We start from the raw sequence: 54,719 nt of genomic DNA on the forward strand, positions 1-54,719 counted from the left end.
GCCTGGTCCCGCCGCGATCCATGACTCAATTGATCCGCGAGTCACTTGAGCGGGGCATCAGCGACGCCGACTCGACGGTTCGAGATATCGAGATCTCTGACGTACTCGAGTTGGTCATGTCCATCACAACCGAACACGCCGGCACAGCAAATCCTCTCGACGCCGTTGCCGATCCTGACCCCGCCCAACTCAGGGCGCAAATTGCAGCCGTTCAGGCCTACACCGCGGAAGAGCAAGAGGCCGCCGTACGCAAGGACGCCCTCGAAGAGGCTGTGAACCTGCAGAGCAACGAGGCTGTCAAGCTCGAAATTATCAAGGCATCGACCTACGACCTCTGGTTCCGGCCATGGCCCGACCGAGTGACCGATACCCGTATCGGAACAACACCCGCTGAAGCATTCGAGATCGCAAATCGCGTACCACTACTCGACGTCATGGTGGTGGGACAGATCATTTCCGAAGGAATGACGGCTGGCCGGTTCGAATGGACCCGCGAGCAGCTGCTGCAAGCAGGAGCCAGTGCCGACGCAGTGCAGTTCGTCATCGAGAACATGGCCTACGACGCGGCCGGGTTCGAGCGGCGACTTCGTAAGGACCGACAGGATGGTCCAGTCGCCGACCAGCGGTACGTCTTCACCGAACGCCCCTTCCTCTTACGAGGAGACGACACTCTGTTCGGACTGCGCTACCAGTGGGTCATCGACCGCTTCTTCGGCTCACAGCTCTACTGGCAGACCTTCTTTCTTCTAGGCGCTGCGCGCCCCGGGTCTGTCGCCGAGGCATTCAGCCAGGCCATCAACTATGCCTTCGAACGTGTAACCGGCGACATCCTCGAACGGATTGCCTCCTACAGCTCTAAGATCACCAGCCTGGTCACCGAGACCGAGATGCAAGCCGAATGGACACAAAGCAGAGGGCGGACACCGTCGGTCTGCGATTTCATGCTAGTCGCTGGCCGCGCCTGCATTCTCCTCGATGCGACGAACCATCATCTGAGCGCAGGTCTGGCCCAGGGACTCGCCGACGTCGACACGTTCAACGCGGATGTCGATTCCGCCTTTGTGACAACGAAATTCGAGCAGATCGTCTCGACAGCGAAGCTGGTCAAAGAGAACCGCCCCTTCGGCGTCGAGGCGCATCCAGTCTTCTTTCCCTACGTCGTGGTCCCGAACAACGGCCTGCCAAACACGACCGCTGTACAGCTCGACTGGATGATGAGGGCGAAAGCTCCGTTCGCAGAACTCTTGGGGTCTACCCGCGCTCCTGTTCCCCTCAGAATTGGTGACCTCGCCCTCTTCGAGGGGATAGCTGACCACCTCTCCGGGCCTGACAAAGATATCGCCGATCTATTCGGAGGGTGGACCAGCCAAACCTTCCCGGTTTCGTTGCGCGAACTCCTGGACAAGGCCGGGATTCCCGCCGCCATCCCCCAACGAATGATCGACGACCAGAGGAAACTCGACCGCCTCATCCTTGACCGTCGAACCCGCTGAGGATCGAGAAGAACCACAAGCCGGGAGTACCCAAAATAGTCAACTGGTTCTCATTGGAACGTTGCCGCCCAGAACGTAGACGCTCGGATCCGACCTCCGGTGCGGACGTGGCCGCTTCGCTGGGTGCTTGCAGACTGACTCCTGCCCAGCTTGCGATGATTGCGCGTAACAGCAGGTGCCGGGACTGCCGTTTACGGCCGTCGTCGCGATGATCGGCTACTTCGACGGCCACCTCCGCGACTGGGCGAGAGATCAGTCCGCTCTCGCCCAGATCCGAAACGAAGCCGTGCATGCGACGGACATGACCTCGACCGCCTCTGGACGTCCTTACTTCCCGAACAGGCGATCGGCCTCACGTTCGTCCGGCAGGTCCTCCAGCCAGAGCGGCACAGGGTGGGCGAGGCGGCTCAGGACGACGTCGACGGCGTCGGCGGTGAAGGGTGTCGTCACAATGGTGGTCGGCGGAGGGTAGATCACTCGATAGGGCACTTGCTCGTCGGACGTTTCACCTACAGGAACCAGATTCCGCGAGGAATTCAACTTTCCACGTCGGCGGTTCGGCATCGGGTCAAACACATCGATCAGCCCAAACTCGTTCAGAGCATGGATCGCTTCCAGGTATGTGTCCTCGCTGAGGCCGTAGCGTTCCCATCGGATCGTTTCTCCGAGGGCCACGCCGATGTCTTTTTTCGACGAGCGTGGCTGTCCCTCCATGCGTTGGGTGAATTCGACGATTGCCAGGAAGGTGGCTATCTCACCCGGTTCGAGGACGAGGTGCCAGCCGCGAGCGAAAAAAGCGCGCGGTACGCGCACGGTCTCAGGGCTGCGTCTGTCCGACGGCACTGTGTACCTGCGGCCGGTGTTGGCTTCGGAGTTCAGAATCCAGTCCTTGAATCTTCCCGCTACCGGGTTCGGTCCGGTGCGAACGAGCCCGGCTTCGTGCAGCACCGACAGCGCCCGGTTCAGCGCCCGTCCTCGTTCGCGATTCGTGCGCGCGGGCGCAGTCGGCTTGACGTGTAGGCCACAGAGCTTCCACCACGGTGCGAACTCCGGTTCGACGAACACGTTGGGGTGTTTGTTGTCGAACATCTTGCCGGCCTCGAACTCGAGGTGCGCTACGTAAATCGCCGACAGCAGAACCCTCAACGCCGAGTTCTTCCGGTTGATCAAGCGGGTTGCTGGAGGGCGGGTGTCTAGATCAGCCGATCGATCGTATTTTTCGCCGGGGGTGCGAAGAGGGCGTTTCGGGTTGAGTCGCACGAACGGAGTTCGGATCCTGACGTCCTCGAACCTGGCCTCTTCGTACTTACCGCCGACGCCGAGCAGGCTGTATTCCTTGGTTGCTGCCTTCACTGCGTCCTTGCGAGCCAGCAGGGCCTCACGGCGAGCGGTCCTGCGCGTCTCCCACCCCTTGAGTACTGCCTTGGTGTACTGCTCCTGACCTGCGCGTTTCGCCTGTTGCTCAGCGGTAAACTTTTGGGCGATTACCCGTTTGGGGATAGCCGAGGCCCCCGCGGTATCGGTAGCGTCGCCGTTCTCTGGCTCGTCAGGATCGTCCGATTGTGCCTGGTCAACCATCAGATCTCCTCGAATTGGTACCGATGTAGCCGGTGCTGCGGGAACCGGACATTGCAACGTTAAACGTAGATTAGATTAACGGGGCTATGTCCGGCCAGCATAGACCCGGTGACCGGCCACCACGGTACTCCTAGCGGCGTGCGTGCAGCTCCAGAGCCCGCCACAGTTGGCTCCATGAACAACACACCAAACGGATCGAACGACGATCCTGGCCAGGACGGACGGAACCTTTTTCCGTCACTGACGACCCCTGCAGCATTCGGCACTGCGGGACTTTTGGGTGCGACCGCTACGTACTTCTCGCGGGACCCATCCGTTGGAGCAACGATCTTCGCCGCCGTGCTGGGTGCTCTGACGAGAAAGTAGCCCGCAGTGCGTGTGAGGCCGTCCGGCAAAAGACGGCGGCCTCACACGCGGTCTCACCGATGGCCACGAGTGCGACCGGCCCGCGCTTACAGCCGCGGGCCGCGCCGCTGGTGTCCGTGTTCGATGTTCTGCTGCGCGATGGTGTGGTGGTGCTCGATGTTCTCGGCCTCGTGCTGTAGTCGCTGCTGTTCTTCGTGCTCGTCGCGTCGTTGTTGCTCGATGTGGTCGTACAGGGTGTCGATGTTCGTGTGGACGGTGTTGTACGGCGCGTGCTCGGCCCGGTTCTCGGGTCGTTCGCCGGCGATCGAGGTGGTGTCGGTGATCTGGTAGCGGTCTCGGTAGGCGGCGATCTCAGCGGCGGTGCGATTCCATTCGGCCGCGAGGGCGTCGTCGTCGGGCCGATGCTCGAGGTGGCGGGTGAACTCAAGGTCCGGGCTTGAGGCCGGGTCGGGGACGGCGGCGATCCGGTCGACGGCGGCGGCGTGCTCGGCGGCAATGTCGTCGTATCGGTTGTCGAGTTGCTCACCCAGGACAGGATCGACGAGGTGAGCGTCGAGGTCCGGTGACGGCACCCAGTGCGGTGCGTCCTGGTCGACCGGCGTCCGGTGTGTGGGCGCGATGTCGTCGAGTGCGTCGACGATCCCTCCGGCGAGGACGCCGGGGTGTGTGGCGGTGTGGATGTCGCGGCACAGTTCGTCGAGGTCGTAGCCGCCGTGTGCGGTCAGTTCCCGCATCCGGGCGATTGCGGTGTTCCACCGGGGATCGTCGCTGCGGGCTGCGGTGGCCATGGCGATCGGGAAGTGCTCGCGCATCGTGTCTTCGTGCTCTGCGAGCCAGCTGGTGTTCGCACGTTCGGCCGCGTCGGTGATGGCAGGTACGAGGTCTTTGATGAGGGCGCGGGCGGTGACGTCGTCGCCGCGTGTCGTCAGTTGCTGGGCGTGCCAGGCCAGTACCTCGCGGGGTTCGATTCCTGCGAGCGCTGCGGTGCGCAGGTGCCGGCCGAGGCGGTGCACGCCGGGTTCGGCGATGAGGCGTTCGGCGGTCGCGGGGTCGAATGCGGCCTGGATGGGTCGCTGTACTCGTGCGATGTCGAGGTCGGCGCGGGCGGCGTCGTAGTCGCGGATCCGTCGGCCGATGCCATCGGTTTCGGCCGGTGCCGGCCGAACGGTGGCGTAACGATCGGCGACGAGTCGGGCGTAATCGTCGAGCTCCTTGTCGGTCCCGGGTGTGCGCGGCGGGAGCGGGGGCAGCTCGTGTTCCGGTCGCCCGGTAGCGCCGGCCACCGTGTCGGTGTCGGTGGTGTCGGTGGAGCTGCGTGCCTCGACGATGCGTGAGTTGAGCACTCTCGCGACGTCGCGTGCGGTGTGGAGCTCGCCGGCGGCGAGTGCGTCGACGAGGACGTGGCGGGCGCTGTCGCCGCGGTCGTGGATCTCGGCGAGGGTCGCACGGAGCGCTGCGAGGCTTCCGGGGTGTTCGGCCTGTGCAGTCGCCAGAAGCGCTGCGGGCAGTGCCCGGTCGAGGACGGTGTCGAGCCAGTGATCACGGAGGCGGGTGTGGGCGGCGAGGTATGCCTCGCGGAGCCGGTCGGGGCTGTTCGCGTGTTCGGCGGCGTCGCGTATCGCGGTGATGGCGGCCTTGTGGCCGTTGTCGTTGGCGAGGATGCGGGTGAGGACCTCGCGGGAGTTCGGGGTCTCGATCTCCGAGAGGTGCATTCCTTCGGTGTCGAGGGTGACGCCCGGTTCGACGGGCACGTACAGCTCGTTGTTGGTGCGACCGCGGGTGGCGGCGACGTAGAGCCCGGCGCGGTCGGTGGTGGGGCTGAGCGCGGTGTGGGCGGTGTCGACGGTGATGCCTTGGCTGCGGTGCACGGTGGCGGCGTAGCCGAGTTCGGTCAAGCCGGACACGTAGTCGGCCGGGAGGGTGATCGTGCCGTCATGGGTTTTGCTGCGGACGGTCAGCGAGCCGTCTTTGCCCACGGCGGTGACTGTCCACAGGTCACCGTTGCGGACGAACATGTTCCGCCGCCGACCGCCCTTGGTGCGCAGCCACGGTGCGTTCTTGCGGGTGAGGACGGTGTCGCCGACCCCTGCGGTGAGCTGATCCGACAGCTCGGCGGTGCGGCGGGACTTCACCGTTCCTTGGCTGCGGAAGTGCTCTTGGATGGCGAGGTTGACGGTGCGGACGTCCTCGCCGGTGGAGAGCATGACGAGCGAGGACTTCCCGGCTGCGATGTCGGTGAGGTACGCGTCGGCTGCGGCGTCCTTCATCTCCGTGGCAGTGCCTGTGTGGACCCATCCGCGTTGGTAGAACATCTCGAGGCTTGCCGGGTCGCCGTGCCGCAGATCGAGTGAGTTCTCGGCCTGTTCGGTGTCGCTTCCGAACCGCACGACGGTGGTCAGCTCGGGGGCACGGGTCTCTTCGGCGAGCAGCCGCAACGCACCGCCGGTTTCGACGGCGTCGAGCTGGTTCGGATCTCCGAGCAGGCGCACGACCGCGCCTTTGGCTGCGGCGATCTCGGTGATGGCGGCGAGGTCTTTGGTCGCGGCGAGGGATGCTTCGTCGACGAGCAGCATCGCACCGGGTCGAATGTCGATCCGGTCGGACAGGGTCCGAGGTTCGTGGCCGTTCTTGCCTCGCCACGGGTAGGTCAGGGTGGCGAGCGTGTGTGCGGTGACCCCAATTTCCTCGCCGAGGTTTTCCGCTGCGACGGCCGACGGGGCGAGGGCGATGACCTGATATCCGGCCTTCTTCCAGGTGTCGGCGACGGCCTGCATGGCGGTGGTCTTGCCGGTGCCGGCCGGTCCGATACCGACCGCAACGAGGGTGCCGCTACCGACGAAATGTTCGGCGAGTTCGCGTTGCCCGGCGTTGAGGGTGCGTCCGTCCTTGCCTTTCGCGGCGGCGGTGATGACCTTGTCGAGCGCGGCCTGCGGAGCGATGTACGCGACCGGGGTCTGAGCGGCATCGAGCAGGGAACGTTCTGCGGCGAGGACGCTGTGCGAGGTGTGCAGGGCGGTGCCGGGGCGGGTCAGGATGAACTCGCCGTCGCGGCGGCGCAGCGCTGTCGGAGCTTCGGGCAGCTCGGGGAGCGGCATGTGTACCGAGGTTGCGAGAACACGGTCGATCACAGCTTCGGTGGCGGCGCGGCGGGCGGTGTCGTCGGTAAACGCGACGGCGGCGAAGTTCGCATCGACGGCGGAGTGGACGTGGGTGATCGCCCAGTTCGATCGCTTGTCTTCGAGGCGTTCGAGTACGCGCGCGACCTCGTCGTCGAGGAAGTCGAGGGTGCGCATGTGCTCGCCGACCTCGCGCACGCCGGAGGCGTGGTCTCGTTGGACCTGTTGCCACCCCGCGGCGAGAGCGTCGACGTCGCGTGGGGTGCCGAGGATCTGCGCGGACCGGGTCAGCCAGGCGTTCTGCATCTCACGCAGCGTCTGCGGTTCCTGCTTGCCGGCGCGGGTGTCGAGGTTGGCCTGTTGGTAGAGCGAGTACATCGCCTTGGGGGACGGCATCCGGCCGTGTTCGGCGCGGTACTCGGCGACGAGCTGGTCTCTGCGCGTTTCGATCTCGCTGCTGCGGGAGGAGAACATCTCGCACAGCTCGCGCGGGACCTGCTCGATTTCGACGACGTCCTGCCGACCGTGACCGGTGGAGCGGGCAGCGAGGGAGAAACCGAGTTCGGTGTGCAGCTTGGACATGATCGTGGCGTTGTAGCGCTGCGAGGCCGGCACCGCGTACCGGTGCAGGATCGACCCGTCGAGGGCCCGCCATTTGCCGTCCGATTCGGTGCACACCTTGATCGAGACGACGGCATGGGTGTGCAGGTTCGGATCGCCGGCGCGGGAGTCGTAGTGGTCGTAGAGGGTCGCGACCAGACCGGTGGTGTCCTGGACTTCCTGGCTGGTGTTGCCGGTGCGGGTGAAGCACGCTTGCGTCTCGATCCAGCCGAGGGCGTCGGTGACGGTCTCTTTGTGGATGCGCTCGATTTCTCGGCGGGTGCCGTCGTCGGCGAGTGCCCACATCACCGACACGCTTTTCGGTGGGGTGAACACCAGGTCGTAGCCGGCCACGGGCTGGCGGACGCGGGACTTCTGCGCACTGATCCACGAGCGGAGCTCGCGCTGATCTTCCGGCGGGCGGCCGTGGCCGTCGGTGAACAACCGGGTGCCGACCTCGTCCATGATCTGCTGCGACTGCGCTTTCGACGGCGCGTGCCCGTGCGCGCTGCGGAACTCCCCTACCGCTGCCTTGTGCTCGCGGAGCAGTTCGATGTCGTTGGAGAATTCCGGGAACTTACGGCCGAGTCGGGCCGCTTTGAGCGCGGCCTTCTCGTTCGCGCCCTTGGTAATTGAATCTTCGATCAACGCCGAGGCGTTCGGATGCAGCCCGCTACCGAACAGTGCTTTCATCTGCGGCTCGGACACCTGCCCACCGCCGGTGATCGACGCGGCCGCAGTCGGGTCGATCCCGGCCTGCATCTGCTCCAGATTGTCCAGGCCCGCACCGAACCAGACGCCCGGCGGTGTGCCGTGCGCGGTGTAGTAATCGGTCAGATCTTGGCCGTGCTCCCGTTCGCGGTCAGCGGTGGCCACCTGCTTGGTCAGGTACTCGTAGCCATCGCCCGCGTGCAGTACGTGGAGCGTCATCACACCGCCACCCTAGACGCCGCAGGCGGGCAGGCGGAAGGCCGGAACCCCCCAAAGTCTGAAATTCAGCAAGAGGTGTGTAAATCATCTAGGCTCTTGGCAGGCGGAGCCTGTGCAGTAAGGCCAAGCCCTCAGATGTCTTCGGCCAGGTCACAGACTTGGGGCGGTCGGAGCTGGGGTCTCGGGGGTCAGGAGATGGAGAGGCAACGGGATCATGGGGTCGACAGGAGATCGGGTAGCCGCCCGCGAGCGGGGATGGCAGAAGGCCACCCGCGCGGCGGGTACGGCGGTTCGGGAGCGTGAGAGGGCGGCGCGGCGCTTCGCTGCGGCGCGTGCGCAGCGGGACGCGGCCGAGCGGGTAATGGCGACGGTGTTGCGCGAGCTGGTGGACGCGACAGGGATGTTGAGGACCGCAGCGGCGATCGTCGGAGTGTCCTTCGAGGAGGCGGAGCGGTTGACCGATGAGCTCGGGGTCGATCTGCTAACGGGTGAAGGCGGCGAGGGGTGACCGATACGAAGCCGGCGGAGATCACCCTTTCGCCGCAGCAGCGGCAAGCTTGGGTCGACATGGTGACCGAGGTGTCGGCGGAGCTGGGCATGGCTATTCCGCCGGCCGTCGAGTTCGATTGCACGTCGGAGCTGAAGGGCGCGATGCGTTACGACCACGATCGCGACACCGTCACGATCTTCGGGGGCTGGGTGGAAGCAGCGTCAGACCCGCAGGAGCTGGCATCGAAAGCCCTTGCCTCCCACGAGTTGGGCCACCGTCTTGATCGTGAACGGCTCCTGAAACGCGGTGCAGCTCTTCGCGCGGCGTACTGCATTCTCGGCATAGCGTTGGCAGTCGCACTCGTGATTGGTGCGGTCGAGGCCTTCCAAAGTTCCGGGCGGTTCGGGCCGGTCGTCCCGATCTGGGTGCTACTGCTGCCCTTCGTCTTCGCCCTGTTGCGAGCCCTCCTGATAGCAGTCGTGCGGTGGCCGGACGAATACCGCGCCGATGCCGTTGCCGCGTCGTTGTACGGACCGCAGGGCGTTCACGCTTTCCTTGATGTGATCGGCGCGCGCACGGAGAGCCGGTTGGCGTCGTGGCTCAGTCCCTCGCACCCCACCGACCGGATGCGCCGGGCGCGACACCCGCAATGAGCTACCCGCGTGTGGGTGCGATGTCCCCTATCTGTGTGTCCGGCCCCGATTGTGGGTGCCTGAGATCGAGCGGAGCGGTGGGAGGAATCTCGGGCATCCATATGAGGGTGAAGGCCGGTGCACAGTTGGGGGCACCGCACCCGATCCCCTCGCCCGTCGGTGACTCCCCCGACCGGCCGTGCACCGGTCGTGCAGGTGGTTCGTCTCGTCCGTCCGGTGTCGTCTGCGACGCTCGGGCGGTAGAGTTCGCAGTGCGTTCTGGTGGTGCCGTGTGGGCCCTCCGCCGAACGTCGATCACGTGCACCCTCACCGACTCTCCCCGTGTCTGCGGGCGGTCGGTTCGACGAGAAAGGCCCACACACATGACTGTCACCCCGTTGGACAAGGACGCGATCCGCGCGGCCGCCGAAGCGGCGATCAACGAGCGCATCGCGAAGGTCGAGGCGATCACCGACGCGCAGCAGAAGGTCGTCGAGGCCGAAGCCGACGACGCGAAAGCGCGTGCGGCCGCCGACGCGGCGATCAAGGAAGCTCAGGCCGCGAAACGCTCGTCGTCCAAGTCCGTCGAGAAGGCCAAGGACGCGGTCACTGCCGCGTTGCGGGCCGCGCTCGACGGTGGATGGACGGCGCAGCAGTTGCGGGAAATGGGGTTGACGGTGCCGACCTCTGTCATCGCGTCCCCGAAGCCGGCCTCGACAGGATCGGGACGCAAGAAGCGCCCGGTGCGCATCGGTGTGGCGAGCACCGCCACCGACTCGGACAAGCCCAGTTCGGGCGAGTCGCCCGACGCCGCTACTCCCCCGCATACCGACCCCGCACCGAACTCCGAGACACCGCCTGCGGCGCAGGAGTTCGCCTCCGCCGGGCAGGGTGCGCAGTGAGCGCCCTGGGCGAGCTCGGCGTCGTCGTGTCGAACTCGGTCGGGCCCGATCCGTCGACGTTCGCCGCGTCGATCGCCTACGGCGACAGTGCCGGTGAGCCGGGAGCACCAGTTGCGTACGGAGAGTTCTTCACCTTGCTCGACGCAACCCAGTTCGTCGTCACCCAATCCTGGGTACTGGCGATCACCCGCGAGCAGGCACACCTCGCCGCGACAATCGTGCGCGGCGGTCCGGTCGACACCGGACTGCACCTGCTCGATGCGGCCGGGACGCCGACGGAGATCTCCGACGCCGTCGGACAGCTGTTGATGGATCAGGCGGGTGCGCGATGACCGGCGAACACCGTGAGACGGATCTGAGCGAGTCCGATGTGTTGGAGCTCGACATCCTTGCGTTGCTGCAGACCGCGGAGGCGAACGCCGCGTTCGATACCTACGGCCCTGTCGTCACCACGCGGACCGCGCCGCAGTTCGCGGACCTGTTGCGGATGATCAACGCTCTCGCGGCCGGCGGCGACTTCGAGTCGGCGATCGATGCGGAAGTGTTCGCGGCCGTGCGCTCCCCCGTCGACATCTCGCGGTTGGAGAAGTTCGGAGTGTTCGCGACCTCGGACCCGGTCCTCAAGCTCACCGCCGTGCAGACGCTCCGGACGATCCACGACGCCGAGACAGCGCCCGCGTCGTCCGAAGCGCAGTTGCCGGCTCCGGGAGACGTTAGGTGATGGTCGGCAGGCCGGGTCGGTGCCGGAACCGTTAGGTATCGGCGGGGCAACAGAACTCACGCGGTTCGAGCGCTACATCGTGAGCGGCCCGCACGTTGATTCGTGTGCGATCTGGGTCGGCGCGATCGCCGATGACGGGTACGGGCGGTTCTGGTTGATGCGCGATGGCCGGCAGCGAGTGGTGCGCCCGCACCGGTACGCGTTGGCGCGGGCGCTCGGTGTACCGCTCACCGACGAGGTGACGGCATTGCACCTGTGCGACAACCCGATCTGTGTCCGAGTCACCCTCGACGAGGACACCCGCGTTGGCCGGGTGCGTCACGTCGTCGACGGGACGCAGTCACAGAACCTGCTCGACATGGGAGCCAAGGGCCGCGGGGGTGGCCGGCGTCAGCGCGGGCTTTGGTACGGACCCGACCGGGTCGCTCGGGCCGCGCGGTCGCGGCGGCTGCGCGATGCGGTGCAAGGTGGGTGGAACGAAGACGCTGTGCGTGCGGCGTTGCTCGATGCGGCTTCCCCGACGTTGTTCTGAGTCCCGAACGTGCCCGGGCGGTTGTAGGACCGACTGTGTCGGTGGGTGGGTGTGTACTGACAGGCATCGGAGACCGGTCGCGTCGAATCGTCTGCGCGAGTGAACGACACGAGGAACGAAGGGGGTGAGTTCGATTGGCTGTGTATCTCGTGGCCGCTGCGATCCTGGCGTACGTGGTGTTGCGGTCGGGTCAGCGGGCGGACGGCACGTGGAAGTTCGCGCCGTTGCGCGCGACGGGCATGCTTGCCGGTGGAGTGTTTCGGATCGTGGTGTTCGTGGCGGTGTTCGCGTTCGCGATCACGCTCGGTGCGTTGTTCAGCTCTGCCCGAAGTGGGTTCTCCCCGTAACCGGCGGCAATTTTCGCGGCCATGACCGAGCACCTGAGAGCATCATGTCGGCGCGTCGGCACTTTCCGGTGCCAGCAGGTCCGAGTCCGTAGTCTCTTGGAAATACGAGCTAGACGGGCGAACTCACCCACGGGCATCGACCGGACACCGAGTTGATGCGAAAAGGAGTGCCGAGTGCGCGACCATAACGAGCCAGAGCCGACACAGGCCGCAGTGACGCCAACACAGGCAACACCACCAACGCAGACGTTCTTGCACGTCGATCGGGATGGAACGCTCGCTCGTACTGGCGGGATCATCGACCTGAACGGTGGCCTGTCCGAGCACGGCCGCCGCTACCACGCGCTGCTGGGTACCCAGCCGTTGTTCGGATCGGTGTCGTGGGCTGGCCAGAGCTCCAACGTCGTGTCATTCGAGCTCTCGATAGAGAACTTCTTCGAGCTCTACCGGCACACCATGCATCCTGCCCTACCGTCACGCTTCCACTCCCTCTTTGCATTCAGCTCCATCAGCGATGCCCAAGGCTTCGCCACGAGGGCCGGCCAGGCCCCCATCTGGGAGCTGTCCGTTCCGACGGGGACGGTGATCCACCGAGGCGACATGGACTGGCTCAAAGTAGGGACCTACGACGTCATGTTGGACTGCGCCGACAAGTACTGGACCGGGCAACCGATGACCGCCACACCCGCATGGGAAGTACTCCTCGCCCTCCCCCTGACGACGACGCTCACTGCACTCCCCTGATCGGTCCCGGCCGTCGGCGGCTTCCTCCGGGCACAGTGACGCGGAGGCTAGCCCTCGAAGCGTCACGAGTTCTGCTGCCGAAACGTGTTGAGTCGGTTGAATGCTGCCCTCTGCCGGGTACCGAGGCCGACCATGTAGTCGAACAGGTCTGCTTCGGGCGCTTCTTCGGCGGCCTGGGTCAGTCGCCCACCGGCGATGTGGAAGCTGCGGCGGTAGGACTGGGACAGGACGTTGTCGGCGTAGTGCACGGCCGCGACGAAGTGTGCGCCGGCGGTGACGATGCCCATGAGCCGTTTGCGTAGCGGTGCGTCTTTCGCTCCGTCGGCTCCGGATCGGATGAGTGCGCCGGTAACGGAGGCGAAGTCATGGGGTTGGCCGGCGGCGATGAGGTCGACGATGTGGCCGTACATGCGTGCGTGCGCGGGATCCTCGAAGTCCGCCGCGGTGAGCGTGCTGGTGATCCGTTCGATGTCGGTTCCGCCGTTGGTCTGGTTGCGGACGTCCATCAGGGCGCACAGGAGCATTGCTTCGGGGTCGGTGGCCGGGTCGTAACCGGGTTCGACCGACGTATCGAGGTCCTCGACGGGTGCGAGGTCCGCGCGTGCCTGCGCTGCCGGGTCGTCGCCGGGTGTGGGGACTGCGCGTAGTGCGTTCATCGTGGGCCTCGTGTTCGCGTCGGTGTCGGTGTCGGGGTCAGAAGTCGTCTTGGCTGGGTCTTCAGGCTGCGGCGAGCTTCTTCAGGGCGTCGATTCGGAACCCGCTCCAGTGGGTGTCCTCGTCGACGTAAACGACGGGGGTCTGCCGGTACCCGAGCACGTCGGTAACGAAGCGGTAGGCGTCGAGATCCTCGGTGACGTCGACGGTTCGATAGTCCACCTTCTTGTTGTCGAGCATCGTTTTGGTTGCGCTGCAGGGGTCGCATTGCGGTTTTGTGTAGACGATGATGGACATAGCTCTCTCCTTGCGGGAATTGTTCTGTTGACTTCTATTCTACGACAATAGGGAGCTTTGTGCCACGCTTTACAGCGGCGTTATTGCATCCTTTTCCGTTGCGGCTCTTAGTATTTCGCGTATTACTCGGCGTCTCTGAATGCTCATTTCAGGACTGTTGTAAATAGTTATCGACATTCTTTGTCGGGCTTGTCTCGCATAGCACCCCTCCCTCCCGTCCGCTGCCCTGCCGAATTTCTTTCGCCGTGGTGGCTGGGGAGAGAAAACCAGTGCACGGGCCGGACGGGCAACCCTTCGGGCGGGCAGTTTTCGTGGGAGCGCAGCGAGTACGGGACGAAAAGTGTTCGGAGCCTTGGCCGTAGCGCAGCGGAGCGAGGGGTTGAGCCGGCGGGCACGGGTGATGGATGCTCGGAGAAGCCACCTACGCCCGAAAGAAATTTGATTCTTTTCGCTCTTGTGAGTGCGGAGCGCAGCGGAGTTCGGTTCGGTGCAGCCCGTAGGGGTGCGTGTGGCCCGCTAGGGCCTGCTTGTGTACGTTGCCGGCCTCTGTGGTGGGACGCGGAACGCCGCCGGAGCTGGTGCTCTACGGCGGCGCGGTAGTGGGGTACGGCTGCGAGGTGATTGCGCGGGAGCGACGGAGGGTGACGACGCTCGGTGTCGCGGTAGCTCGCGGTTGTCAGTGGTCGAGTTCGTAGTGTCGCGTGCGGTGTGGGACCAGCGAAAAGCGGATGCCGAAGGGGCCTCTCATGACCATCTGACGTCGTAGTTGCATCCATTCTTGGACGAGCTCGGGTGTGGCCTTTCGCGCTGCGTCGTTGCGTAGGTGCTGTAGAGCGGCCAACCATTTCTGAATTTGGACTTTGCCGTCGACTATGCGGTGTTGTGCATCAGGTGAGATGGGGAATCTGCTGTCCAGACCCCGTCCAAAGTGGTTTTCGAGTTTGCGAAGGTCTCCGCTGATGAGGCAGTCCAGTTGGTACCAGTCGATCGTGGTCGTCTTCGTAGCTGTGCGGTTCATGCTCGATCACCGCTCGGAGCCTGGGACGTGTTGTCGATGCTGTCGACGATGTCTGTATCTGCCTCATCGTCATCGTCCGATCGGACGGTGAGGGAGATCAGTTCTCCGCAGCCGGCGGCGAGTGGGAGTACGGATCCGGTGATGAGGAGCGTCCAGGTCATGACGGAGGTGTTGCTCGGGTTGTGTCGTTGGGTCCAGAACGCGGTGGCGGTGAGGGTGATTCCGGCGAGCAGGAGCAGCAGAGACCATCGGGTTGGTGTGGTTAGTCGTTCGGTGTGGAAGGCGTACAGGGCGATTGCTGCGATGACGGCGACGATCAGTCCGGTTGCGTACAGGATCATGCGGTGTAGTCCTCCCCCGCTGGTCCGGCCTGCTCGATGGCTTCGTGTCCGCCGTCGACGTTGTTGCGGTGCGCGCGTTCTGCTCGTCGGGGGTTGATGATTTCTACCCAGATCACGGCGGCGGCAGCAGCGATGACGACGATGGCGACGAGGCTGGTCAGGAGTGTGCCGAGGCTGATGGGCATGGTCGTGTGGATTCCGGTGCCGTTGGGGTCGTCGTTGCCTGAGTAGGCGAGCCAGAGGACGAGGGCCATGACGCCGAGTCCGATGATGCCGGTGATGCCGGTGACTGCGACGGATGCGTAGCGCTTGCGTGTGTTCATGGTGCTCTCTTCCCCGATCGCAGCTGTGTGGTGGCCCGATGTTGTCAGATGGTTCCGACATCTTCGGTGGCTTCCGCCGGCGTCGTTGGCCGGTACGCCTATTTATCGTAGTCGGTTAATGATTGCTCCGCAACTGTTTTGTGTAGTCGGTTAATATGGGTCGCATGGGTCAGCGTGGTAGGCCGAAGTCTGTGGAGCCGATTCGGGATCGGGTTGTGCCGGTGCGGTTTACCGAGTCCGAGCATGGCGAGGTGTCGGCGGCGGCTGCGGCGGAGGGTGTGACGTTGAGTGCGTTTCTGCGGGCGCGTGGTGTGGCGTCTGCGAGGCGGGCTCTCAGGCGTGAGGCCGGTTCGACGGACGGGTAGGACCAGCCTATTTGTCGCTACCGAAGAACCACCAGGTGAGGGTGATTGCGGTGGCGGCCGCGAGGGCGAACAGCAGTGCGGCGGTCCAGTGGGGGCTGAAGGTATCGATGTCGATAAGCGCCATCTCCATGGGTGCCGCTCCCCTCTTCGCCGTGTGTGAGATGTGTTCGGCTGCTAGTGGTTCCAGTGTGGCACTGCCCCGGTGGGTTCTCAGGGCTTTCGGGGGGGCTGTTCGGTCAGGTGGTGGCGGGTACGAGGGTGTCGGGTTTGACGAGGTAGGGGTAGACGCCGGGGCCTGGTGTTTCGTTTTCGACGAGGATGAGGCCCTCGGGTTGGATGTCGCGGACGACGACGATGCCGGGTGCGCCGGGTGCGAGGTGGTAGCGGTCGCCGATGTTCACGGTGTCTCCTGTGCTGCTTCGGTGGTGTGGGTTGATTGTCGTTGCTCGAGGCCGATCCGGGTGGCTACTGCGGTGGTGGTGTCGGTCATGTGATGGGTGTGATGGCGTCGGCGGGGCACCATTGCCGGTCGAGGTCGAGTCGGCCCTTCTTGTTGCCCGTGGGGATCGAAAACGACACTTGCGCAAGCCAATCGCCGGTCCCGGTCCGTGCCCAGGCGTACAAGGATCCCTCGACGATGCTGTCCATGGCCAAGCCCTCGGCCCGGACTTTCAAAGGTGTGGTGTCGCGGAATCCTCCGCCTCCGGATCGCCCGATGGCGAGCGCGATATTGACGTGCACCGATTTGGGCGGGTTCACGATGCGGCGGGTGGGTGGGTCGAAGGTGGTGGGCCAGGCATCGAAGATGCCGGCCTCGTTGTCGGTGGTCATTGCGCGACGGCGACGGGCCGGTGGACAGTGAGGTCGTCGGCGGGTGCGGGCGTCCAGCGCAGGCCTGTCTCGCCGACGGTGGGGGAGGTGAGGGTGTAGCGGCCGGTGCGGTGCGGTGTTCCGCGCCCGTGGACGGTGGTTTCGAGGGTGATCGACTTGATGCGCCCTCTCCCCTGATCGATGCCGCCGTAACCGGCGACGGTGGAGGCGATCGTGAGATCGATACCGGGCATATGCCCGTCCGTCAGGATCAGCACACTCGCCTGCCGACGATTCCTGGCGAGCAAAGCCCTTGCGCGCGTGGGTGGTACGTCCCGACCGTGCACGGTCGTCACGACCAAATCGACCCCGTCGAGGCAAATGCTGGCGGCGTCGAGAGGGTCAGTTTTTCCAGGATCCACAAGATGCACTTTTGCGAGATTGCCGCCGTGTTCGTGGACGGCGAGCAGGCTCAGGCGTGGTTGGCCGATGAGGGCGACGTGGTGGCCGGCGGCGGATGCTTCGGCGACGAGGGCGATGAGCATGGACCCGGCGCCGGTGACGGTAATGGCGGTTCCGCGGGCCAGGGCTCGGCGTGGGAGCAGCGCGGCGAGCGGTGGGGGTACGGGCATGGTCCGCAGGGTTTTGCCGCGTCCAGCCGCGCTGAGCGGTTCCGGATCGTCGTCGACGACGGGCTTGACCCGTTCGACCCGTTCGGGTGGGGCGATGGGGGGCAGGTCGGCGGGTGCGTGGTCGCGCCGGCCGCCGGGCACGGTGGCCATACGTCGACGGAGGACGTCGAGCTGGGCGGCTTTGTCGAGTCCGGTGAGGTCTGCGAGCGCGTCGACGGTGGCCATGGGGATCGACCTTTCGCCGTACCGGTAGGAACAGCCACCAAGGTAGTCGAACTAGTGTTCGATTATCAAGTGCGCTGGTCGGCCGACCGAGGGATTTGAGTTGGATCCTCATTGCTTTCGAGGTCGAGATCGAACATGGGGGTGATGCTCGGCATGTCCGACCATCGAGCGCATCAACTGCCCCAAACCCACCACGGGCACAACATAATTCAAGGAAACCGGGCGGATGGACTTTTCTTTACTAGCCCTAGCGAAGTGCTTGGAAGTCGTGGTTGAGTACAGGAGACCCCTTGGTACCGTTCCCATTGAAGGGATGACCTCGCCGTGGCTCTACGATCACTACGAGTTTCCAGAACACTGACAGTTTTCGCCGCGATCGCAGGGCTCGCGCTGACGAGTCCGGGGCTGGTGTTCGCGCAGGAGGCACCGGTCGCGCCAGCGCCCGCACCCGAGGCCGAACCAGCCCCCTCGGACACATTCAGATTCGAGTGGCAAGAACCGAGCTCGGATCCGAATGCTCGCGCGTTCTCGTGGGGAGCGTGCGAGGGCAGCTTCCACGATCCTCAGGTGGTGAACGGATTCCTCGAGTGGGGTATCGAGAATCATTGCGTCGGAACCGGTTACAGCCCCCACAGCATGACGGTCTTCTTACAGGAATCAGGAACGCGTCTTTGGAGCGTCTACGAGACGATCGACACGAAGACAACACCGGGCATTTTCCGCGGCAGCGCGAATATTTCCGTTTACTACGAGTTTCCGTGCTTCGATGACTTCAACCGCAGGTTCCGCATCAAAGCGACCATCACCGCGGGCCGAAACTCCACGCAGGCGATCTCCGACGAGACGATCCTGCCGTGCACCAGTTCGTACGACGACACAAACGACTGAGGGGCGTAGTTCTTCTAGCCCCCCAACGGCCGTCGTCCATCTCTCGCTCGTACCGCCTCCATAGCTCCATCGATCATGAAGGGGATCTTCCATGTCTCTATCTCGAACGTCACTGCGCACCAGCCTCATTGCCGCCGGTTGCGCAGCCCTGATGGCCTTCGGCGCGGGTACAGCATCAGCTGCCACCCAGGTCAGTTGGACAGGCGCAACACCGGCCGCCAACGGAAACTTGTTCTTGCACAACTCGACCATCACCAACGACGGCGGACTGTTCGCTCGCACCAAGATCTGGTCGGCGACCGGGGCTCAGGTCCCGGCGTTCGATATCGCCGCGCGGGCGCGCCTGTTCAAGTCGGGCATCATCTGCCAGGTGGTGGAGTTCACGTACAACACGGACTGGGCATCACAGCTGGAGATTTCCACCGATGGTGCGAACTGCGGTACCGGTTCGTACAACAGCCACGGTTACGTGCGAACGTACGACAACAGTGCCGGTTACCGGGACTACTTCACATTCCCGACCAATCCCATCGACTTCGTCGCCCCCGCTGCTCGTTCGGCTGCACCGGAAGGTGAGGCACCGGCGGTCGAGTCGTTCACCGTCGACGGTCAGACGTTCGGCCCCGCAGATCCGGCGAAGCCGGACACCGAGCAGCCGACGTTCGTTGCCGCCTATACAGATTCCGGAGAGCAGGGCTTCATCCGAAGCGCGGACCTGATCACCGAGCCAGTCGATCGATCGGCGGCCGAGCAGTTGCAGAAGGACGGCAGCGGCCAGGCCCACACGCCTTCTCGCCAGATTTCGGTGTATTCGGAGGACGGGGCCACGCAGATCGGCGTTCTGTCTACGTTGTAGAGGCCGTTCGACAAGGGGCGGGGGCTACTCGAGATTTTCGAGTAGCCCCCGCCCTTGTTCTGCGATCAGTCGAGGCGGGTGAACCAGTTGCCACCGCGCAGGCCCGCTCCGCCGAGGCCCTGAGAGGGCGGCGGTGCCGTCCATAGCCGTTCGACCTGTTCGGACGCTTCGATGATGTGATTGCCGTCGATGGTGACGGTCGCTTCCGATACGCCGAGCCGGGGAATCGCGGTCACGATGCGGACGGGTCCGGGAGGCGGAACGGGGCCGAGCAAGATGGTGCCGTGCAGCGTCCCAGCGTTCCCTGTGGAGTTCCGGACTTCGAGAACGCCCCCTCGCGGAGCGCGCCTGTCGATCGCCAGCTTTGTTCCGTCTCCCAGTTCGACTCCGAACAGAATCGACGCATACCGCGCAGAGTCCACGTGCTCCTCAGCACCGAGGATCAGCCCTAGCTCCGACTGCCTGGTCAACACCGACACCGAGAACATCACACCGAACGAATAGACCTCGACGCTGGACAGCCATATGACCGCGTTACCGGTCTTGTTCAGCTCCGGAGGGTTTGGTAGAGGGATTGGTCGCTCACTGCGAAAACCCTCGGTCATGGTCGAGTAGTCGAACCGCATCCCGTACTCCTGCTCTCCTGGGTTTGTTGCCTGCGTTCCGGATACGCACCCCTCAATGCGGATGCGGAGTCATACCGTCGATGCTATCGACCGAAATCGTCAACGATGCGGTTCGTCGCAGACCAAGGGCAGGAAGTAACTCGTCGACGAGGCCGCGGTGGGCTTTCAACGTTCGGGATACACATTCGAGTGCGGCGATCACGGCAGGGTGGTCGGGGTCGTAGCCTTCAGCTCGGATCGCTGCGCGGTGCTCGTCGTCCATGTCCGGTTGGACGCAGGGAGCGGCGAGATGGTTCCGGCAACAGTCATCCATCCGAATGACTGTTGCAGTCATTCATCCGAATGAGCGGGATCGGAAGCTGAGTCTTATCCCACGCGCGCGCTCGGTCAGTTGTGGCGGCGGTCCTCCTCGAGGCCGCGTAGGCGTTCTAGTTCGGCTCGTTGCAGCGAGATCTCCTCGCGTAGGTCGGTGGCGATCGTCTTTTGTTCGTCGATGCGTTCGCTGTAGTCGCGGCGTAGCTCGGCTTCGCGTTTGGTGGCGTCGGTGCGCTGTTGGGCGAGGTTTGCTGCGTGCGTGCGGTTGTCGTCCTGGTGGGCGGCGCGTTCGGCGGCGAGATCGGTGCGCAGGGTTTTCGCCTCGGCACGCACCTCGGCCAACTCGGCCTCGAGGCGGCGGCGGTTCTCGTCGTATCGATCGATCGCTTCGCGGTGGCTGGTGTTGAGCGAGGCCACGATGGAGTCGTGGTTGTCCTGCAGGGCAGTCATTTCGGCGCGCTGGCGTGCGTCGAGGTCGTCGAGGCTGTGCTGGTGCGCTGTTTTCTGTTCCTCGAGGTCGGTACGAGCCTGCTCGGCGGCGTTCTGTGCCGCCTCGGTCTGCTCCCATGCGTCGGCCGCGTCGGCGCGGAGCTCGTCGTTTTCGGCGTCGAGTGCGTCGGCGCGGACGGTCGCGGCGTGCGCTGCCGCTTCGGCGGCGGCGGCGCGTTCCTCTGCGGCGGAGACGGTGCGTGCGGCTTCGGCGCGCATCAGCTCGAGTCGCTGGTCGAGGGCTTTGGGGTCCGAGACGGTCCCGATTGCGGATTCAACCCGCTGGACCAGAGCCGTGAACTGCTCGGCCTGCGTGGCCAGCGCGGGGAGGACGGCGGCGAGGGATGCGACCGCCAGTTCGGGGGTAGCGGTGTCCGCCTCGTCGACGCCGGCTACTGCGGCGGCCTTGCCTGCCTTTTCCGCCGCTTTGGCGCGGTGTGCTCGTACCCGATCGGACGCGCTGGCGTGGATGCGGGGTCGGCCTGGCTTGCGGGGCGGCTCGGCTGCGGTCATGACTGAACTCTACCATTACGTTTCATTTCATTACATTGCAGTAACGGAATAGAGGAAAAAGGGGTCCCGGCCCCGTGGTGGGGACCGGGACCCCGGAGGGGCCTGGTGCTCAGTGGGTGCACCAGAAGGACCCGACCGGGATGGCTGCTCCCGGCTGCCCGGCGCACCACCGGCAGGTGGTGTCGTGCTCGATCCGTCCGAGCACTCCCTCGGCCTCCTCGATGAGGATGGGGAGCTCTGCTGCGCTGGCGAGCGCGAGCGCTTCGGTGGCCCACCGGGCCGCGCGCGGATCTTCGGCGGGGAGCTGAGCGGCATTGCCGATGAGCTCGGTGATGATCTGGTGATCGTTGAGCAGGTTGTTGTTCATGGCAGGGACACCTTCCAAAGGTTCGGATGAGACGTCCCCGATCGACATGACGAGGGTGGCCTGTCAACCCCGGAGAGGGAGCTTGCGACCGTGGGTTGACTGGTCGGGGTCCCCGGCATGTCAGGCTGGGACGACTCGTACGACCAAATTGGTGACCCATATGGGGCGGCCCCGGAGGGACGTGCGACCGCTTGCGGTCGGCTTTCGATGGTTCGCCGGTCCCGTGCGCGGGCATTCGTCGTCGATGCCCCCGAATCCGTTGTCTCCGATGCTCGCCACTGCTGGGCCGCTCCCGTCGCGACCGGCCTGGGTGTGGGAATGGAAGTGGGATGTAACTGCGCGGGTTCGCAGAAACTCGCGAACGATAGCGTCGCAACACGCGCGTACGTGGAGCATCAACCCGTGAGGGACAACCGCATTCGCAGACTGGCGACCATCAAACGCCTTATGCGGCCGCCAGCACAGCCTCGCGTTTGATCCGGCAAGACCACTGCCGTCTACCGATCGGCTCCGGCCCACCCCTTCCCTCATACCCCCACGGGTACTTGCATACCCCCCTAGGTATGTGTCACAGTAGGGATGTACCCGCCAGAAAGGACCGCCATGTGCTACCCCGTCCCGTGCCCGGCATGCGGTAAGACCACCTGGGCTGGCTGCGGTCGACATGTCGACAGCGTTATGAAGAACGTTCCGCGGTCGCAGCAGTGCTCCTGCTCCATGGAGACACCCGCCCCAGCTACACGCGACAACTTCTTTCGTTCCCTGTTTCGTCGCTGACCCCCACCCCAACAGCACTCCACTGCATTTCGCAGGAATCTCTGGGCGTCTTCAACGCTTCTGAATACCCCCACCCGTATTAGGAGAAGTAATTGTGACCAAGCCCGCTACCGCGGCGGCCACCGGCCGCCACGACCGCCATCGGCCACCGGCACCCGGCGCACTAGGCCGCCTGGGAAGCACGATGGTCGCCCGCCGCAGGTGGGTGTTCGGCATCTGGCTGATCGCCCTCGTTGCCCTGGGATCGGCTGCGCCATCGGTGTTCTCATCCTTGGCCGGGGCCGGCTGGCAGGCCAACGGTTCCGAATCCGTCCAGGTCCGCGAGCTCGCCCAGCAGCATTTCGGTGGTAACTCCTCTGCGGCAGTGCAAGTGGTCGTTCACTCCGACACCGCCACGATCGAAGACGCAGCGGTGCAGCAGACACTCACCGACGTCGCGGCCGTATTCGACGGTGACACTCGCTTCGGCGAGATCATCGCCCCCCAGCCAGGCATGACCATCAGCCCCGACGGCCGCACCGGCATCCTCATCGCCGGCGCAAACGCAAGTACAGATGACATGGTCAAAGCCGTCGACGAGGTCAAAGGCGAACTGACCGAACTCTCCGGCGACGGCATCGAGGTCTACCCGACCGGGTCCTCCGCACTGTGGTCGGACTTCAACAAAGCCAACCACGATGCCATGATCCAAGCCGAATTGTTCTCCTGGCCGGTCACCTTGGCGATCATGGTGCTCGCGTTCGGATCGCTCGTCGCCGCAGGACTGCCGCTGCTACTCACCGTCGCCGGACTCGTCGCATCCGCCGGTGGTCTCGTGCTGCTCAACGGCGTCACCCCGATCTCGGTGTGGGCGATGAACTTCGCGATGATGTTCGCGCTCGCCCTCGGCATCGACTACGCCCTCTTCATCGTCGCCAGGTTCCGCGACGCACTACGCAACGCCGATCCCCGTGCCGCCGTCGCCGAAACCATGGACACCGCAGGCAAAGCCGTGGTCCTGTCCGGTCTGACAGTCCTGGTGAGCCTCTCGGCAGTGCTTCTCGTTCCCGCACCGGCCGTGCGGACCATGGCCGTCGGCATCATGCTCGCTGTCACGTTCGTGCTGATCGCCACCATGACCCTGCTCCCCGCAACCCTGGGGGCACTCGGCTCCAAGGTCAACGCCGCATCCCTGCCCTACGCCAAACGCCAGCAGCACCGCTCCCCGAAATTCGCAGCCTGGGGCGAACTACTCCACAAGCATCCCTGGCCGTTCGCACTGGTCTCCGTCGGCATCCTCATCGTCCTGGCACTGCCGGTCCTCGGACTGAAAGTCGCAATGCCCTCGATCACCGTCGTCCCAGAAGATGCACCGGTTCGCCAAGGCTACGAGCTCGTCCAAGCCCAGTTCGGCGACGGCGCACCCGGCGCACTGCAGATCGTCGTCCCCTCTTCCGACGCCGCCGCGACCGCCACCGCAGCCAGCAGCGTCGACGGGATCTCGATGGTGACTCCGCCCCAGCCTGCCGCGGACGGCTCGAACTACTCACTGCTACAAGCGCTTCCCGCCGTGGACCCCTCCGACGAGAGTATGGGCACCATCCTCGGTGACCTGCGCGCGCAGCTCCCGGAGTCGGCATTGGTCGGCGGGGCACCGGCGGAGAACCTCGATCTGCAGCAAGCCCTCAACGACTACCTGCCGCTGGTGATCGGGATCATCCTCGCGCTCGGTTTCATCCTGCTGCTCGTTGCACTGCAGGCACCGCTGATCGCGATCCTCGGCACCGCCGTCAGTCTGCTCTCGACCGCAGCCGCATTCGGAGTAGCGAAGCTGATCTTCCAAGACGGACACGGTGCATCACTGCTCGGCTTCACCCCACAGGGGTTCCTCGACGGCTGGGGACCGGTGTTCTTCTTCGCGATGATCTTCGCCATCGCCATGGACTACACCGTGTTCCTGCTCGCCACCGCCAAAGAGCACTACGAGAAGACCGGCGACCCGAAAGCCGCCCAGGTCGACGGCCTCGCCCACTCCGGCCGCGTCATCTTCGCCGCCGCCGCGGTCATGGTCGCCGTGTTCTTCACCTTCGCACTCTCCGATCCGCTCCCACCGAAAGAAATGGGCATCATTCTCGGTGTCGCGGTACTGCTCGACGCCTTCCTGATCAGGCTCATCCTGCTGCCGGTCCTGCTGCGTCTGACCGGTCACGCCGCATGGTGGTCACCAGCCTGGCTGCGCAAGGTGCTGCCCTCGATCAGCTTCTCTCACTGACACCCTCACCACACCCAACGGAGCAATCATGACCGATCCGAACACAACCCACTCGGCGGCATTCACAGGATGGCCGATCGAACGTATCGTCCCCGCCCTTGCTGCCGGTGTCACCGCCACCGGTCTGGCACTCGGCGAATTACACGCACCGCAATGGCGACTACTCAGCGCGTTCGCTGCCGCCAACCTCGCCCTCTACGCAGCGGTTGGCTGGTGCCCGGCCAGCGCACTGCTCACCAAAGCGGGCGTGCCGAGTATTCGCCGGCCCCGAATCGGGTAGGCCCACACCACCACAGTTCGACCACCGAAAGGAATTTCCCTCATGAACATCGCACTCTCGACCACTCTGACCGACACCGACTTCGACACCGCAGTCGACTCCGTCAAATCAGCCCTGTCCGACCAAGGCTTCGGTGTTCTCACCGAAATCGACATGCAGGCCACGTTGAAGGCCAAACTCGGCGAAGACATGGAGCAGTATCTGATCCTCGGTGCCTGCAATCCCACCCTCGCGCACCGCGCCGTCGGAGTCATGCGCCAGATCGGCTTGCTGCTGCCGTGCAATGTCGTCGTCCGCGCCGACACCGCCACATCCGGATCGGTGATCGTCGAAGCGATGAACCCCGACATCATGGTCCAAGCGACCGGAGAACCCGCCCTCTCCGATGTCGCGGCCGAGGCCACCACCAAGCTCCAGGCCGCCATCGACGCACTCGGTGGCCAGGACACAGCCCACAGCTGATGACCCTGGCACTGGCACTGGTCCTCGGCGTCGCCGTCGGCATCCTGCTCGGTCTCCTCGGAGGCGGCGGGTCGATTCTCGCGGTCCCGGTTCTCGTCTACGCCCTCGGAATGGACCTGTCGGAGGCGATACCGACATCGTTGCTGGTGATCGGTGTCGCCTCTGCGACCGGGGCCATCCCCAAGGTGCGGGCGCGGCTCGTCGAGTGGCGGCTGGCGGCGATCTTCGCGGCCACCGGCATTGTCGGCACCGTGGTCGGCAGCGCCCTGGGCAGACATCTGCCCGAGGCGGCCGTGATGATCGGCTTCGCAATCGTCATGATCATTGCCGGGGCGCGGATGCTGCGCAGCGCCGACGATGTCGGAACTGCATGCAAGACAGGGGATTCCGGGATCGACTGGCGGCGATGCGCACCACGGTCCATACCGACAGGGTTCGGGGTCGGTGTCCTCACCGGACTGTTCGGCGTCGGCGGAGGATTTCTGATCATCCCCGCTCTGGTGCTGTTGCTGGGAATCGAGATGGGTGTCGCTGTCGGAACGTCGCTGGTGGTCATCGTCGCAAACTCCGCCGCCGGACTGATCGCTCAGGCCGACGGGCTCGGCGGGAACTGGGCACTGACAGCCGCGTTCGCCGGTGCTGCGATTGCAGGCTCGCTGGTCGCCGGGCGACTGAGCACACGCATTGATACCGACAAGCTGCGCACGTGGTTCGCCTACCTGGTGTTCGCCGTCGCGGGCTACGTACTTGTCGACACCCTCGTTCTTTCATGACCGAACGCACACACCGACCCGATGCCCCCAGGGGTAATCTTGAACCACTACCACCCTCACACCCTCAGGAGACCGCAATGGTCGGCGACGAAGACAGCATCGCATTGGTACTCAACCGGCTGCGCCGCGCACACGGCCAACTCGCCGGAGTGATCGGCATGATCGAGAACGGACGTGACTGCAAAGACGTCGTCACCCAACTCGCCGCCGTCTCCCGCGCCCTCGACAAAGCCGGATTCAAGATCGTCGCCACCGGCCTCCGCGAATGCATGACCGGCGACACCGCCGACAACAAAGAACCCATGACCGAAGCAGAACTGGAAAAACTCTTCCTCGCACTGGCCTGAACGAGGACGTTTCACGTCAGAAACGAGGCCGACCCGACGACACCGTAGGAGTACCCCGTGAGCGCTACCGATCCAGACATCGCCATCATCGAAACGTCGAGCCTCGGCGACCGCAGCTACCTGATCAGCCACGACGGCATCGCCGTCGTGATCGATCCCCAACGTGACATCGACCGCGTCCTGGCACTGGCCGCGGAGAAGAACGCCGCGATCACCCACGTACTCGAAACCCACATCCACAACGACTACGTCACCGGCGGCCTCGAACTCGCACGCGCTACCGGAGCCGAATACGTTGTCCCCGAGGGAGACCCGGTCGAATACGAACGGCGCGCAGTGGGGGACGGCGATGTCGTCGACGCGGGATCGGCGACGTTTCAGGTCATGCACACCCCGGGCCATACACATCATCACGTCAGCTACGTACTGCAACTCGGAGACGAACCGATCGCGATCTTCACCGGCGGCTCGATGCTCTACGGATCCACCGGCCGCACCGACCTGCTCGGCTCCGAACACACCGACGAGCTCACCCACGCTCAGTTCCATTCGGTCCGTCGAATCGCCGCCGAACTCCCCGCCGACGTCGAGGTCTACCCCACCCACGGATTCGGTAGCTTCTGCTCCGCCACACCCACCAGCGGCGACTCGTCGACCATCGGTGAACAGCAACAGTCCAATCCCGCGCTGACCCAGGACGAACAAACCTACGTCGACGAATTGATCGCAGGATTGTCGGCCTACCCCGCGTACTACGCCCACATGGGCGTCATCAACACCGAAGGTCCGGCCCCGATCGATCTGTCCACCCCGGAGCCTGTCGATCCCGACGAACTACGCAGGCGCATCGACGATGGCCAGTGGGTCGTCGACCTCCGCGCACGAACCGCCTTCGCTGCTGGACATCTCGACGGCTCCCTCGGTTTCGAGCTGTCGACGACGTTCGTGACCTATCTCGGATGGCTCTACCAGTGGGGTGCGCCGCTGACATTGATCGGTGACACCTCCGACCAAATCGACGATGCCACAAGGGAGTTGGCGCGCATCGGCATCGACCGCCCCTCCGGTTCGGCTGTCGGTGAGATTCACTCACTCGCCGGCGACGGCCACGTGCGGTCCTACGAGGTGTCCGACTTCGCCGGACTTGCCGCAACCGACTCCGACATCACTGTGCTCGACACACGTCAACAGTCCGAGTACGCGGACGGCCACATCCCCGGTGCGGTGAATATCCCCCTTCACGAACTGCCGCACCGACTCGCAGAAGTCCCCGACGGCAAAGTGTGGGTGCACTGCGCCTCCGGCTATCGCGCCTCGATCGCGGCCTCACTACTCGACCGGGAACATCGCAGCGTGGTGCTCATCGACGACGACTACAACCGCGCAACAGATCTCGGACTCGACACCTCGAAGACATGACGAAATGCTTCGACGACCGAACGCGACGAGACAGGCGTACCCCCAGGGGTATATGTTGGTATCATCGGCCGCATGCACTCAGTGAATCGGCACGGTCGACGGGGCACAGCTCCGACGGCAGCTTTACTGATTGCACTGACGGTGTTCGGTGTGCTGTTGATGCATTCGGTGACACCGATGTCGATGCCTGTGACCGGCTCGATGTCCATGTCGATGAGCGGCGGCCGTGCCTCGTTCGCAGCGCCGTCTCACATGGCCGACTCGGTGTCGGTTCCGGTGATGACCGGGGAACATGACTGCCCGTCGGGGTACCAGATGATGCATCCCTGTGTGGGTACGACAGCGTCGTGGCCCGCGCTGACGGTCCCGGTGACGAGCGCAGCCATCGACCCGGTACCGACGCTGCTTAACCGGATCGTTGGGCGCACCGACTCTGAGTGGGGGCGTGCGCCGCCGTGGACGTTGTGGGAGTTGGACAGATCGGTGACCTTGCGAGTGTGACAGGGAGCCCGTCAGACGCGTGTCTGTCGGCGGATCGAACGACATCGAATCCTCTGTACTACTCACTCTTACAAGGAGTTTCCTCATGCGTACCAAAGTCATTGCCTCGATCGCTGCTGCCGCCGCGAGCGCGTTCCTCGTCGTCGGCTGTAGCGACAACGGGGCGGATTCGTCGATGGATGGCCATTCGATGGGATCGATGTCCTCGACGCCGGCATCGTCCGCGCCGGCGAGCTCGACGGCGCAGTTCAACGATGCCGACGTGATGTTCGCGCAGATGATGTACCCGCATCACGCGCAAGCAGTGGAGATGGCCGACTTGGCGGACGGCCGCACCGACAACCCGGAGGTCCTGTCGCTGGCATCGGCGATCGCCGCCGCGCAACAGCCCGAGATGGACCAGATGACGGCATGGCTGACCGAGTGGGGCCAGCCCATGCCCGACATGGACATGGGTGACATGGGCGGGATGGACCACAGCTCCGGCAGCGGCATGATGACCGCTCAGGACATGGACGCGTTGATGGTAGCGTCGGGACCGGAATTCGACCGCCAGTGGTTGACGATGATGATCGCCCACCACACCGGTGCCATCGAGATGGCCAACACCGAAATAGCGGACGGTTCCAATCCTGACGCCCTGGAGATGGCCCGCACCATCGTCGCGACTCAACAGCAGGAGATCGACACCATGCAGCGACTGCTCGGCTGACCTGGTCCGCTTCCCGAAACGATGGGCCGCATCCTCTCCGGCGGAGAGGGTGCGGCCCATCAGCGTGTTCCACAGTTGTCAGGGCTGTACTCCCGAGACGAGATCAACTCCTACAGTGCCGGTTCGCGCTGCGACGGAGCATTGGAAATCCCGTCGTTCACCGCTCCGGTGATGGTGTCGGGTGTGAGGTCGAGTCGACGCAGTAACTGCGCGTTCGCGGCGACGATGATCGTCGACAGCGACATCAGGATCGCGCCGATCGACATCGGCAGCACGAACCCGACCGGCGCGAGCACTCCTGCCGCGAGTGGGACTGAGATGAGGTTGTATCCCGCTGCCCACCAGAGGTTTTGCTTCATCTTCCGGTACGAGGCGCGCGAGAGTTCGATCACCGACAACACCGACCTCGGGTCGTCGCTGGCGAGGATCACTCCGGCCGACGCGATAGCAACGTCGGTACCCGCGCCGATAGCGATACCGACATCGGCCTGCGCGAGAGCCGGTGCGTCGTTGACTCCGTCACCGACCATCGCCACGGTGCGCCCTTCCTGTTGAAGTTCAGCAACGTTGTGGGACTTGTCTTCCGGTTTCACCCCCGCGAAGTAGCGGTCCACACCGAGCTCGGTGGCGACGGACTTCGCGACGGCTTCGGCATCACCGGTGATCATCACCACCGCGATTCCGCGCGCATGCAACGCGTCTACCGCAGTGCGTGATTCGGGCCGGATCTCGTCGGCGAGCGCAAGGGCACCGATCACAGCACCGTCGGCCAGGACGTGCAGGATGATCGCCCCGTCGCCGCGCCACCGGTCGGCGACAGCGAGTTCGGATCCGTTTTCCTGCTCGAGCAGCGCGGGCCCGCCGACCTGAATGCGGGTGCCGTCGACGTCCGCAGCGACCCCGACAGCGGGAGACGACTGAAAACCGGCTGCAGCCGGGACGGTCAGGTTCCGCGCGCGTGCGGCGCCGACGATGGCACGGGCGAGGGGATGTTCAGAGTCGGCTTCTGCGGCAGCGGCCAAAGCGAGGACCTCGTCGGCGGTGCGCCCGTCTGTCACCTCGATTGCGGTGACGGTGGGTTCACCCTTGGTGAGGGTGCCGGTCTTGTCGAAGAGCACGGTGTCCACCGTGCGCATTGTTTCGAGTGCGAGCCGGTCCTTGACCAGGACACCGCCGCGGGCTGCGCGTTCGGTGGCGATGGAGACCACCAGCGGGATCGCGAGTCCGAGGGCGTGGGGGCAGGCGATGACCAGCACGGTGATGGTGCGGATGACGGCGTCGTCGGGCATCCCGACCAGAGTCCACACAGCGGCGGTGATGATCGCGGCACCGAGAGCGAACCAGAACAGCCAACCGGCGGCCGTGTCGGCGATGCGCTGAGCGCGCGAGGTCGAGTTCTGGGCGTCGGCGACCAAGCGGCCGATGCCTGCGAGGGCGGTGTCCTCCCCGACTGCGGTGACCTGGACGCGCAGACCGGAGTCGGTGGCTACCGTGCCGGCGACAACTTGGTCGCCGTCGCTGCGGCGGACGGTGCGTGATTCGCCGGTGATCATGGACTCGTCCATGCTCGCCGATCCGGAGACGATGGTGCCGTCCGCCGGTACTCGGCCGCCGGGGCGCACGACGACGACATCACCGCGCTGCAGCTCGGCCGGGGACACCGGCACCACATCGTCGCCGTCGACGCGTTCGGCGGTGTCCGGGAGCAGCGCCGCCAGTGAGTCCAGAGCGGAGGTGGTCTGCGCGAGGGATCGCATTTCGATCCAGTGCCCGAGCAGCATGATCACGATCAGCAGCGCCAGTTCCCACCAGAAGTCGAGCTGATGATCGAGCAGGCCGAGGCTCGCGCCCATCGACGCAATGAATGCGACGGTGATCGCGAGGGCGATGAGCAGCATCATTCCCGGTGCACGGGAACGGATTTCGCTGACTGCGCCGGTGAGGAAGGGAGATCCGCCCCAGGCGTACATCACGGTGCCGAGCGTCGGCGAGACCCAGGCGATCCACGACGCGTCCGGCAGTGAGTATCCGAGAAGCATCGCAAACATGTTCGATGCCACGATCACCGGAACGGCGAGGACCAGCATGATCCAGGACAGACGACGGAACATGCCGACGTGATCGCCGTGACCGACGTGATCGCCGTGACCGGCATGGCCACCGTGCCCGGTATGCCCTGTGTGTCCTCCGTGTTCGGAGTGCTCGCCGTGTCCGGTGTGGCCTGCGCTGCGTTCGGACGTGTCGTGCCCCGACTGCGCGCCAGCTCTCTTAGCCGTTCCGACGTCAGAATGCGTGTGGTTGTTCATCGCGAAATACCTCTTCCTGCAACGACTTCAGCGGTTACGCGGTAGGCGAATCTGCGGTTTGCGGTTCGGCTGCGTATCCGGCATCGCGAACGGCGGCAATGACCCGGGCGTGGTCGGGCTCGCCGATGCTCGTCACCGTCAGCGTTCCTGCCGACGCTGATGCTTCGACCGTGTCGACCCCGACCACAGCACCGACTTCTTCCCTGACCGACGCTTCGCAGTGGCCGCAGGTCATGCCCGTGACTTTGTAGTGCGTGGTGATCATGTCGCGCTCCTCCGACTGTCTCTATACCCCCTAGGGGTATCTGGCTAACGTGTCAGACCATACCCCCTCCCCGTATGTTTCGGAAGGCCGTTGGCTGCGTCGAGCGGTTTACGAACCTGCGGCGACGACCGGTCCGTTGGCTGAACTTCGAATCGAGTCAGGGTGCAGTGGGGTCTACGTCGAATCGGCCAGGGTGCGCGGTCCTGACATAGCGCACCGCTGTGGTGGTGCCGATACCGAACACGGTCATCAGGGCAACCGGGTCGCCGCTGTGGGCGGCCTCGTCGAGGATGCGATCGACACGCAGTTCGCGGGCGGTGATGCCGAGGTCACGGAATGGGCGGGTGATGTAGTGGCGACTGCCCGGCAGCGCGGTAGGCGCAGTCACCCGGGTAATCAGCAAGTACGGATTCGTGCTCGTCGGCCACCGACGCTGACGGTAGATCAGCCAGTCGCGGAGCACCTCGGCGGTGAACTCGTCCAACCAGAACGTGTGGCGGGTGTGTGGCCGGGTGACGGTTGCTCGTCCTGCCGAACGGTCGAGATGGTCGAGTCGGAAGCCGATGACCTCTTCGATCGTCAGCGCGTGGACCGCGACGAGCGCCAGAATCACCCGGTCATCGGGCCTGGTCAGCTGATCGAAGAGCCCATGTACGCGATCGGATCGTAACGGTCTGAGGATCCTGCGGGTGTACCGACCAGCGACCTCTCGGGCAGGGTCGGCGAAGATGCGACGTTCGCGTTTGAGTCCGCGAAAGAGCGACCTCAGGGCCGTGTGCACGTTATGTCTCGACTGCCCTGAGTGACGGCTGAGAGCGCGCTCGATGTCGACAGTATCGACAGATCGCAGACTTTGGTGTGTCTCAGCCCATTCCTGCAAGACCGGTAGCGCGAAATTGAGATAGAGGGCAATCGTCACTGCCGTCAACGGTCTGGATTTACGTCGACCGCGGCCGCCCAGCGCAGTGACCCACGCCTGCACGTCGTCACGGAACTGCGCGGGTGTCTGCTCGATCATCCGTATCGTGCGCTCGGTGTGCCGGGCGGCATTGCGTGCCGCCACCCCATCGGCAGGGTTTCGTCCCGACATCAGTTGGGAGGTGGAACGCGGCGGGCTCCGCGCTTCCGGGCCCCGGCAGTGGGTGCGGCAGGGCCCGACCGATCGCCGATTGCGCGTGCTGGAGCTGCGTCGAGATCCGCGTCGTGAACAGCTTCCGCCAGCATCAGATCACCGACAGTGCAGTTCAACGCCGCACAGATCTTGTCCAGGTCATCGAGTCGGATCGTGATCGGCGCCGAAGACCACAGGGCCGCAGTCTTGCTCAATGACGGATGGAAGTCGACCTGCTCGAATGCTTTGAGCAGCTGCGTCGGACGCCAGATGTCGCGTTGCGCCGCAACCATGCGCAAATTCCATTTCATCTTCTAATTCTCCGTACTCAAGCGCCGCACGGCGCGTTGTGTCGACTCGATGACGGACCGTTCCGGGTCGGCTCCTGCCGACGCCAGATAGCCCACAGTGGTGCTTGCCCATTCGTGACCGAGCATCTTCTGCACATCCCACAAGGGCATTCCTCGTTGGTAGTTGTGGGTAGCGCAGGCATGACGCAACAGATGGGGGTAGAGCTCGCGCACCGGGCCGTTGAGGTGATGGTGCGATGCAGCTTTGAGATTGCGGCGAAATGTCGAGGGTTGAATGGCGGGTGCAACGGCGAGGTTGAGCGCCGCGACGGCGGTCGGCAAGCGTTCCGATGGCCACAACGGTGCGCCCGCGTCGGTCGGGTCGTCGCAGAACTCGCCCCGGACCTGCTCGAGATACCACCACAGCAGCTCTCTCCCCTCTTCGAAGAGAAAAGCTTGCCGTTCGCGTGGACCCGATCCGCGGGCACCCTTACCCACGACGACGAAGCGGCCCCACTGTCCCGCTTCCCAATGGATGTCGCCGATCTTCACCGCACACAGCTCCGACGCCCGCACACCGGACAAGTACGCAATCTTCGCCATGGTGTAGTCGCGTGCGCTCACGTGGTACTTGCGAGAGCGTGGCAGGGCGTCTCTCCAGTCGGCAAAGAACGCTGTCATCGCTCGTCGAGTGGGAGGAATCCGCAGCGCGAAATCACCCCTGTGCCTCGGCCGGTTGAACGGGTCGACCGGTGACTCGACACCGACGCCGAACGCTCGGAGCAGCTCGCCAGCGTAGCGGTGCTCGAGGAATCGGTAGTAGTTGTCGATCTGAACTGTCTTTTTCCGGATGGTCGCGTGACTGCGTTTGCCGGGACCGGCGAAGTACTGATCGAACTGCTGCTGGGTCAATCGCCATGGCACGCAATCGAAGTAATCGCATATCTCGATCACGGGATACATGATTCTCTGCAACGTCGCGGGGCTCAGACCCGCCACATCTCTGGCCCATCCGTATTCGACCAGCGTGTTACGGAAGAAGTCGTGTTCGTCGTCCCCCGACGCCGACGCCAGCCGCTGCAGCGATTCGACGTCCGCAAGTTCCCCACTGCCGACCCCCGCGGCACTCGATGCGCCGTCGGCAGCGATGCGCTGCTGCCGACGAGTAGCGAAATCTGACACGAACAGTGAACTTATGCGAGGAACTCGCAGAATCCACGAGTAACTGATGAAATTTGAGCGACCACGGAATGAAGAAGAATCGTTGCTCTGACCAGGAACCCTGGGCTCACACCGGTTCCTGGCAGCCGATCAAACCCGCGCGGACTCCAGTGGCCAACGCGGGGTCAGCGTTGTCGACGGCACATCTCGGGTGAAGCTGTTCTCGCGCAACGGAAACGACATCTCCGCCTCGTTCCCGGACGTGGTGGAGGCGTTGTCGGACACGACGGCGGGTCGGTCGGTGACCCTCGACGGCGAGTTGGTAACACTGGATTCGGGCGGTCGGCCCGATTTCGGGCTGCTGCAACGCCGTATGCATGTCGCGCGGCCGTCGGCGGCGTTGTTGCGGTCGGTCCCGGTGACGTATTTCGTGTTCGATGTCCTCGACGTCGACGGCGAATCGGTCCGGACGCTGCCCTACATGCAGCGCCGTGCGCTGCTTCAGGGTCTCGGTGTGGCCGACGGGCGGCGAGTGCAGGTGCCGCCGAATATGACGGGAATCGACGGAGAGACGTTGATGGGCATTGCCGCCGATAACGGTATCGAGGGGGTCGTGGCGAAGAAAGCTGAGTCGGTGTACCGATCGGGGGTCCGGTCGCCGTCGTGGATCAAGGTACCGATCCGGAACACACGCGAAGGCGTGATCTGCGGATGGGTTCCGACGGGCGGCCGCGCCGGCGGGACACTGGCGGCGCTGCTTCTCGGAGCGTACGACGAGGCGGGCGAGTTGGTCTACATCGGCCGTGTGGGAACGGGTTTCACCGATCGGATGCGCCGTGAGCTGCGGAGTGCGCTCACCGAGCGCACTCGTCCGGACAGTGCGCTGCCCGGTCCGATTCCGCGCACCGACGCAGTCGGAGTGTCCTGGGTGACACCGGAATTGGTGGCGACTGTGGAATATCGCGAACAATCGGCAACGGGGCGTTTACGGCATCCCGCATTCAAAGGAATCCGATCCGATATCGCTCCCCGCGATGTCGTGACATGAAAGGGTGCAGCTCATCGCCACATTCGTTGGTTACGCTGGCCGTTACCCGAGTTTGTGACGAATGTGTGTGATCGAAAGGTTTTCCGGCTGTGGCCAAAAGAGTGACAACCCAATTGGTGGACGATATCGACGGGTCGGTCATCGACGACGATTCCGGCGAGACCATCGAATTCGCGGTCAACGGTGTCGAGTACGTGATCGACCTGAAAGCGAAGAACGCCACCGAGTTTCACAGGAAGCTCGACTACTACATCGAGCATTCGACGCGGGTCGGTGGCCGCAAGCGTAAGCCCTCCCCCGCCGGCGCGGCGACGCCCGCGAAGACCGGGACACCGGCCACGCGTGACCCGGCGCAGACACGCGCGATTCGGCAGTGGGCCGCCGACGAGGGCTACGAGATCAGCGATCGCGGCCGCATCCCGGCCGCTATCGAAGAGGCGTTCAACGCCGCGCACTGACCTTTCGTGAGCCGCCTGGCCGTCGTGGGCAGTGCGGTGGTGGGCGTCGAGCGGGGGAGCTCGAGGGCGGCGGGCAGCCCCCTCGACCCGGGCCGGGGACGCTTCCCCACCTGCGCTGTGGGGCCGATACTGTCCGGCGATGGACAGATACCGAAGTGCCGCCCTCGGCCTGTACGGGCTCGCTGTTGTCGCCCGGCTGTTGACCTGGGGTGAGCTCAGCGCGTCCGAACGCAGCGAGAGCGCAGTGATGCTGCTGCTGGTCGGAGCCGCAATAGCGGCGGTGCTCAGCCTCGGCAGTACCCGTATCGACCGCAGCGACGAATGAGGGGTGGCGGGCACATGGTGCCCGCCACCCCTTCTCGTTACTGGTCGGCTGTGTTGTCCTCACTGGGGGCAGTGAGCGCGTCGTACGCCTGCTCGGGGGTGAGCATTCCGGCTGCGGCCTGCTCGACCACGGTCAGCACGTGGCCGTGCTGGTCGAGGAAGCCCAGGTAGTTGTCCTGGTTACCCCACGCCGTGCGACGCCACGAGTCGTTGCCCTTACCGCTCACTCGTGCCTCGTAGGCGGCGAGGATCTGCGCGAGCAGGATCACCTGCGCGCGGGTCTCGCTCGGCGTCTTGTCGATCGTGGCAGCGAGCGCTCGACGCGCGGCCTTGTCCGCGACACCGGGGTACCCGGCGCTGGGGCTGGTGTCGGCGGGCACGGTGACCCCGAGCAGCTCCGTGAGGTACTGCGCCGCTTTGTTCTCGGTCAACAGTCCCGGCTCGTCGACGAGTGTTTCGGTGATCCACTTCCCTGCCCCCTTCGGCAGGGTCTTGCGGGTGAGGAACTTCGTCAGCCATTCCTTGCGGACGATCGTCGCGGCGGCGCTGGCCTTGTTCAGTGCGACGGTGCGCCGCCGAGTGGCCTTCTCGGCTTCCTTGGCCGCGAGCGCTGCCTGAGCTGCTTTCTTCTCGCGTGCCTTCCTCTCGGCTGCGGCCTGGTCGTCGGCCTCGTCGGGTTCACTGGACGCTGCGGCGAGGATCGGGCCGAGCTTCACACCGGCCGCGTCGGGGTCGGCGGTGAAGTACTCCGGCACCCACACCTGGGCGACGGTGACGTCCTTGTGGTGGTGGTAGCCCTCTGTAGCGACGGCTTTCGGGGCTCCTTCGGTGGCCCAGTCGATCGACTCGGACTCGATCACCTCGCCGGTGGCGGTGAGGGTGATCTGCTCGTTCGGGGTCAGCCACACCGCCCAGTGCTCGGCAGCGGCGTCGATAACGGCCTCGGTGATCGGGTCTCCGTCTGCGGTCACCAAGTCCTCAGCGGCGACGTAGGGGCTGTCGTAGAACGGCTCGTCTGCCAGGACGGTCAGGCCCTTGTCCGCATACGGGGTACCGGCTTCGGCGCGGGCCTTGCGTTCGGCGCGGTCCGCGATCAACTCCTGCGCGACGGAGCGGAACCGTGATCCGGCGTTGAGCAGTTCCTCGACCGCCTCGTCGTCGCCGTCGGCGTCGAACAGCGCGACCACTGCTGCCTGCTCGAGGTCGAGCTGCCCGGCGTCGAGAGCCTCGAGGGCGGTCTGCGACCGGCCCGCTGCGGCACCGGCTTTGACGGTCTCACGCTTGACCTGCACTGATTTGGCGATCTTGGGCACCGACACACCGAGTGCGAGCATGTCGGCGAATGCCTTCGCTCGCTGGCCCTCGGTGAGAGGGGTTCGCAGGTCATTGGTGACCACCTGCTTGGAGATACGTTCGATCTCCCGCTCCTTGAACGTCTCGACAGCGGTCCGGATCAGCACCGGCACACTGTCGACCCCGGCTTCGATCGCGGCGAGGGTCCGCTGCTGGCCGTCGATGACGACCACGTTCTCACCGTCGCGGACTGCCGAAATCGCCTGTACGACACCGTGAACGACGACGCTCGCGACGAGGTCGCGGAAGTCCTGGCTGTCGGTGTCGACGTGGTCCCGGACATTCGGGCCGACGTCGAGGGTGGTGGGGTGCAGGCGGGCGAACTCCTCGCCCGCCCCCACGACCGGCGTGGTGCCGGTCGTGGGGGCTTCGGTTGCGGCGGTGGTGGTTTCGATGCTGGCGGTCATGGTGGTGTCTCTCTCCTGGTAGATTCTTCGGTTGGAGACACCGGGCAGGTAGAGACTGTCCGGTGTTTTCTTGTTTTCCGGGCCTTGGTGGTTACTGCTCGGCGGCGGCGCGGACGCCGCCCGCAGTCTTGGCTGCCCGAATCTCGCTGGTCGTGGCACCGCTCCGATGTGCGGTGGCTTCCCAACTGCACACCTGCTCGTGCAGGTCTTCCATCCGGTCGTGGTCGTAGTCGGTGGCCCCGACGTACCGTGAGGCGGCTTCGTACGCTTCGGTGAGCTTTCCGAGTGCGTGGGTCTTGACCTGCGCCGGTACCTGACCGATCGCGGCCATGATTGCGGTGCGCAGTCCCACCGTCCGCGGTCCTGTGATGGTGTCGTGCATGGCGCTACTTCCCTTCTCAACTGGTGGCCTGGCCCTTTGCCCTGCCACGTTTATTCGCCGTTTCTGGCGTGAGGAGAGAAGTCAGCACACGGGGCCGGAGTGTCAAGGGTCGGGACGAAAAGTTTTCAGCCGGAGGCGTTTTGAAAAGTTTTCGGAGCCCTTGGGCCGGGAGCGGAGCGGACGCCGGCGGTTGATGCGGAGGTCACGGGTGATGAATGCTCGCCGGTAGCCAGAACCGGAGTGAAAAAACGTCTTTGCTCTTTTGAGTGCGGAGCGAAGCGGAGTTCATTTCGGGGGACACCGCAGGTGGCCGGCACCGCCGGTAGGCGGAGTGCACGACCTCGGCCGACGAGGCGGCGTGGCCACCTCCCACCTGAGGCAATCGGCAAGGTGATTGTGCGGGAGCGACGGAGGCCGGCCACGCTCGGTGTCGCGGAAGCGCCTATTCGCGATGTCGATTGCCTGACGGTGTGAATCGACCATCGGTAGGACGCGCTGGAGGGCATACGGTAGCTGTCGCAATTGCCAGTAAGATCACCCGTGTGATGGTTTCGCCTCCGTACAAAGATCTGCTGCGCCACGGAGTCGGGTTCATCGGGAATCCAACTGAATAGAGATGGATCGGCGAGGTTGTGCTCTCGCCCCCTATGCCTCAGGACGCGATGTGTCGTGTCTTCCTGTTCTGGTCGTCTCGAGAGGGCCGGCCGGCTTCCGACAGATCGTCTGTCGGTCGCGAGGTAGGAAGGGGGCGGCGATGTCTTCCGATGTCGATCCACCCGAAAGACCAGGGCCTTCGCGGGCCGATAGAGCCGGGGATGCGTTTTCACGTGTCGCTGGTATGCGGGGAGCTTTGTTGCTTGCCACATACTGCAACAGCTCGACCACCGTTGTTCTGGTGATCGAGCTGTTGGTTCTAGGACTCCAGTTGGCTGCTAGCTTCTCACGGCGGCGCTGACAAGAGGAGGCCCTGGGGCAGGGCGGCTATCTCGGTGTTCGAGCACCGGGGTGGCCGCCCTTGTCGTGGACTGGTGTCCACGTTGCCTAAGTTCACTGTAGACGGAGTTTGCCAAAGTTCCAATCGACTGGGTAGGGAATCGCCTGCTCAGCCTTGGTAGGCAGGGGCCGGATGTTCGGCATTGTCGGTAGACGACCCGGCCGTTGCGATGGTGTCCGGTGTCCGGTTGGTTGTAAAACCGACAAGTAGTGAAATGCCCGACACGGGCCTTTGCCCTCGGCAATACTCGCGGGATGTACGACGAACCGGAATACCAGTACCGCTTCAACGAGTACGGGACGGCTGGCAGGTCCATTGCACGCGGAATCCAGTGCTTCCGAGACAGCGACCCCAAGACTCCTCTGGGCCACTTCACGTTCGGTGTATTCGATGACATCCGAGTCGTCGAAACGCTGCAACTCGACAACCTCACCGAGAAAGATGATCCCCCGGGTACGTACTTGCCTGGGCTCGGCATGGCGATGTTCCAGCGACTGATGGCTCGCTATCCCGGCTATGAGTTCCGTACATTCGGTCCGCTGAAAGACCAGACCAAGGCGGGGCAACGCTTCATCACCGCTGTCAGGAATGGAGACGCGAAGTACGGCCGAGATCCGTTGCCATATCACGAGAATGGGTGTTTCAACGGACGTGAAGAGTGCGTCTGCCCGCTGGGTGGGCGACAGCGGGATCAGTAGCTACGAGGGCTGTCTGTTCATGCTGTGGCGGCTTGTGGAGCGTCGGATGCTCGTGGTGGGTGGGTTGGTCGATCGGTGATCTTCCGGTCGAGGAGCACGCGGAGGGCGATCGCGCGTGCGGCATGCTCGGCGATTTCGGCGGGCAGTGGTGGTCCGTCGATGGTTCGGATTCGCATAGTCAGCGATTCTGCCGTGGGGTACCGACAGATTCTGTTGGGCTGCAACGTGTTGCGGATGTGCCCGCACCTCTGGCCAGATGTCGTGCTGGTGAGGTTTTCTCAGGACGGAGCGCAGCGGAGTTCGGTTCGGTGGCCGCCCGCAGGGTGGCTCTTTCACGTGGTCGAGGTGGCGGTGACGATTACGCGCGGTACGACGAAGGCCCGCCCCTTGGTGGGGGCGGGCCTTTTCTGGGTCGTGAGTTGGTCAGTCTTTGGGGGGTTTGGTGTCTTTGCCGGCGGCGACGTCGCGGATCCAGTCGGGGACGTCGACGTTGTCGTATTCGGCGGTTTCGACGTAGGCGCGGGCGGCCGCTGCTGCCACGCGGGGGCGTGGTCGCCGGGTGGTTCGGCGTTCGGTGGTGGTCATCGCGGGTCCTCCGTGGTGTCGGTCTGAGGTTCAGTGTCCTCGGTGTCGGGGTCTTGCGCCAGTGCTCGGCGCATGGCGTGTTCGCTGACGGTGCGGATGACGTCGCGTTCGGTGGGGGTGATGAGTTTGGATTTGCTGACGGTGCTGTACATCGTCCAGCCGAGTTCGGCGGCGGCGTCGTCGTCACTGGTGGTGAGCTCGAGGCACCAGCTGATGCGCTGCCAGGCCTGAGCTCGGTTCTCGCTGCTGGTGCGTTGGCGCAGGGTGGCGGTGACGCCGATGGTGGCGAGGATGCCGACGATGAGGGTGACCCATGCTTGTGCGGGCACGTGGGTGGTTCCTTTCCTGGGGGTCGCGGTCGGCTCACATGTAGAGCAGGTGTGGTGGTGCGGTGCCGTCGAAGCGTTCCAGGCTGTCGAGGACGCCGTTGTAGTTGGCGGGTCGGCAGCGGCCGAGTCCGACGATGAGGGCGCAGGTGCCGTCGAGGGTGACGAGGTAGGACGGTGCGCAGCCGTTGTCGGGTGAGGTGTGCTCGGCGGCGTCGAGGAGGGCGTAGCGGACGGCGTCTGCGGCGGCTCTCTTGGCGTCGTCGAGGGTGGTGTCGGCTCCGCTGGCGGTGAGGAGTTCGGGGCTGTTCTCGGGGCGGGTGGTGACGGTCCAGGTGATCATCGGCGGTGGCTTCCCTTTCTGGCCTGAAGCGGGTGGCTGCTTGCTGCTCAGCGTCGCACGGGGAGCGCAGCGAGTCGTGCGACGCGAACCGGAATTTTGATGGTCTGTGGAGCGGGGTCGGGGCCTGTGGATGAACACGTTCGGCCCCGCGGGTGCGGGGGCCGAGGTGTGTTATTGCGGTCAGTCGTCGAACGAGTCGAGGATCTTGGACGGATCGCGGCGGTAGCGGCCTCCGTCGAGGAAGACGCCGACTGCGGCGCGGTGGACGCGGCGGAATTCGTCCATGAGGGTGTCGTAGCCGACGCGGTCGGTGACGCGCCAGGTGATCGGCCCCATGTGCAGGTCAACCCAGTGCACGGTGCGGCGTTGCTCGGGGATGTAGCGGGCGCCGGGGATCACTGTGTGTTCGGGGCCGCCGAGCCAGAGGATCGAGATTGCGGGTGCGCCGAACTCTGCGCCTGGCTGCTGCGGGTACGGGGCGCGTCCGTCGGCTCCGGCGAGGGCCGATCGGACGGTGGCGAATCCGGCGATGACGTCGCAGACCGCTTCGGCGCTGCGGAAGGTCATCATGAGGTGCCCGAACGCGACGACCATTTGCGCGTGCTCGGTGCCTGCGGCGGTGATGCTGATGGTCGCGTTCTGGGGTCCGGTGATGATGACCGTGGTGTGGGTGACGATGGCGGGGGTCTGGGCGTTTCCTGCTGCGGTGCTCTTGTGTGCGGGGCGGGTGGTGTTCTTCGGCATGTCGGGTCTCCTTCTGTCGCGGGACCGGCTCCCCCGGCCCTTCGCTCGTGCCAATTTCTTTCGCCGTCATCTGGCTTGGGGAGAGAAGGCGGCGGCATGGAACGGCGTCCCGCCCCTGGGACGGAAAGTTTTCAGCCGCAGGCGCTTTGAAAAGTTTCTGGAGCCCGAAGGGCCGGAGCATCGCGGAGTCAGGGGTGGGTAAGACGGGCCAGGGTGACGCATGCTCGGAGAGAGCCAGATGTGCGAAAGAAATTGCTCTTTTCACAGGACGGAGCGCAGCGGAGTTCGATTCGGTGGACACCGCAGGTGGCCTGATCCGCCGGCCGGAACATTTCGGCCGGCGAACCTTCACCCGACCGGCTACGCGGCGTCTTCGGTCCCGGTGTCCTCGGCGTCGTCCGACTCCGCGGCGGCCGGGTCGAGGGCGTCGGCCAGATCGTGGACGGCGGTCAGTACTGCTCTCGCGGTGGCGGTGACCTGCTCGAGGTCTCCTGCGGCCCATCCGGCGATGTAGCCGACGCTGTAGGCGCTGGTGTCGAGTCCGAGCATCCCGGCCAGGACGTAGGCGACGGATTCGGCTTCGACTTCCATGCGGCCCCGGTGCAGGTCCTTGCGGGCTTCGGGGCCGATGAGGTCGGGTGCGTGCATGATTGCGTGCGCTGCCTCGTGGATCATCGTTTTCGCGGCCGCTGCGGGTTCTAGGGCTGCGTCGACGACGATCCGGTGGGAGCCGTCGGTGGTGGTGTAGCCGTTCGCGCTGCTGGTGATCGCTTCGCGGGTGACGGTCCATCCTCGGCCGGTCATGACCGCCGCTACGCGGTCGTAGATCGCATCCGGATCGGCACCGGTGAGGAGCTGGGCGATTTCCTCGGGCTGCGGGTGTCCCTCGATCGGGTCGGTTTGGGAGTGGTCGAACACCGACAGAACCGGGAACGTAGGCACCTTGCGGGTCTGCTCGTCGCCGGTGGCGGGGTCGGTCTCGGTGACGGTGCGGGAGCTGTAGCCGTAGATCCGGATCGCCCTCTCGCCCTTGCGGACCTGACGTCCGCGTTGCTGCCAGGCACGGAATCCGGCGACCTGCGTTGCCTCTGGTTTCTGACTGAGGATCAACAGGACATTGTTGAAGCTGTAGGAGTGGAACGAGGCCACGTGGTCGAGGTAGGCGCGCCAGGTGTCGGAGCTGGTCAGCTCGGCTACTTTGTCGGTGATCGCGGTGTGCAGTGATGCCGCCAGCTCGCGGCGTGCTTCGGCTTTGTCCGCTGCGCTGGTCTTGGTTCGTGTGGCCATGACTGGTGCCTCTCCCTCGTGACCGGTCCCCCGGCCTGCTCTGCCAATTTCTTGTCGCCGTCATCTGGCGTGAGGAGAGACAGCAGCGCACGGGAACGACGCGGCAACCCCTCGGCCGGACAGTTTTCGTGGGAGCGCAGCGAGTACGGAACGAAAAGTGTTCGGAGCCTTGGCCGTAGCAGCGCGGAGCGAGGGGTTGAGGCGGCGGGCACGGGTGATGCAGTATCGCCGGGAGCCAGATGTGCGACCAGAAATCGAATGCTCTTTCACGGTGCGGAGCGCAGCGGAGCTCGGTTCAGGGGACGCCCGCTGGGCGGCCTGCACCGCCGGCAGGCCGAATGCATACTGCTGGTCGACGATGGCTGCGTGACCACCTCTTGGTTGTGAATCACTTCAGGCGATTGTGCGGGAGCGACGGGGACCGACCACGTTCGGTGTCGCGGTAGCCCCGTCCGCCGCTTTCCAGTCTCGCCGCCTGCGGGCGGTGCCCTAGTACAGCTGCGTCGAGAGGCGTCACTTACAACGCGTGTACGAAATTTTGCGACGGCTGGTATTTTCGTCTATTGCATTGCCTTGGTGGCCTATTCGCAGTTGACGCTTGACACTCGTCGTGGTGAGTGTGGGTGTTCGATTGCAGACGCTTCCTTGTTCTTGGGCGGCTGCGAGGTACTGTGAGAGACCCAGCGTTCACGGTCACCGTAGACGGTACGGTCCACGCGGCCCGCACTTCGGTTTCGGTGGCGAACCGGCCATGACAGGGTGGCGGGTCCGCCGGCCGGCCACGGCGCGCCCTCACGAAGGAGAGAGCCCCAATGCGTCTCGAGAAGTCCATGCGCCGAAGCCTCGCCGTCGGCATTCCTCTCACGCTGATTTTCTCGATTGCTGCTGGTTTTCAAGCTGATTCGTTCTGGTTGGGTTTCATTAAGACCGCAGTTGTTTGTACGGTTTTGGTCGGTCTCGTCGTGGTGACAGCTTATTTCTCGGTGCGTGACCGACGGGGTGCATAGCGCGACTTGCGTGATCGCGGACCGTTCTCGTTTCGTAACAAACCGGGCGTTCCGATTGTCAGCGATGTCCGATAGCGTTGGGTTGGTCGGGCTAGTCCCGGGGCTAGGAGAATCCAAGTCTGTTGCGTAGCAACAGCTACCGCTTAGTCGTGCCCAGTAAGGCGGCGCGCCAGCTCCTTCGATGTGAGTCGGCAGGGTCCGTTGACACAGCGGTGCGTGCATCATCCCGCACGCACTGACACTCTCGATGAGAAGAGGCGTATATGCGGGTTTCCGCGTTCGTAAGAGGCTTTGTTCTGACAGGTGTAGCGGCGTCTGTCGTTGCATTTGGGTCAGCGACGGCCTCGGCAGACGAGCCAGAATTGTCCTCTCCTGAGGCTGACGTAGTACAGCTCCAGACGGAGTTGGAGTCCAAAGGTGTTGTGCCATCTGAATCTTCGGACGGGTCGACTCTGACCAAACAGTATGTGGTGCAGAATCCAGAAGCGCCCCGCATGGTATTCGAGACATCCGAACCTGCCCCCACGCCTCCGGGCCAGGTTCAGCCCCGTCTGCGAGTGGGTGCGGGTTACGGGGTGTACATCTACCTCAACCGCACGGACCAGAATGCGCTCGTCTACGGCGGGGCTGCGGGCTTGGGTGCAGCTGCATGCGCTGGACTGGGAACCTTCGGGTGTGGGGCGGCTTCTGCTGCACTTGCCGCCGGTGCAACGTACATCGCCGCCAACGGCTTCTGTGACAATGAGTTGGAGATCAACTTCCTTCGTCCAACGGTCAATCCCTTCGATTCGGAGGTTCATTTCAAGTGCGTGTGAGGTCCTCCGAGACCACACGATTTAGATCCGCCGAACCGGCCGCACCCCTACCGGGGCGGCCGGTTCGGCGTTGTTCCGGGTCCTGTCAGCCACAAGTACGGCTGATGTGTTTTGGCGGGCTCCCGGTGGACGACGACGTCACGTTGCCCTGACAGCTCACGTGCCCGTCGGTCGGTGCGTAGGTCTCTGCTGGCGGGTCGGTGGTCGGTGCCGCCGCCCCCGCCACTTCCGTTCGGTCTTCGCCACGATCGGAATGCGCATGACTCGTTTGGGGAGTCGCCCTCGATATGGTCCGACCCAGAGCGGGCTTTGGAAGTGCCCATCGGCCCACTTCTGCCATGCGTAGCCGTCCGAGTCGGTGAATCCGACATTCGCTCTGAGCTTGTCGTTACCGTCCACCGGGTAGGGATCGGGCTCTGCGAGCAGGAGGTCGTCGTAGTTCAGAGTGGCTCCGGGTTCGACGGTGTGCGCTCCAGTGAAAGACGTTTGACCAGGCTTGATGTACTGGCTGTCAACCGACAAACTGACGGTCGTGATAGGTCTGTCGCCATGATTGGTGACGCTGCTCTGGACTCGCACGACGCCTTCACTCGCGTTCTGGATGCGCGTCGGTGAGACGGTCACAGCTTCGACGTGTCGCTGCACTCTTTCACGTACTTCCTTCCGAGATTTGCGGACGTTGTGCACCTGGAAGCTGACAGTTGCCACGAGTGAGATGACGGCAATGATCAGGGAGCAAACGGCTATCTCAGTGGGCGTCATTGGAAACTCCAGTCCGGCTTTGCTGTGCGGCTTTCTCGAAGTGGCGGTAGAGGGTCCGTTTACTTACCCCGAGTGCGTCTGCGATGTCGCCGATTGTGTTGCCTTGGTTGCGCATTCGGGTTGCTTCCCGCTTCTTCGTAACAGTGAGTGCGGGTGGGCGGCCGCCAATCTTCCCTCGTTCGCGGGCGGCGGCGAGGCCTGCGTGGGTGCGTTCTCGGAGTAGTTGGCGTTCGAAGCTGGCGAGTGCGCCGAAGATGTGGAACACGAGTTCTCCGCCGGCAGTGGTGGTGTCGATCTGTTCGGTGACCGACGCGAATGCCACTCCCCTGGCCTTCAAGTCTGCGATGAGCTCGATGAGGTGTGGGAGGTTTCGGCCGAGTCGGTCGAGTCGCCAGACAGTGAGCACATCACCGGGCAGGAGGATCTCGAGCAGCTCGGTCAGCGCCGGCCTGGTGGTGGTGGATCCGCTCGCGGTGTCGGTGAAGATGCGTTCGCAGCCGAAGGCGCTCAGAGCGTCGCTCTGTAGATCGAGGTTCTGTTCGGCGGTCGAGACCCTGGCGTATCCGTATTTGTGGCCCACAATCGTCTACTGTGCCACAACTCATCGGTTTCGATGTTTTGACATGCAGGGGTTTCGCGCACGTTTTTGGCACTGCTCGGCGGCTGGTCGGCGGATCTGTCAGTTTCAGAAGTCGACTGCACTGTTTCAAAAGTGGACTGCACTAATCACCTCTCGCGACCGCTAGGGCGTCTCGTTCTTCCCGCGCGAGGGTGAGGTTGCTGTAGAGGGCGGATCGTTTCAATCCGGTGTTCTTGCAGAGTGTTTCGATCTTGAACTGCCGTGTTTCGTATACCTGGAGTAGGTATGCCCGCTCTTCAGGGGTCAGGGTGTGCGGCCGGCCTTTCATCTTGCCGGCCGCTGCTGCGGCCGCGATCGCGTCGCGGGTGCGGGCTCGGATCAGGTCGGACTCGAATTCGGCCATGAGGCCCAGCATCCCAATGAACATTTTGCCCATAGGATCAGCTGGGTCGTAGACCTTGCCGTCGATCAACAGTGCCACTCCCCTGGCGGCGAGGCGGTTCACGGTTTCGTGGAGGTCTCCGGCCGATCGGGAGAGTCTGTCGAGTTTGGTGACGCAGAATTCGTCGCCTTCGCGGCTGGCGTTGATGGCGTTTTCGAGTCCGGGGCGTTTTGCTTGACGGCCGCTGACAGCGTGGTCGATATAGACCCGGTCGCGTTCGACACCGATCTTGGCGAGCAGTCCAATTTGGACGGAGGTGTCCTGTCTAGCGGTGCTGCACCGCGCGTATCCGATTTTCATGCCCCTCCGGCCTGCTGGACTCGATCTGTCCAGTAGAGACTACGGGAAGCTGGACCAATCAAGTGGACACTTCCAGCGGACGGTTCGGCTGAGAGAACGTCGTGGCCAGTCACTCTCAGTAGCCCGTCCGGACTCGTCCGGTATGACGATGGTCAAAACGCACACCCAAACCCGCAGGAAGCTTCTCCGCGGGTTTCATCGACAGTCAGCTTGACGAAGCGTCAATTCACCGTGCGATTGAACAAGGTTTCAGCGGGCCTCCGCTAGTGGGCGTCAGCTTTGGCGAATTGGGTGGCGCTGCCGCCGACGCATGCCCAGCGCACCCAGTGCGTCGATATCGCGGAACTCGGTCGTCCCTGGGGCTCAGCCCGTCCTGTGAACTGGGTGTGTCGTCCATCGCGAATCGGTACTGCTCCGTTCAGTTTCTCAGCGCACTGCGTAGCCATTTCGCTGCACGCCGCAGCCCCGTCCTAGAGCGCTGCGGCTCTTCCCCCGGCTCTGCAGGTTGGCAATGTTCATTCGTTGCCGCGTGCTCGCGTCGACGCTGTTCGGTCCCGATGTACGAACTGCGTCGTCGCTCATGGGCCGTCAAGTGCCAGCGAAGCTCGGCTCGCAGTTCTGGCACCGAGACCGTGGCACCGAGGAGTTGGAAGAAGGTTGAGAGGGTGAACGTACGGAGCACACCGTGTCTCGTCCAGTAAACGCCCACGCGGTCAATCTGGTGGAGATCGTCGAAGTCGAGGAGCACGTAGCCGGCGAGTTGGTAGACGTCGGATCTGCCAATGGACGTCGCTTTGTGCGTCGACTTGAAATCCAGAAGGAGTCCGTCGACGAGCAGGTCCGCATCAGCGCCGCCGACGAGTTCGGATCCGGTGAAGCTCATTCCGGCTATTGCCTTGGCGGAGTTCGCGTGTAGCGGTCCGAGCGCGATGTTCGCGCGGCGCACTTGGTCGTGGACTTGGTCGATGAGGAACCAGGGAACCTGCGCCCGCGCTTTGTCGAACGAGACAACCGATGTTCCCTCGAGGAGGGTGGTTTTGTCGATGACGAACGGATAAGCGCGGTACAGCTGGTCGAGTTGGGCTGCGACCACGCAAAGCCGGATCATCTCGAATTCGAGCGATTCGGGAAGCTCGATGCACCCGCGGCGTAGAGGGGTTGCGGCGTCTAGCACTTCGGTGGTCGCAGCCTTGAGTTCACCAAGCAGCGGCAACGCCTGCGGGTAACGCTTGGTAAGGGCCGCGTGACCGAGCTGCGCAGAGGGTGGAACCACGTCGATGGTCGTGAAGGCGCTTCGCAGTCTGAAGTCGATGGCCGTTCCGATCAAACCCCAATCAGGTCTCTTCCCGGAATGGTCGGATGAAGCTTTGAGCGCTGACCTGTGCACACCATCGTGCACTGCGGTAACCGCTGCGGAGTTGGGAATTGCATGCCTTGCAAACTGCATGAAAGGCGACCCCGGCATATCGATCTGAGACGTCAGGGACATCGAAGAACTGTAGCGAACAATGATGAGCAATCCTGTTTCTCAGCTCTCCGACCCTCGGGCTGCTCGATGCACCGGAGCGAGTGGTCTCGTCACCGCAGGGCGGCTGCGAGGTCCGACAGTGCAGCGGTCTCCGCGGCGGGGTCGGAGGTGTTGGAACGGATTGCGGTGAGCACGATGTCGATACGCGAGTCGAGTGCGGTCCACCCTGCGGCGTCGAGCGGCTGCAACGTGGGTTGATCGTCGTCCCAGGTGGTTTCGAGTTTCTTCGCGGCGGTTTTCGCCTCGTCCTGCTGACCGGACCGAACGGCCACGGCGGTGTCGTCGATGATCGAGCGGAGCTCGGTGACCTGCTGCGGCGGGAACTGTGCGATCGCCTCCCCCGGCGCGAGATCGGCGATCGCAGCCCCGGAACCCTCCGCCTCACTTGCCGGCGCTGTGTGTGGCTGCGCGGACGCCCACGACAGAAGCCCCGCGGTGGCCACGGCCACTGCCGCGAAATAGACGAGCATCGTGCGCTCGCGGCGCGTGTCTGTGGCGACCGGTTCGGGCTCGACGCGGTGATTCCCGATCACGTCTCGTTTCGTTCTCGTCAGGTACAGCACCGTGGCCAGGATCGCGACCAGGAACACCACACTGGTGACGAATGTGCCGAGACCGAGGCCATGTTCGGTTCTCGGTTGAGCGAACCAATCTCCCAGGTTCGCGCCCAACGGACGGGTGAGGATGTAGGCCAACCAGAACGCCAACACCGCGTTCGCACCGAGCCGCCATCCGGCGACGACCGCCACGATCAGACCGGCGGGCAGAAGTACCGACGTGCCCGGGCCCCATCCTGTGATGCTCAGCGTCCAGTCACCCGCCGCGGTCCCGAGCGCGAAGGTCACCAGAATCGCCAGCCAGTAGAACAGCTCTCGGGGCACGGTGACGATGCTGTGGATCGACAGAGTCCGCTCCCGCACGAACCACACCCCGAACACCACCGCCAACAACCCAGCGAACACCGACATGCTCACCGGCAACGGAACACCGCGACTGTCGGTGAGGATGTCGGTGTACAGCGTTCCCGTGACACTGAGCACCACCACCGTCAGCCAGTAGACGGCAGGCACGTACCTCGACAGCCAGATCTGAACAGCAAGCACCGCAACGAGAATGGCGGTGAACAATCCCGCCGTTGCGGTCAGTCCGACACCGAGGGTCATGTTCACCCAGTCCGCGACACTCTCCCCGACTGTGGTGCAGAGGATCTTCACGACCCAGAACCAGACGGTGATTTCGGGGACCTTGCTCAGCGCCCGGTGGTGGGCCGTCAGGTGCTCGGAATCGGTGAGATCGCTCATGAACCGGGACCGTACCCAGGTGTTGCTGAAGGTCCGCTGAGGATCGCCCACCGCGTACGCCGACCTCGCCGAACCACCCGTTCACGGCCTCCGGTGGACCGATCCCCGCGCGACGAGTTCCACGGTCAGCGCGACGGCGACGGTCTGCGCAAGTAATAGTCCGGTGAGCACCAGAATCTGTACGGCCCCCGCCTGCAGGGCCGAGCCACTGGCCAACAGGACGCCCACGAACGCTCCCGGCAGAGTCACCAGCCCCACCGTTCGCGTCTGATCCAGGCCCGGCAGCAGCGCGTCGTTCGCGGTGGGGCGCACCACCTCCACGCGCGCGTCACGTTCGGTCAGCCCCAGACTCAGTGCCGCCTCCACTTCGCCGTGCCGGTCGGTCAACGCTGCCAATGCACGCCGCGCGGACAGCGATGTTGCGGTCATCGTCCCGCCCAAGATGATTCCGCCGACCGGCACGATCGAGATGCCCTGCGCCGGAACGACACCGGTGAGCAAGCACAACGGCACCACGATCCCGATACCCACCGCCAGGGGAAACACGAGCCAGATACCGGACCTCCCCGACTCCGAACGCCGAATCGACGTGAACGCCGCAGCCCCGAACATCACCAGCAGCACCAGCAACGACGACCACAGATGCGCCAGCGCCGCAGCGAGAATCAACGAAATCGCCGCCAATTGAACGAACCCGCGCAGAGCAGCAGCCGGAGCGGTGATCATTCGCCCGATCGAGGAGACCCGATAGATGACCGCAGCGAGCGCCACCATCACGCAGCAGAGAACCACGAGCGGCAGACCAGGCTCGGCCAGGGAAGAACTCACCGTCCAAGTATGTGGTGTGGCCCTGGCACGCCTGCATCCCAGCGATCTGTCTGTCAGCGGATCATGATGGTCGGGACGTGAGCGTCACGTGGTTCGAGACCGCACGCGGCCTGTGTTCTCGATCAGGGATGTAGATCGTCGGACGCGTCGAGTGAGGTCATCGGGATGGTGATCTGGAAGCGCGCTCCCCCGAGCGGGGACCGATCGACGGTCACCGAACCACCGTGTGCGGCGACGGTACCGGCGACGATCGCCAATCCCAACCCGGCACCGCCCTGATCGCGTGCCCGAGAGGTATCGAGTCGTACGAACCGGTCGAACACACGCTCCCGTTCGGCCTCTGAAATCCCCGGCCCGTCGTCGTCGATGACGATCACTGCGAAACCTCCCAACTCGGTGCAGGACAGGTCCAGCCGGGATCGTGCGTGCCGGACAGCGTTGTCGACGACGTTGCGCACCATCCTCGCCAACGCGAACTGATCACCGGACACTCGAACGGGAACGATGGATGTCACGACGGACAGATCTGTCAGCGCTTCGACCCGTTTTCCTTCCTCGTACAGCACGTCGTCGAGGTCGACATCGACCGCGCCGTGCGGACTCTGCGTCTCGTCCGACCGCGCGAGCAGGAGAAGGTCGTCGATCAGTCGGCGCATTCGACGCGCTTCGGGCAGCAACGATTCATCGATCAGGGACGCATCGATGAGCTCGGGCCTGGCCGCTGCAAGTTCGAGAGCGGCGGTGATCGTCGACAGCGGGCTTCGCAGCTCGTGTGAGGCGTCGCTGACGAATCGTTGCTGGGCTCGTTGCCCGGCGTTCAGTCGTGCCAACATCTCGTTCATGGTCACCGCCAGGCGCGCGATCTCGTCGCGGGTGTGCGGGACCGGGATGCGTTCTCCCAGATCACTGTTCGAGATCGAGGCCACGCGGGTGCGGATCCGCTCGACGGGGCTCAGCGCTGCGCCGACGAGTCGATAGGTCGCCAAGGCGACGATCGCAACCACCACCGGACCGACAATGGCGAGCAGGACTGCAACGGTGGTGACGACCTTTTCCACCGGCTCGCGGTCGGCACCGACCAGCACTGTCACCGGCCCGTCGACCGTGGTCGCACCACTCGCAATGACCCAGAAGTCCCCGGTCTCGCCCGCTTCGATACGCCCCAGATCCTGGGTGGCCGTGGGCGCAACAACGCGTGTGGACAGCGGCGAGCCGCCATCGGCACGGGAGGAGGCCTGCACCATCCCAGCCGCGTCGACGACCTGCACGATTCCGATCTGCCCGTCCGTGGCCAGCAATGATTCGTCGATCTGGCCCGGTAGATCGGTCTCGAGGCGCTCACCGACCTGTACTGCCCGGGCAGTGGCGGCGGTGCGGGCGGAGTTTTCGAGGGAGTTGTAGAGAATACCCAACAATGCCCCGCCTGCCGCGATCAGACATACGGCCACCACCATCGTCGAGGCCACGGCGGATCGCACGCGCACTGCCCACGATCGTGGGCGCAGAACGTCGGGGAAACCACTCATGTCTGTCAGTCTCCTAGCCTAATGCGCCCCGAAGATCGGCACTGTCTCGATACCACCCGGCACCACCGTTGTTGTCAGCACAGCCCTGACTGGCACTGCATTGCGGCAGGGGGTGATGCTCAGTCGGCCGCGTCGAGGGCCAGGCGATACCCCACCCCGCGGATCGTTTCGATGCTCTTGCGCCCGAAGGGCTGATCGACCTTCTTCCGGAGATACCCGATGTAGACCTCAACGATGTTCTCGTCGCCGTCGTAGTTGACGTCCCACACCGACCGGACGATCTCGGACTTGGTCACCACGACGCCGCTGCGCCGCATCAGGAACTCGAGCACGCTGTACTCGCGCGGGGTCAGCGCCAATTCCGTACCGCCCCGGGTGACGCGGTGACGCGCGGGATCCAACTCGAGATCGCCGGCTGCGAGCACGGCTGGGCGTTCGGGAGCGCCCCGTCTGGCCAGGGCGCGTAGGCGAGCGACCAGGACGACGAAGGAGAACGGTTTGACCAGGTAGTCGTCCGCGCCGAGATCGAAGGCGTCGGCCAGATCGTATTCACCGTCCTTGGCCGACAGCATCAGGATCGGCGTCCACACACCCTGCGCCCGGAGGTCGCGCACGATGTCGTACCCGTGTCTGCCCGGCAGCATGATGTCGAGAACGAGTACGTCGAACTCCCCGGTGGCGGCGCTGTGGAACCCGTTGTCCCCGTCGTGCTCGACCTCGACGGTGAACCCGTCGGCGACCAGACCGCGGCGGACCATTTCCGCAAGGCGCACTTCGTCCTCGACCACCAGAACCCGCATCGACAGCTCCGTCCATGTATGTGACGCAAGTACAACAGACCCTCACCGTCGCCGACGAGCCGCTCTCAGCGGTTCTTCAGGAGCTGCTCGGCACACTGATCGCCGTGCTCCTCTCCTCATCGATGTCCGCCGTTCACGCAACGGCCACCGAAGTGTTCACCGAAGCCGCCACCGCCGACGTCGAGATCGCCGGGATGGTGATAGCAGTTGGCCTCCTCGGTGCCGGGACGATGTTCCGCGTCCGCTCCGACCGGGCCGCAGCGACGATCTTCGGTGCGCTCGGCTTCGCTTTCGCAGTGGTGGTGCTCGCCGTCGCAGTGCACAGCAACGGATGGCTGACCAGGTCCGACGCGCCTGTCGCGGCCTGGTTCGTCGATCACCGAACGCGCGCGCTCGATGAGCTTGCCCTTGCCGTCACCACAGCGGGTGGCCCCGCCGAGACCGCCGCGTTGGGCCTCGTGGTCGCGGTGCTTCTGGTGTGGAGAACCAAACGCTACGGCCCGGCACTAGTGATGCTGGCGACCGTCGGCTCGGCATCGATGCTGTGCACGATCGTGAAACTGATCGTCGGACGTGAGCGGCCGCCGCAGTCGATCCAGTTGATGCTCGAAACCGATTTCTCCTTCCCGTCGGGTCACGTCACCGGGACCGCTGCCCTGTCACTGATGCTCGCTCTCATCGCGGGAATACATCGATCGAGGGGCGTGCGAGCGTTGTTCCTCGGGATCGCTCTGGCAGTGACCGTTGCCGTTGCGTGCACGAGAATGTATCTCGGTGTCCACTGGCTCACCGACGTTCTCGCCGGAGCGCTCCTCGCCGCCTGCGCAGTCACCCTGGGCAGCTATGTACTGCACCGGCTCGACTCCGGCGGCGACGCCACTGATGCGACGCCGCCTCGCCTGCTGATGAACAGGATCTCGCTGTGACGTCGGGATTGACCGGCGGCGTCCTCGACCCGAGCACCCTCGTTGCGACATTCGGGTTGATCGGGCTGCTCGTCGCCTTGTTCGTCGAGACAGGTCTGCTGATCGGGTTCTTTCTCCCCGGCGACTCTCTGCTCTTCACCGCCGGAGTGCTCGTGGCGCAGGTCGACCCGTTCGTTCCATTGTGGGTGATCCTGGTGTCCGCGCCGATTGCAGCCGTACTCGGCGATCAATGCGGCTACCTGATCGGCCGCGCCGCCGGCCCTGCTGTCTTCGACCGACCCGGTGCCAAACGGCTCGGCCCTGCGCAACTAGCCCGCGCGCAGTCGTTCTTCGACACCTACGGTGCTCGCACTGTCGTACTCGCCAGGTTCGTTCCCGTCGTCCGTACGGTTGCACCTGTCATGGCCGGCGCGTCGGGCATGAGATACCGAACCTTCCTCGTCTACAACATCATCGGGGGCCTCGCCTGGGGTGCCGGCGTACCCATGCTCGGCTACCTACTCGGCGGAATCCCGCTCGTGCGCAACCACATCGAGATAGTCCTCATCGGGGTCGTCGCGCTCTCGATACTCCCCCTCGCCGCCAACTACCTCCGTTCCCGTTTCGGTTCGAAAAAAACAACCCACCAGCACGAGCATCGACCCGACCCCGATACAAGTTTCTCCTCCCCGCACTGAGCAAAGCTGGCGGTGAGGTGGTCGATTGTGCAGCCCACTTCTGCACCCGGAACGTCAGAAGACGACTGCAATCGAGGGTAAAACCCCAGGAAATAGTGACGCCCACTCCCGAAACTGACAAGTGGATCGAGGAATGAAGTGGTGACAGAAACGTTCGGTTCCGGCGAACGGTGTAACGCAAACAGGGTTTCGCGTTACATTGCTGCGGACACGAGTTTCTTTACACAATGAACGCAGCTCAGCACCGACACTGATTCTGTCAGTTTCAGGAGTCGTGTTCACTGTGTCAGAAGTCGAATGCACTGAGCGCCAGCAATTGAGGTGGGTTCGGCTCCTCTCCTCCGGCCCGTCGGCGTTAGTGTTGCCTATGAGCATGTCGAAAGTGGTACCTGCGCTGCCGGTACGAGACATCGACACCGCTGTAGAGATATACGTCCGCGCGTTCGGCTTCAC

At 64.4% G+C, this 54,719-nt stretch carries 65 protein-coding genes (1 of these 65 running past the window's edge); 29 read left to right on the top strand and 36 right to left on the bottom strand.

What is annotated here, in order from left to right:
* Positions 1 to 1,493 (top strand): hypothetical protein (locus E4P29_RS22120; RefSeq protein ID WP_209205492.1); only part of this gene is annotated, 1,493 nt, incomplete at its 5' end.
* Here E4P29_RS22120 and E4P29_RS22125 read toward each other — a convergent pair.
* Positions 1,468 to 1,785, bottom strand: coding sequence for a hypothetical protein (locus tag E4P29_RS22125; RefSeq protein ID WP_135047231.1), 318 nt, complete (start codon positions 1,783 to 1,785; stop codon positions 1,468 to 1,470). The genes E4P29_RS22120 and E4P29_RS22125 overlap by 26 nt on opposite strands.
* A gap of 35 nt (positions 1,786 to 1,820) precedes the next feature.
* Positions 1,821 to 3,071 carry a hypothetical protein gene (locus E4P29_RS22130; protein WP_135047232.1) on the bottom strand — a complete coding sequence of 417 codons (1,251 nt, stop codon included), beginning with the start codon at positions 3,069 to 3,071 and terminating at the stop codon, positions 1,821 to 1,823.
* Positions 3,072 to 3,245: 174 nt separating this feature from the next.
* On the opposite strand from E4P29_RS22130, the gene E4P29_RS22135 reads away from it, so the two are divergent.
* The gene (locus E4P29_RS22135) at positions 3,246 to 3,437 is read left to right on the top strand and encodes a hypothetical protein (protein WP_135047233.1); all 192 of its coding nucleotides are present in this window, start codon (positions 3,246 to 3,248) and stop codon (positions 3,435 to 3,437) included.
* 86 nt (positions 3,438 to 3,523) lie between these two features.
* On the opposite strand, the gene mobF is transcribed toward E4P29_RS22135, so the two are convergent.
* The gene (mobF, locus tag E4P29_RS22140) at positions 3,524 to 8,083 is read right to left on the bottom strand and encodes a MobF family relaxase (protein WP_135047234.1); all 4,560 of its coding nucleotides are present in this window, start codon (positions 8,081 to 8,083) and stop codon (positions 3,524 to 3,526) included.
* Between the two features lie 214 nt (positions 8,084 to 8,297).
* Between mobF and E4P29_RS22145 the strand changes: the two genes are divergently transcribed.
* From E4P29_RS22145 to E4P29_RS22180, 8 genes are all read left to right on the top strand, one after another.
* Complete coding sequence (locus E4P29_RS22145; protein WP_135047235.1) at positions 8,298 to 8,591, top strand: hypothetical protein; 294 nt, start codon at positions 8,298 to 8,300, stop codon at positions 8,589 to 8,591.
* Positions 8,588 to 9,226 (top strand): M48 family metalloprotease, encoded by a 639-nt coding sequence (locus tag E4P29_RS22150; protein WP_135047236.1) that lies wholly within the window; start codon positions 8,588 to 8,590, stop codon positions 9,224 to 9,226. Before E4P29_RS22145 ends, E4P29_RS22150 begins: the two co-directional genes overlap by 4 nt.
* A gap of 362 nt (positions 9,227 to 9,588) precedes the next feature.
* Positions 9,589 to 10,107, top strand: a complete 519-nt coding sequence (locus E4P29_RS22155) for a hypothetical protein (RefSeq protein ID WP_135047237.1) — start codon at positions 9,589 to 9,591, stop codon at positions 10,105 to 10,107.
* Positions 10,104 to 10,439: a hypothetical protein gene (locus E4P29_RS22160; RefSeq protein WP_135047238.1), complete on the top strand. Its 336-nt coding sequence runs from the start codon at positions 10,104 to 10,106 to the stop codon at positions 10,437 to 10,439. The genes E4P29_RS22155 and E4P29_RS22160 overlap by 4 nt, the downstream gene beginning before the upstream one ends.
* A complete protein-coding gene (locus E4P29_RS22165; RefSeq protein ID WP_135047239.1) occupies positions 10,436 to 10,828 on the top strand; it encodes a hypothetical protein in 393 nt (130 codons plus the stop codon). The genes E4P29_RS22160 and E4P29_RS22165 overlap by 4 nt, the downstream gene beginning before the upstream one ends.
* A 19-nt stretch (positions 10,829 to 10,847) precedes the next feature.
* Positions 10,848 to 11,360, top strand: coding sequence for a hypothetical protein (locus tag E4P29_RS22170; RefSeq protein WP_135047240.1), 513 nt, complete (start codon positions 10,848 to 10,850; stop codon positions 11,358 to 11,360).
* 134 nt (positions 11,361 to 11,494) lie between these two features.
* Entirely contained in the window at positions 11,495 to 11,707 is a 213-nt protein-coding gene (locus tag E4P29_RS22175) for a hypothetical protein (protein ID WP_135047241.1), read from the top strand.
* A 174-nt stretch (positions 11,708 to 11,881) separates the two neighbouring features.
* Complete coding sequence (locus tag E4P29_RS22180; RefSeq protein WP_135047242.1) at positions 11,882 to 12,451, top strand: hypothetical protein; 570 nt, start codon at positions 11,882 to 11,884, stop codon at positions 12,449 to 12,451.
* A 62-nt stretch (positions 12,452 to 12,513) separates the two neighbouring features.
* Here the strand turns inward: E4P29_RS22180 and E4P29_RS22185 are convergent, their stop codons facing one another.
* From E4P29_RS22185 to E4P29_RS22215, 9 genes are all read right to left on the bottom strand, one after another.
* Complete coding sequence (locus E4P29_RS22185) at positions 12,514 to 13,107, bottom strand: DnaB-like helicase N-terminal domain-containing protein (protein WP_135047243.1); 594 nt, start codon at positions 13,105 to 13,107, stop codon at positions 12,514 to 12,516.
* 61 nt (positions 13,108 to 13,168) lie between these two features.
* The gene (locus tag E4P29_RS22190; protein WP_135047244.1) at positions 13,169 to 13,402 is read right to left on the bottom strand and encodes a glutaredoxin family protein; all 234 of its coding nucleotides are present in this window, start codon (positions 13,400 to 13,402) and stop codon (positions 13,169 to 13,171) included.
* A gap of 676 nt (positions 13,403 to 14,078) precedes the next feature.
* Positions 14,079 to 14,420 (bottom strand): hypothetical protein, encoded by a 342-nt coding sequence (locus E4P29_RS22195; RefSeq protein ID WP_135047245.1) that lies wholly within the window; start codon positions 14,418 to 14,420, stop codon positions 14,079 to 14,081.
* Positions 14,417 to 14,761, bottom strand: coding sequence for a hypothetical protein (locus E4P29_RS22200; RefSeq protein WP_135047246.1), 345 nt, complete (start codon positions 14,759 to 14,761; stop codon positions 14,417 to 14,419). The genes E4P29_RS22195 and E4P29_RS22200 overlap by 4 nt, the downstream gene beginning before the upstream one ends.
* On the bottom strand, positions 14,758 to 15,084 hold the full coding sequence (locus E4P29_RS22205) for a hypothetical protein (protein WP_135047247.1): 327 nt from the start codon (positions 15,082 to 15,084) through the stop codon (positions 14,758 to 14,760). The genes E4P29_RS22200 and E4P29_RS22205 overlap by 4 nt, the downstream gene beginning before the upstream one ends.
* A gap of 372 nt (positions 15,085 to 15,456) precedes the next feature.
* Positions 15,457 to 15,579 carry a hypothetical protein gene (locus E4P29_RS26570; RefSeq protein WP_280634558.1) on the bottom strand — a complete coding sequence of 41 codons (123 nt, stop codon included), beginning with the start codon at positions 15,577 to 15,579 and terminating at the stop codon, positions 15,457 to 15,459.
* 106 nt (positions 15,580 to 15,685) lie between these two features.
* Positions 15,686 to 15,850, bottom strand: coding sequence for a hypothetical protein (locus E4P29_RS26115; RefSeq protein ID WP_155289017.1), 165 nt, complete (start codon positions 15,848 to 15,850; stop codon positions 15,686 to 15,688).
* A gap of 85 nt (positions 15,851 to 15,935) precedes the next feature.
* Positions 15,936 to 16,280, bottom strand: coding sequence for a hypothetical protein (locus E4P29_RS22210; protein WP_135047248.1), 345 nt, complete (start codon positions 16,278 to 16,280; stop codon positions 15,936 to 15,938).
* Entirely contained in the window at positions 16,277 to 17,116 is an 840-nt protein-coding gene (locus E4P29_RS22215; protein ID WP_135047249.1) for a hypothetical protein, read from the bottom strand. Before E4P29_RS22215 ends, E4P29_RS22210 begins: the two co-directional genes overlap by 4 nt.
* A 324-nt stretch (positions 17,117 to 17,440) precedes the next feature.
* Between E4P29_RS22215 and E4P29_RS22220 the strand changes: the two genes are divergently transcribed.
* The gene (locus tag E4P29_RS22220; RefSeq protein WP_135047250.1) at positions 17,441 to 18,004 is read left to right on the top strand and encodes a hypothetical protein; all 564 of its coding nucleotides are present in this window, start codon (positions 17,441 to 17,443) and stop codon (positions 18,002 to 18,004) included.
* A gap of 91 nt (positions 18,005 to 18,095) precedes the next feature.
* Positions 18,096 to 18,860 (top strand): hypothetical protein, encoded by a 765-nt coding sequence (locus E4P29_RS22225; RefSeq protein WP_135047251.1) that lies wholly within the window; start codon positions 18,096 to 18,098, stop codon positions 18,858 to 18,860.
* A gap of 65 nt (positions 18,861 to 18,925) precedes the next feature.
* Here E4P29_RS22225 and E4P29_RS22230 read toward each other — a convergent pair whose 3' ends face one another.
* From E4P29_RS22230 to E4P29_RS22240, 3 genes are all read right to left on the bottom strand, one after another.
* On the bottom strand, positions 18,926 to 19,486 hold the full coding sequence (locus E4P29_RS22230; RefSeq protein WP_135047252.1) for a hypothetical protein: 561 nt from the start codon (positions 19,484 to 19,486) through the stop codon (positions 18,926 to 18,928).
* A gap of 387 nt (positions 19,487 to 19,873) precedes the next feature.
* Positions 19,874 to 20,803, bottom strand: a complete 930-nt coding sequence (locus tag E4P29_RS22235) for a hypothetical protein (protein ID WP_135047253.1) — start codon at positions 20,801 to 20,803, stop codon at positions 19,874 to 19,876.
* 109 nt (positions 20,804 to 20,912) lie between these two features.
* Positions 20,913 to 21,170 carry a hypothetical protein gene (locus tag E4P29_RS22240; RefSeq protein ID WP_048320462.1) on the bottom strand — a complete coding sequence of 86 codons (258 nt, stop codon included), beginning with the start codon at positions 21,168 to 21,170 and terminating at the stop codon, positions 20,913 to 20,915.
* Positions 21,171 to 22,131: 961 nt separating this feature from the next.
* Here E4P29_RS22240 and E4P29_RS22250 point away from each other — a divergent pair.
* The 8 genes from E4P29_RS22250 (at position 22,132) to E4P29_RS22285 (ending at position 28,692) form a co-directional block, all read left to right on the top strand.
* On the top strand, positions 22,132 to 24,198 hold the full coding sequence (locus tag E4P29_RS22250; RefSeq protein ID WP_230074946.1) for an MMPL family transporter: 2,067 nt from the start codon (positions 22,132 to 22,134) through the stop codon (positions 24,196 to 24,198).
* 28 nt (positions 24,199 to 24,226) lie between these two features.
* Positions 24,227 to 24,478, top strand: coding sequence for a YgaP-like transmembrane domain (locus E4P29_RS22255; RefSeq protein WP_032401340.1), 252 nt, complete (start codon positions 24,227 to 24,229; stop codon positions 24,476 to 24,478).
* A 42-nt stretch (positions 24,479 to 24,520) separates the two neighbouring features.
* A complete protein-coding gene (locus E4P29_RS22260) occupies positions 24,521 to 24,940 on the top strand; it encodes a DUF302 domain-containing protein (protein ID WP_008720026.1) in 420 nt (139 codons plus the stop codon).
* Positions 24,940 to 25,713 carry a sulfite exporter TauE/SafE family protein gene (locus E4P29_RS22265; protein ID WP_032401339.1) on the top strand — a complete coding sequence of 258 codons (774 nt, stop codon included), beginning with the start codon at positions 24,940 to 24,942 and terminating at the stop codon, positions 25,711 to 25,713. The genes E4P29_RS22260 and E4P29_RS22265 overlap by 1 nt, the downstream gene beginning before the upstream one ends.
* Positions 25,714 to 25,790: 77 nt before the next feature.
* Positions 25,791 to 26,060 (top strand): metal-sensitive transcriptional regulator, encoded by a 270-nt coding sequence (locus tag E4P29_RS22270; RefSeq protein ID WP_032389200.1) that lies wholly within the window; start codon positions 25,791 to 25,793, stop codon positions 26,058 to 26,060.
* A 57-nt stretch (positions 26,061 to 26,117) separates the two neighbouring features.
* The gene (locus E4P29_RS22275) at positions 26,118 to 27,479 is read left to right on the top strand and encodes an MBL fold metallo-hydrolase (RefSeq protein WP_135047255.1); all 1,362 of its coding nucleotides are present in this window, start codon (positions 26,118 to 26,120) and stop codon (positions 27,477 to 27,479) included.
* 72 nt (positions 27,480 to 27,551) lie between these two features.
* Positions 27,552 to 27,980 carry a DUF6153 family protein gene (locus E4P29_RS22280; protein ID WP_063216980.1) on the top strand — a complete coding sequence of 143 codons (429 nt, stop codon included), beginning with the start codon at positions 27,552 to 27,554 and terminating at the stop codon, positions 27,978 to 27,980.
* An 85-nt stretch (positions 27,981 to 28,065) separates the two neighbouring features.
* Complete coding sequence (locus E4P29_RS22285; RefSeq protein WP_063216979.1) at positions 28,066 to 28,692, top strand: DUF305 domain-containing protein; 627 nt, start codon at positions 28,066 to 28,068, stop codon at positions 28,690 to 28,692.
* Between the two features lie 110 nt (positions 28,693 to 28,802).
* Here the strand turns inward: E4P29_RS22285 and E4P29_RS22290 are convergent, their stop codons facing one another.
* From E4P29_RS22290 to E4P29_RS22310, 5 genes are all read right to left on the bottom strand, one after another.
* Positions 28,803 to 30,998, bottom strand: a complete 2,196-nt coding sequence (locus E4P29_RS22290; RefSeq protein WP_135047256.1) for a heavy metal translocating P-type ATPase — start codon at positions 30,996 to 30,998, stop codon at positions 28,803 to 28,805.
* Between the two features lie 34 nt (positions 30,999 to 31,032).
* The gene (locus E4P29_RS22295; RefSeq protein WP_063216977.1) at positions 31,033 to 31,263 is read right to left on the bottom strand and encodes a heavy-metal-associated domain-containing protein; all 231 of its coding nucleotides are present in this window, start codon (positions 31,261 to 31,263) and stop codon (positions 31,033 to 31,035) included.
* Between the two features lie 157 nt (positions 31,264 to 31,420).
* Positions 31,421 to 32,353, bottom strand: a complete 933-nt coding sequence (locus E4P29_RS22300; RefSeq protein WP_135047257.1) for a site-specific integrase — start codon at positions 32,351 to 32,353, stop codon at positions 31,421 to 31,423.
* Positions 32,353 to 32,685: a helix-turn-helix transcriptional regulator gene (locus E4P29_RS22305; protein WP_170945395.1), complete on the bottom strand. Its 333-nt coding sequence runs from the start codon at positions 32,683 to 32,685 to the stop codon at positions 32,353 to 32,355. The genes E4P29_RS22300 and E4P29_RS22305 overlap by 1 nt, the downstream gene beginning before the upstream one ends.
* Positions 32,686 to 32,688: 3 nt before the next feature.
* Positions 32,689 to 33,846, bottom strand: coding sequence for a site-specific integrase (locus tag E4P29_RS22310; protein ID WP_207890896.1), 1,158 nt, complete (start codon positions 33,844 to 33,846; stop codon positions 32,689 to 32,691).
* Between the two features lie 118 nt (positions 33,847 to 33,964).
* Here E4P29_RS22310 and E4P29_RS22315 point away from each other — a divergent pair, with 118 nt between their 5' ends.
* The 3 genes from E4P29_RS22315 (at position 33,965) to E4P29_RS22325 (ending at position 35,656) form a co-directional block, all read left to right on the top strand.
* Positions 33,965 to 34,873 carry an RNA ligase family protein gene (locus tag E4P29_RS22315; protein WP_135047258.1) on the top strand — a complete coding sequence of 303 codons (909 nt, stop codon included), beginning with the start codon at positions 33,965 to 33,967 and terminating at the stop codon, positions 34,871 to 34,873.
* Between the two features lie 89 nt (positions 34,874 to 34,962).
* Entirely contained in the window at positions 34,963 to 35,331 is a 369-nt protein-coding gene (locus E4P29_RS22320) for an Lsr2 family protein (RefSeq protein ID WP_135047259.1), read from the top strand.
* Positions 35,332 to 35,470: 139 nt separating this feature from the next.
* Positions 35,471 to 35,656: a hypothetical protein gene (locus E4P29_RS22325; RefSeq protein WP_135047260.1), complete on the top strand. Its 186-nt coding sequence runs from the start codon at positions 35,471 to 35,473 to the stop codon at positions 35,654 to 35,656.
* 37 nt (positions 35,657 to 35,693) lie between these two features.
* Here E4P29_RS22325 and E4P29_RS22330 read toward each other — a convergent pair whose 3' ends face one another.
* Together E4P29_RS22330 and E4P29_RS22335 are read right to left on the bottom strand one after the other, a co-directional pair.
* A complete protein-coding gene (locus tag E4P29_RS22330; RefSeq protein ID WP_135047261.1) occupies positions 35,694 to 37,415 on the bottom strand; it encodes a ParB/RepB/Spo0J family partition protein in 1,722 nt (573 codons plus the stop codon).
* Between the two features lie 91 nt (positions 37,416 to 37,506).
* Positions 37,507 to 37,797, bottom strand: coding sequence for a hypothetical protein (locus tag E4P29_RS22335; protein ID WP_135047262.1), 291 nt, complete (start codon positions 37,795 to 37,797; stop codon positions 37,507 to 37,509).
* 1,248 nt (positions 37,798 to 39,045) lie between these two features.
* Between E4P29_RS22335 and E4P29_RS22340 the strand changes: the two genes are divergently transcribed.
* Positions 39,046 to 39,489 (top strand): hypothetical protein, encoded by a 444-nt coding sequence (locus tag E4P29_RS22340; protein ID WP_135047263.1) that lies wholly within the window; start codon positions 39,046 to 39,048, stop codon positions 39,487 to 39,489.
* Positions 39,490 to 39,506: 17 nt separating this feature from the next.
* Here the strand turns inward: E4P29_RS22340 and E4P29_RS26120 are convergent, their stop codons facing one another.
* The 6 genes from E4P29_RS26120 to E4P29_RS22360 all read right to left on the bottom strand — a co-directional run bounded on the left by E4P29_RS26120 (position 39,507) and on the right by E4P29_RS22360 (position 42,774).
* On the bottom strand, positions 39,507 to 39,665 hold the full coding sequence (locus tag E4P29_RS26120) for a hypothetical protein (protein WP_167735581.1): 159 nt from the start codon (positions 39,663 to 39,665) through the stop codon (positions 39,507 to 39,509).
* Between the two features lie 247 nt (positions 39,666 to 39,912).
* The gene (locus E4P29_RS26125) at positions 39,913 to 40,074 is read right to left on the bottom strand and encodes a hypothetical protein (protein ID WP_167735582.1); all 162 of its coding nucleotides are present in this window, start codon (positions 40,072 to 40,074) and stop codon (positions 39,913 to 39,915) included.
* Positions 40,071 to 40,403: a hypothetical protein gene (locus E4P29_RS22345; RefSeq protein ID WP_008720911.1), complete on the bottom strand. Its 333-nt coding sequence runs from the start codon at positions 40,401 to 40,403 to the stop codon at positions 40,071 to 40,073. The genes E4P29_RS26125 and E4P29_RS22345 overlap by 4 nt, the downstream gene beginning before the upstream one ends.
* Positions 40,404 to 40,437: 34 nt before the next feature.
* On the bottom strand, positions 40,438 to 40,743 hold the full coding sequence (locus tag E4P29_RS22350; RefSeq protein ID WP_008720912.1) for a hypothetical protein: 306 nt from the start codon (positions 40,741 to 40,743) through the stop codon (positions 40,438 to 40,440).
* 180 nt (positions 40,744 to 40,923) lie between these two features.
* A complete protein-coding gene (locus E4P29_RS22355; protein WP_135047264.1) occupies positions 40,924 to 41,487 on the bottom strand; it encodes a hypothetical protein in 564 nt (187 codons plus the stop codon).
* A 360-nt stretch (positions 41,488 to 41,847) separates the two neighbouring features.
* Positions 41,848 to 42,774: an ArdC-like ssDNA-binding domain-containing protein gene (locus E4P29_RS22360; protein ID WP_135047265.1), complete on the bottom strand. Its 927-nt coding sequence runs from the start codon at positions 42,772 to 42,774 to the stop codon at positions 41,848 to 41,850.
* A gap of 812 nt (positions 42,775 to 43,586) precedes the next feature.
* On the opposite strand from E4P29_RS22360, the gene E4P29_RS22365 reads away from it, so the two are divergent.
* Positions 43,587 to 43,781, top strand: a complete 195-nt coding sequence (locus E4P29_RS22365) for a hypothetical protein (protein WP_135047266.1) — start codon at positions 43,587 to 43,589, stop codon at positions 43,779 to 43,781.
* 494 nt (positions 43,782 to 44,275) lie between these two features.
* Positions 44,276 to 44,596 (top strand): hypothetical protein, encoded by a 321-nt coding sequence (locus tag E4P29_RS22370; RefSeq protein ID WP_135047267.1) that lies wholly within the window; start codon positions 44,276 to 44,278, stop codon positions 44,594 to 44,596.
* 156 nt (positions 44,597 to 44,752) lie between these two features.
* Here E4P29_RS22370 and E4P29_RS22375 read toward each other — a convergent pair whose 3' ends face one another.
* The 8 genes from E4P29_RS22375 to E4P29_RS22410 all read right to left on the bottom strand — a co-directional run bounded on the left by E4P29_RS22375 (position 44,753) and on the right by E4P29_RS22410 (position 52,663).
* Positions 44,753 to 45,358, bottom strand: coding sequence for a hypothetical protein (locus E4P29_RS22375; RefSeq protein WP_135047268.1), 606 nt, complete (start codon positions 45,356 to 45,358; stop codon positions 44,753 to 44,755).
* Complete coding sequence (locus E4P29_RS22380; protein ID WP_135047269.1) at positions 45,345 to 45,938, bottom strand: recombinase family protein; 594 nt, start codon at positions 45,936 to 45,938, stop codon at positions 45,345 to 45,347. Before E4P29_RS22380 ends, E4P29_RS22375 begins: the two co-directional genes overlap by 14 nt.
* A 142-nt stretch (positions 45,939 to 46,080) precedes the next feature.
* Positions 46,081 to 46,680 carry a recombinase family protein gene (locus tag E4P29_RS22385; protein WP_094742445.1) on the bottom strand — a complete coding sequence of 200 codons (600 nt, stop codon included), beginning with the start codon at positions 46,678 to 46,680 and terminating at the stop codon, positions 46,081 to 46,083.
* Positions 46,681 to 47,098: 418 nt separating this feature from the next.
* Positions 47,099 to 47,953 (bottom strand): hypothetical protein, encoded by an 855-nt coding sequence (locus E4P29_RS22390; RefSeq protein WP_135047270.1) that lies wholly within the window; start codon positions 47,951 to 47,953, stop codon positions 47,099 to 47,101.
* 305 nt (positions 47,954 to 48,258) lie between these two features.
* Positions 48,259 to 49,509, bottom strand: a complete 1,251-nt coding sequence (locus E4P29_RS22395) for a hypothetical protein (protein ID WP_135047271.1) — start codon at positions 49,507 to 49,509, stop codon at positions 48,259 to 48,261.
* 81 nt (positions 49,510 to 49,590) lie between these two features.
* Positions 49,591 to 50,337 (bottom strand): ABC transporter permease, encoded by a 747-nt coding sequence (locus E4P29_RS22400; protein ID WP_135047272.1) that lies wholly within the window; start codon positions 50,335 to 50,337, stop codon positions 49,591 to 49,593.
* Between the two features lie 122 nt (positions 50,338 to 50,459).
* Positions 50,460 to 51,863, bottom strand: coding sequence for an ATP-binding protein (locus tag E4P29_RS22405; RefSeq protein WP_135047273.1), 1,404 nt, complete (start codon positions 51,861 to 51,863; stop codon positions 50,460 to 50,462).
* A 119-nt stretch (positions 51,864 to 51,982) separates the two neighbouring features.
* On the bottom strand, positions 51,983 to 52,663 hold the full coding sequence (locus E4P29_RS22410) for a response regulator transcription factor (RefSeq protein WP_135047274.1): 681 nt from the start codon (positions 52,661 to 52,663) through the stop codon (positions 51,983 to 51,985).
* 20 nt (positions 52,664 to 52,683) lie between these two features.
* Between E4P29_RS22410 and E4P29_RS22415 the strand changes: the two genes are divergently transcribed.
* The 3 genes from E4P29_RS22415 to E4P29_RS22425 form a co-directional block, all read left to right on the top strand.
* Positions 52,684 to 53,589 (top strand): phosphatase PAP2 family protein, encoded by a 906-nt coding sequence (locus E4P29_RS22415; protein WP_167735583.1) that lies wholly within the window; start codon positions 52,684 to 52,686, stop codon positions 53,587 to 53,589.
* Positions 53,586 to 54,266, top strand: coding sequence for a DedA family protein (locus E4P29_RS22420; protein WP_135047276.1), 681 nt, complete (start codon positions 53,586 to 53,588; stop codon positions 54,264 to 54,266). Before E4P29_RS22415 ends, E4P29_RS22420 begins: the two co-directional genes overlap by 4 nt.
* Before the next feature lie 367 nt (positions 54,267 to 54,633).
* Positions 54,634 to 54,719: the 5' end (the start) of a VOC family protein gene (locus E4P29_RS22425; protein WP_135047277.1), read on the top strand. It continues 367 nt past the right edge of the window; the window shows 86 of its 453 coding nt (coding positions 1–86); it begins with the start codon at positions 54,634 to 54,636; its stop codon lies beyond the right edge, outside the window.

The organism is Rhodococcus sp. 1R11, assembly GCF_004563845.1.
Classification (GTDB): Bacteria; Actinomycetota; Actinomycetes; order Mycobacteriales; family Mycobacteriaceae; genus Rhodococcoides.

Bases quoted from the DNA above. Each gene is read 5' to 3' on its own strand.
- E4P29_RS22125 (WP_135047231.1), bottom strand. From the start codon at position 1,785: ATGCACGGCTTCGTTTCGGATCTGGGCGAGAGCGGACTGATCTCTCGC.
- E4P29_RS22130 (WP_135047232.1), bottom strand. From the start codon at position 3,071: ATGGTTGACCAGGCACAATCGGACGATCCTGACGAGCCAGAGAACGGC.
- E4P29_RS22135 (WP_135047233.1), top strand. From the start codon at position 3,246: ATGAACAACACACCAAACGGATCGAACGACGATCCTGGCCAGGACGGA.
- mobF (WP_135047234.1), bottom strand. From the start codon at position 8,083: ATGACGCTCCACGTACTGCACGCGGGCGATGGCTACGAGTACCTGACC.
- E4P29_RS22145 (WP_135047235.1), top strand. From the start codon at position 8,298: ATGGGGTCGACAGGAGATCGGGTAGCCGCCCGCGAGCGGGGATGGCAG.
- E4P29_RS22155 (WP_135047237.1), top strand. From the start codon at position 9,589: ATGACTGTCACCCCGTTGGACAAGGACGCGATCCGCGCGGCCGCCGAA.
- E4P29_RS22165 (WP_135047239.1), top strand. From the start codon at position 10,436: ATGACCGGCGAACACCGTGAGACGGATCTGAGCGAGTCCGATGTGTTG.
- E4P29_RS22185 (WP_135047243.1), bottom strand. From the start codon at position 13,107: ATGAACGCACTACGCGCAGTCCCCACACCCGGCGACGACCCGGCAGCG.
- E4P29_RS22190 (WP_135047244.1), bottom strand. From the start codon at position 13,402: ATGTCCATCATCGTCTACACAAAACCGCAATGCGACCCCTGCAGCGCA.
- E4P29_RS22195 (WP_135047245.1), bottom strand. From the start codon at position 14,420: ATGAACCGCACAGCTACGAAGACGACCACGATCGACTGGTACCAACTG.
- E4P29_RS22200 (WP_135047246.1), bottom strand. From the start codon at position 14,761: ATGATCCTGTACGCAACCGGACTGATCGTCGCCGTCATCGCAGCAATC.
- E4P29_RS22205 (WP_135047247.1), bottom strand. From the start codon at position 15,084: ATGAACACACGCAAGCGCTACGCATCCGTCGCAGTCACCGGCATCACC.
- E4P29_RS26570 (WP_280634558.1), bottom strand. From the start codon at position 15,579: ATGGAGATGGCGCTTATCGACATCGATACCTTCAGCCCCCACTGGACC.
- E4P29_RS22210 (WP_135047248.1), bottom strand. From the start codon at position 16,280: ATGACCACCGACAACGAGGCCGGCATCTTCGATGCCTGGCCCACCACC.
- E4P29_RS22215 (WP_135047249.1), bottom strand. From the start codon at position 17,116: ATGGCCACCGTCGACGCGCTCGCAGACCTCACCGGACTCGACAAAGCC.
- E4P29_RS22225 (WP_135047251.1), top strand. From the start codon at position 18,096: ATGTCTCTATCTCGAACGTCACTGCGCACCAGCCTCATTGCCGCCGGT.
- E4P29_RS22230 (WP_135047252.1), bottom strand. From the start codon at position 19,486: ATGCGGTTCGACTACTCGACCATGACCGAGGGTTTTCGCAGTGAGCGA.
- E4P29_RS22235 (WP_135047253.1), bottom strand. From the start codon at position 20,803: ATGACCGCAGCCGAGCCGCCCCGCAAGCCAGGCCGACCCCGCATCCAC.
- E4P29_RS22240 (WP_048320462.1), bottom strand. From the start codon at position 21,170: ATGAACAACAACCTGCTCAACGATCACCAGATCATCACCGAGCTCATC.
- E4P29_RS22250 (WP_230074946.1), top strand. From the start codon at position 22,132: ATGGTCGCCCGCCGCAGGTGGGTGTTCGGCATCTGGCTGATCGCCCTC.
- E4P29_RS22255 (WP_032401340.1), top strand. From the start codon at position 24,227: ATGACCGATCCGAACACAACCCACTCGGCGGCATTCACAGGATGGCCG.
- E4P29_RS22260 (WP_008720026.1), top strand. From the start codon at position 24,521: ATGAACATCGCACTCTCGACCACTCTGACCGACACCGACTTCGACACC.
- E4P29_RS22265 (WP_032401339.1), top strand. From the start codon at position 24,940: ATGACCCTGGCACTGGCACTGGTCCTCGGCGTCGCCGTCGGCATCCTG.
- E4P29_RS22270 (WP_032389200.1), top strand. From the start codon at position 25,791: ATGGTCGGCGACGAAGACAGCATCGCATTGGTACTCAACCGGCTGCGC.
- E4P29_RS22280 (WP_063216980.1), top strand. From the start codon at position 27,552: ATGCACTCAGTGAATCGGCACGGTCGACGGGGCACAGCTCCGACGGCA.
- E4P29_RS22285 (WP_063216979.1), top strand. From the start codon at position 28,066: ATGCGTACCAAAGTCATTGCCTCGATCGCTGCTGCCGCCGCGAGCGCG.
- E4P29_RS22290 (WP_135047256.1), bottom strand. From the start codon at position 30,998: ATGAACAACCACACGCATTCTGACGTCGGAACGGCTAAGAGAGCTGGC.
- E4P29_RS22295 (WP_063216977.1), bottom strand. From the start codon at position 31,263: ATGATCACCACGCACTACAAAGTCACGGGCATGACCTGCGGCCACTGC.
- E4P29_RS22300 (WP_135047257.1), bottom strand. From the start codon at position 32,353: ATGTCGGGACGAAACCCTGCCGATGGGGTGGCGGCACGCAATGCCGCC.
- E4P29_RS22305 (WP_170945395.1), bottom strand. From the start codon at position 32,685: ATGAAATGGAATTTGCGCATGGTTGCGGCGCAACGCGACATCTGGCGT.
- E4P29_RS22325 (WP_135047260.1), top strand. From the start codon at position 35,471: ATGGACAGATACCGAAGTGCCGCCCTCGGCCTGTACGGGCTCGCTGTT.
- E4P29_RS22330 (WP_135047261.1), bottom strand. From the start codon at position 37,415: ATGACCGCCAGCATCGAAACCACCACCGCCGCAACCGAAGCCCCCACG.
- E4P29_RS22335 (WP_135047262.1), bottom strand. From the start codon at position 37,797: ATGCACGACACCATCACAGGACCGCGGACGGTGGGACTGCGCACCGCA.
- E4P29_RS22340 (WP_135047263.1), top strand. From the start codon at position 39,046: ATGTACGACGAACCGGAATACCAGTACCGCTTCAACGAGTACGGGACG.
- E4P29_RS26120 (WP_167735581.1), bottom strand. From the start codon at position 39,665: ATGCGAATCCGAACCATCGACGGACCACCACTGCCCGCCGAAATCGCC.
- E4P29_RS26125 (WP_167735582.1), bottom strand. From the start codon at position 40,074: ATGACCACCACCGAACGCCGAACCACCCGGCGACCACGCCCCCGCGTG.
- E4P29_RS22350 (WP_008720912.1), bottom strand. From the start codon at position 40,743: ATGATCACCTGGACCGTCACCACCCGCCCCGAGAACAGCCCCGAACTC.
- E4P29_RS22355 (WP_135047264.1), bottom strand. From the start codon at position 41,487: ATGCCGAAGAACACCACCCGCCCCGCACACAAGAGCACCGCAGCAGGA.
- E4P29_RS22360 (WP_135047265.1), bottom strand. From the start codon at position 42,774: ATGGCCACACGAACCAAGACCAGCGCAGCGGACAAAGCCGAAGCACGC.
- E4P29_RS22365 (WP_135047266.1), top strand. From the start codon at position 43,587: ATGCGTCTCGAGAAGTCCATGCGCCGAAGCCTCGCCGTCGGCATTCCT.
- E4P29_RS22370 (WP_135047267.1), top strand. From the start codon at position 44,276: ATGGTATTCGAGACATCCGAACCTGCCCCCACGCCTCCGGGCCAGGTT.
- E4P29_RS22375 (WP_135047268.1), bottom strand. From the start codon at position 45,358: ATGACGCCCACTGAGATAGCCGTTTGCTCCCTGATCATTGCCGTCATC.
- E4P29_RS22385 (WP_094742445.1), bottom strand. From the start codon at position 46,680: ATGAAAATCGGATACGCGCGGTGCAGCACCGCTAGACAGGACACCTCC.
- E4P29_RS22395 (WP_135047271.1), bottom strand. From the start codon at position 49,509: ATGAGCGATCTCACCGATTCCGAGCACCTGACGGCCCACCACCGGGCG.
- E4P29_RS22405 (WP_135047273.1), bottom strand. From the start codon at position 51,863: ATGAGTGGTTTCCCCGACGTTCTGCGCCCACGATCGTGGGCAGTGCGC.
- E4P29_RS22410 (WP_135047274.1), bottom strand. From the start codon at position 52,663: ATGCGGGTTCTGGTGGTCGAGGACGAAGTGCGCCTTGCGGAAATGGTC.